This is a genomic window from Streptomyces sp. NPDC053560, assembly GCF_044544605.1.
In the GTDB taxonomy this organism is placed as follows: domain Bacteria; phylum Actinomycetota; class Actinomycetes; order Streptomycetales; family Streptomycetaceae; genus Streptomyces.
The window spans coordinates 112,529-166,614 of record NZ_JBITXI010000009.1 but is presented as its reverse complement, the minus strand read 5'-3'; the positions used below and the strand labels follow the sequence as shown (position 1 = coordinate 166,614).

Genomic DNA, 54,086 nt, shown 5'->3' with positions numbered 1-54,086 from the left:
GTAGACCGCGAAGTCGTACCACTCCAGTGAGGTGCCGGTCAGGCTCGCGATGAAGGCGCGGATCAGCGCGCCGCGGTCCGGCCGCTTCGCGGTCACCCCCGTGTGGTCCCCGTCCGCGCCCGGGCGTTGTTCGTTGTCCATGGGGTCAAGGCCTCACGATCTCGGTTGCTGCACTGCTAGGCATACTTGCTGTATACAGGTCGTATGCGCAACCCCTCGGGGACTGTTTTACCCCTGCGCAACCGTCTGTGATCTGGAGGACTCATGACCGCCCTGTCGTTCGAGCTGCCCGACGGAAGCCGGCGCACCGTCGAGGTGACGCGGCTGCTCAACGCCGGATACGCCGGCCGCAGCCAGGAGGACGTCGCCGCGCACGTCGCGGAACTGGCCGAGCTCGGCGTCCCCGCGCCTTCGACCGTACCGGCGCTGTACCCCGTCTCGCCGTACCTCGGGCAGCAGACCGCGACCGTCGCGGTGCAGCACGCGCGCACCTCCGGGGAGGCCGAGTGGGCGCTGGTGGTCGACGCCACCGGCGACCTCCTCCTGACGGCGGCGTGCGACCACACCGACCGCGCACTGGAGGCGCACGGCGTGGCCTGGAGCAAGAACGCGGGGCCCGACGTGCTCGCCGGCCGGGCGTGGCGGCTGGCGGACGTCGCGGACCGGCTGGACGCCCTGACCCTGCGCGCCTGGGTCACCCCGGTCGACGGCGGGGAGGAGCAGCTGCTGCAGGACGGCACCGCCGGTGAGCTGCTGCCGCCCGGGTACTGGGCCGACGTGCTGCGCGAGCGCGGGGAGCTGGAGCCCGGCACGGTGCTGATATCGGGGACGATCCCGATGCGCGAGGGCGTCGACCAGTTCGCCGGGCGCTGGCGGGTCGAGCTGGCCGACCCGGCGACCGGTGACGCCATCGAGCTGGCCTACGACGTGGTGCCGATGCCCGAGCCCATCGGCTGACCGGGCCGCCACGGAACCGGCGGCCGCCGGGGGCTCGGGCACCTTCGCCGGGGCTCAGGCGTCCAGCAGTGGCAGGCCGGGCAGCACCTTCTCCAGGGTGATGGGGAAGTCGCGTACGCGTACGCCGGTGGCGTGGAAGACCGCGTTGGCGACCGCCGCGCCGGCCCCGCAGATGCCCAGCTCGCCGATGCCCTTCGCGCCCAGTGCGTTGGCCTTGTCGTCGTACCCGTCGAGGACGACGGCGTCGACGGCGGGGATGTCGGCGTGCACGGGCAGCAGGTAGTGCGCGAGGTCCCGGTTGACGAAGGCACCGGTACGCGGGTCGACGACGGCCTCCTCTTCGAGGGCCGCGCCGGCGCCCCAGATCATGCCGCCGATCAGCTGCGAGCGTGCCGTCCTGGCGTTGAGCACGCGGCCCACCGAGAACACGCCCAGCATCCGCCGCAGCCGGATCTCGGCGGTGTCGGCGTCGACGGCGACCTCGGCGAAGTGCGCGCCGTAGGTGTGGATCGAGTAGGCCGTGTAGTGGGGGTCGTCGTTCATGGCGAGGGTCTCGCCCGTCGCCTCCATGCCGTCGGGGCGGTGACGGGCGACGATGTCGCCCAGCGCCTCCGACGCGTCGCCGATGCGCACCCGGCCGTCGGCGAACACCGCCTTCTCCGGCTCCAGTCCGCGCAGTGCGGAGCGGGGGTCGTCGCGCACCGCGGCCAGCAGTTCCTTCCGCAGGGTCCGGCACGCGCTGTGCACCGCGGTGCTGGAGTTGGCGGCGCCCCACGAGCCGCCGGACCCCATGCTGGTCGGGAACTCCGAGCGGCCGAGTTCGACGCGTACCCGGTCGGGCGGCAGCCCGAGCCCGTCGGCCGCGACCTGCGTCAGGATCGTGTAGGTGCCCGTCCCGATATCGGTCATGTCCGACTGCACGGTGGCCGTGCCGTCCGCGGCCAGCCGGACCCGTACCGTCGTCGGCGACTGGAAGTGCCCGCGGATGGCGGCGGCCACACCGTAGCCGACCAGCCATTGCCCGTCGCGCACGGTCGCCGGCCGGGCGGGGCGGCGCTCCCAGCCGAACCGGCGCGCGCCCTCGCGCAGACACTCGACCAGGCGCCGGTCGCTGTACGGGACGCCCCGCTCGGGATCGACGGTGGGTTCGTTGCGGATCCGCAGCTCGACCGGGTCCATCCCGAGCGCGTCGGCCAGCTCGTCCATCGCCGATTCCACCGCCAGCAGGCCCGGTGCGTCGCCCGGCGCGCGGACGTCCTCGCCCCGCGGCAGGTCCAGTGGTGTCAGCCGGTGGCTCGTCAGCCGGTGCGGCGCGGCGTAGAGGCTGCGGGTGGTGGCGGCGGTCTGCTCGGCGTACTCCATGTCGGGGTTGGTGTGCATGGTGACGTCGTGGGCGAGCGCCACCAGCCGGCCGTCCCGCTCCGCGCCCAGCCGGACCCGCTGGTGCGAGGTGGGGCGCAGGCCGACCAGGTGGAAGATCTGCTGCCGGGTCAGTGCGACCTTGACCGGCCGGCGCAACGCGCGGGCGGCGAGCGCCGCGAGGATCGTCTCGGCATGGACGCCCAGCTTGGACCCGAACCCACCGCCGACGTACGGGGAGACGATGTGGACCCGCGCCGGGTCGAGCCGGAGCGTGCGGGCGACCGAGGCCTGCGCCGCGTCGACGATCTGGCAGCTGACGTGGACGGTCAGGTCCTCCCCCCGCGGCACCGCCAGGCAGGCATGCGGCTCCATCGGCATGGAGAACCCGTACGGCGTGGTGTAGCGCTGGTCGACCGTCACCGCCGCCGAGCGGAACCCGGCATCGAAGTCGCCCACCGCGGTGTCGGTGGGAAGGCCGGCGTTGACCATCTTCGGGATGTACGTGTCGTCCTTCAGCGCGGTGAAGTCATAACGCCCGGGCCTGGCCACGTACTCCACCTCGACGAGCCCCGCAGCCGCCCGCGCCTGCTCGAAGGTGGTGGCCACGACGAGTGCCACCGGCTCGCCGTAGTGGTGGATGTCGGGTCCCGTGAGCATCGGCTGGGCACGCCAGTACTCGTACGGCGCGGACTCGTCGCGCCGGCCCTGCTCCGGTGCGTTGTGATGGGTCATCACCAGGCAGACGCCGGGGGCGCGCTCGGCACTCCTGCTGTCGATACGGGTGATGCGGCCCTTGCCGACCGTCGCGCCGACGACGAATCCGTAGAGCGGAGCGTCGTCCGGGCCGTGCTCGTACGCGTAGGTGGCCCGGCCGGTGACCTTCAGCGGGCCGTCGACGCGGCTCACGGCCCGCCCGATGATCCCTTGCCCGGACGTTGCCTGCCCAGACATCTTCTGCCCGGTCATCCCGCCTCCTCCGCCCGACGGGCCAGCTGCGCCAGGGTGCGGCACAGGGTCCGCTCGGCCAGCTCGATCTTGAAGTCGTTGTGTCCCCGCCCGACCGCGTCCCGCAGCGCGGCCCCGGCGGCGGCCCGGTACGTGGCCATCGTGGCCGGCCGGCCGGTCAGCGCGGCCTCCGCCTCGACCGACCGCCACGGCTTGGCCGCCACGCCGCCGAACGCCACCCGCGCCGCACGGACGACGCCTTGCTTCACCGAGACCACCGCTGCCACCGACACGAGGGCGAACTCGTAGGACGCCCGGTCGCGCACTTTGCGGTAGAGCTGCCGGCCCGGCGGGGGAGACGGCAGCAGGACGCTTGTGATCATCTCGCCCGGGTGCAGCACGGTTTCGATGTGCGGTGTGTCGCCGGGCAGCCGGTAGAGGTCCGTGATGTCGACGTGGCGTACCGAATGATCGGGGCCGAGCAGGGCGATCCGCGCCCCCAGCGCGGTCATCGCGACCGCCATGTCCGAGGGGTGGGTGGCGATGCAGGAATCGCCGGCGCCGAGGATCGCGTGGACCCGGTTGAATCCGCCGATCGCCGCGCAACCGGAGCCGGGAAGCCGTTTGTTGCAGCTCGCCGCGGTGTCGTAGAAGTACGGGCAGCGCGTGCGCTGCAGCAGATTGCCGCCGATGGACGCCTTGTTGCGCAACTGACCCGAGGCGCCGGACACCAGCGCCTGTGACAGCACCGGATAGCGGGCGCGTACGCGGGCGTCGGCGGCCACATCGGAGTTGGCGGCCTGCGCGCCGATGCGCAGCCCGCCGTCCCGCAGGTCCTCGATGTCCCGCAGTGGAAGCCGGCTGATGTCCACCAGGTGACTGGGCTGCTCGATGCCGAGCTTCATCAGGTCCAGCAGATTGGTGCCACCGCTGATGAACTTCGCGCCGGTGCGGGACACCGCGGTCACGGCGGCCCGTGCGTCCTTCGCGCGCTCGTAGGTGAAGGCCCTCATCCCGCGTCTCCTTCCGCCACGCTGCGCACGGCCGCGACGATGTTGGGGTAGGCGGCGCACCGGCAGATGTTGCCGCTCATCCGCTCGCGGATCTCCTCATCGGTCAGCGCGCTGCGCGACGCGGCGGTGGTTGCGGTGGTGGTGTCCGCGGTGGCGTGGCTGGGCCAGTCCGCCGCCACTTCGGTGAGCATGCCGACGGCCGAACAGATCTGACCGGGAGTGCAGTAGCCGCACTGGAAGCCGTCCCGCTCGATGAAGGCACGCTGCATGGGGTGCAGGTCATCAGGGGTGCCCAGGCCCTCGATCGTCACCACCTCGTCGCCCTCGTGCATGACGGCGAGGGTCAGACAGGAGTTGATGCGCCGGCCGTTGACCAGCACGGTGCAGGCACCGCACTGCCCGTGATCGCACCCCTTCTTGGTGCCGGTGAGGCCCAGGTGTTCGCGCAACGCATCGAGCAGCGTGGTGCGTGGATCCACCGTAAGCCGCCGCGCCCGGCCATTGACGGTCAACTCGACCGCCGAGAGCCGGTCCGTCGTCCCGTGTTGGGACCGTCCCGCGGTATGCGTCACGGAATCGCTCATCACAGCCCGCCTTCCTCAGGTGATGCGCGAGGGTCGGGTGCTTCCCCCGGCGTCCCGTCCCGTCGCCGCTGCCGGGTACGTGCTCCGCCGTGCCGAGCGTCTCGCAAAATGTGCCGCCTCGCGACGCTCTCTCCCGCCGTGGCTTTTCGAGGGGGCACGGCTCCCCGATATGGCGTGATCCGTATTGGTCTCCTGGTGAATCCTGGTACTTGAGTGGCGCTTGCAGAGGTGCTGATTCGGCTGTGCGGTGCGAGAGTTGAGGGTGGGGCGGAAATTGACAGCGGCGCACGTCAAACATGGCGCCGGGCAGATAGTCCGAATGCCGTCGGTCGGCCCGTTAAACCCGGCGCGGAGCGAGATCACTGCATCGTGGTAACTCACCCGGGCTCCTGGGTGAGTGAGGCGTACCGGCCGTTACTGTTTCCAGGGATCTCGGCGGATTCTCAGATATTCGTTCTCGATTACCAGATATATGCACTCGGATTTCTCATTCGCCGATTCGCACCACGCACGTCGATCGCCATGAAGGAGAGCTCGCCCGATGACCGTTGTTTCTCGATGCGTCGGGGTTCCGGGCCGTCCCGGTGCGGTGGCGGTGACGGAAGAACCGTTACGGCGAGGTGGGCATCGTGGCGTCGGCCGGGCAACGGGGGAGCGTGAGCCGGATCTGCCGGCGCGGACCGAGGGGCTCCGTGCACAGGCGGCCAATTCGTCCCTTTTCGCCATCCACTCCCGCGCCGCCATCCTGGTGCCCGGTGCGCCCGGTGCGCCCGGTGCGCCCGGCGTGCCCGGCGTGCCGGCGGACGCGCGGAGGGCCCGCAGACGCGACTAGGCCCGTCCGGCGGTCGTCACGCCCGGACCTCCCCGTGCAGGGCAGCACGCCGGGGGCCGGGACAGCACACCCACCTCATCAAGGAGTCACGAATGCCCGAGTCCGGGATCTTTCCGCTGCGGACCACTCCTTTGCAGTCGAGCCTGTTCCATGTCGCGGCCCGCTTCGGCGCTGCCGCCCGCACGCCTCCCGCTGATGCCGATGCCGGTACGGATACGGATGTCCAAGCCGCAACCGCTGCCGCAACCGATGCCGAAGCCCACGCCGAGCCGGAGCCGGCGGACGCAGGGGAGGGCGCCGCCCCCGCGAGGCAGTCGAACCTGGCCCTGGAGCGGATTCTGCGCGGTCCCAGTGGGCTGGGCACGGCCGGGCTGCATCTGGCTCCGCGCGAGGAGCCGCCGGCCGAACCGGAGCCCGAGCCGCCGGCTGCGGGCACGCCCATTCCGGGCCTCTACTACCACCCCGTACCGGAGCCCGACCCGGCGCGTGTGGAGGAGGTCAGCCGCCGGATCAAGCAGTGGGCGGTGGAGGAGGCCGAGGTGTATCCCCCGGAGTGGGAAGACCAGTTCGACGGCTTCTCCGTCGGGCGCTACATGGTCGCCTGCCACCCGGACGCGCCCACCGTTGAGCACGTCATGGTCGCCACGCGGCTGATGGTCGCCGAGAACGCGGTCGACGACTGCTACTGCGAGGACCACGGCGGCTCACCCATCGGGCTCGGCAGCCGCCTCCTGCTGGCGCACACCGCTCTCGACCCGCTGTACACGACGGAGGAGTACGAGCCGGCGTGGCTTGCGTCGCTCGGGTCGGACGCGCCGCGCCGCGCCTACCGCTCCGCCATGGAGTACTTCCTCCGTACCGCCACTCCCTCCCAGGCCGACCGGTACCGGCACGACATGGCCCGGCTGCACCTGGGCTACCTCGCCGAGGCCGCCTGGGCCCAGACGGAGGAGATGCCGGAGGTCTGGGAGTACCTGGCGATGCGTCAGTTCAACAACTTCCGCCCCTGCCCGACCATCACCGACACGGTCGGGGGCTACGAACTCCCGGCGGACCTGCACGCCCAGCAGGCCATGCAGCGGGTCATCGCACTCGCCGGCAACGCCACCACCATCGTCAACGACCTGTACTCCTACACCAAGGAACTGAAGGCCCCCGGCCTGCACTTGAACCTGCCCGTAGTGATCTCCGAACGCGAGGGCGTCTCGCACCGCGAGGCCTATCTGAAGGCGGTCGAGGTCCACAACGACCTCATGCACCGCTTCGAAGCCGAGGCCGCCGCCCTGGCCGAGGCCTGCCCCGTACCGACCGCACAGCGCTTCCTGCGGGGAGTGGCCGCCTGGGTCGACGGCAACCACTACTGGCACCAGACCAACACCTACCGGTACAGCCTGCCCGATTTCTGGTAAGGACGGATTCACCTGTGACCAGCACCGAGTTCACCACCCTCAACGGCACCTCCGCCTTCGTCCCCGCCCCGGCGTCGCCCTACCAGGGGGACATCGCCCGCTACTGGGATCAGGAGGCCAGGCCCGTGAACCTGCGTCTCGGCGACGTCGACGGGCTTTACCACCACCACTACGGCATCGGCGAGGTCGACCATGCAGCTCTGGGGAACCGCGGGGACAGCGAGTACGAGAAGAGGCTGATCGCCGAGCTGCACCGACTGGAGTCGGCGCAGGCCGAGGTTCTCCTGGACCACCTCGGCTCCGTCGGCCGGGACGACACACTCGTGGACGCCGGCTGCGGCCGGGGCGGGTCGATGGTCATGGCGCACCAGCGCTTCGGATGCAAGGTCGAGGGTGTCACCCTGTCGGCCAAGCAGGCCGATTTCGCCAACCGGCGCGCCCAGGAGCTCGGCATCGGCGACCATGTTCACGCCCGTGTGTGCAACATGCTCGACACGCCCTTCGAGACGGGGATGGCCGCGGCCTCGTGGAACAACGAGTCGAGCATGTACGTCGACCTGCACGACCTCTTCGCCGAGCACTCCCGCGTCCTCGCGGTCGGCGGCCGTTATGTCACCATCACCGGCTGCTGGAACCCGCGTTACGGGCAGCCCTCGAAGTACGTCTCCCAGATCAACGCGCACTTCGAGTGCAACATCCACTCGCGCAGGGAGTATCTGCGGGCCATGGCCGACAACCGCCTCGTACCGCAGGCCGTCATCGACCTGACTCCGGCGACGCTGCCCTACTGGGAGCTGCGGGCCACGTCGTCCCTGGTCACCGGCATTGAGGAGGCGTTCATCAACTCGTACAAGGACGGGTCCTTCCAGTACGTGCTGATCGCGGCCGACCGCGTCTGATGCCGTACGCGTCCGACGCCGACCGCGTCTGATGCCGAACGCCCGGGCCGGCCGCTGATGGCCGGCCCGGGCGTTGCCGTCGGGCGGGGTGCTACCGGAGCGGATCAGGCCAGGTCGAACCGGTCCAGGTCCATGACCTTGCTCCACGCGGCGGCGAAGTCCTTGGCGAACTTCTCCTTCGCGTCGTCGCTCGCGTACACCTCGGCGACCGCGCGCAGCTCGGAGTTGGAGCCGAAGACCAGGTCGGCACGGGTGCCGGTCCACTTGACCGCACCGGTGGCGCGGTCGCGGCCCTCGAACGCGGTCTGGTCGGCGGAGGTCGAGCTCCACGCGGTGCCCATGTCGAGCAGGTTGACGAAGAAGTCGTTCGTCAGCCTGCCCGGGGTCTCGGTGAGGACACCGGTCTTGGAACCGTCGTAGTTCGCACCGAGGACGCGGAGGCCACCGACCAGGACGGTCATCTCCGGGGCGCTCAGCGTGAGCAGGTTCGCGCGGTCGACGAGCAGGTACTCGGCCGGCAGCCGGCTGTCCTTGCCCAGGTAGTTGCGGAAGCCGTCGGCCACCGGCTCCAGCGCCGCGAAGGACTCCGCGTCGGTGTGCTCCTCGGTCGCGTCGACCCGGCCCGGGGTGAAGGGCACCTGGATGTCGATGCCGGCGTCCTTGGCGGCCTTCTCCACGGCCGCGCTGCCGCCGAGCACGATCAGGTCGGCCAGCGAGACCTTCCGGTCCGAGCCGCCGTTGAACTCCTGCTGGACGCTCTCAAGGGTGCGCAGCACCAGGGAGAGCTGGTCGGGGTTGTTGACCTCCCAGCCGCGCTGCGGCTGGAGACGGATGCGGGCACCGTTGGCACCGCCGCGCTTGTCGCTGCCGCGGTAGGTCGAGGCCGCCGCCCACGCGGTGCTGACCAGCTGCGAGACGGTCAGGCCCGAGTCGAGGAGCTTGGCCTTGAGGGCCGCGATGTCATCGGCGTTGATGACCTCGCCCTCGCGCTCCGGCAGCGGGTCCTGCCACAGCAGGGTCTCCGCCGGGACCTCCGGGCCGAGGTACAGCGACTTCGGGCCCATGTCACGGTGCGTCAGCTTGTACCAGGCCCTGGCGAAGGCGTCCGCGAACTCCTCCGGGTTCTGCCAGTAGCGGCGGGAGATCTGCTCGTAGACCGGGTCGAAGCGGAGCGCCAGGTCGGCGGTGAGCATCGCCGGGGCGATCTTCTTCGAGGAGTCGTGGGCGTGCGGGATGGTGCCCTCGCCCGCGCCGTCCTTCGGCTTCCACTGCTTGGCGCCGGCCGGGCTCTCGGTCAGCTCCCACTCGTAGCCGAAGAGGTTCTCGAAGAAGCCCATGCTCCACTTGGTGGGCGTGCTGGTCCAGGTGACCTCCAGGCCGGAGGTGATGGCGTCCGCGCCCTTGCCGGTGCCGTACGTGTTCCGCCAGCCCAGGCCCTGCTCCTCGAAGCCGGCGGCCTCCGGGTCGTCACCGACGCTCTCGGCCGGGCCCGCACCGTGGGTCTTGCCGAAGGTGTGACCGCCGGCGATCAGGGCGACGGTCTCCTCGTCGTTCATCGCCATGCGGCGGAACGTCTCGCGGATGTCGCGCGCGGAGGCCAGCGGGTCGGGGTTGCCGTTGGGGCCCTCGGGGTTGACGTAGATCAGACCCATCTGGACCGCGCCGAGGGGCTCCTCCAGCTCACGGTCGCCCGTGTAGCGCTCGTCGCCGAGCCAGGTGGTCTCCGGGCCCCAGTAGACGTCGTCCTCGGGCTCGTAGGCGTCCACGCGGCCGCCGGCGAAGCCGAAGGTCTTGGCGCCCATCGACTCCAGGGCGACGTTGCCGGTGAGGATCAGCAGGTCGGCCCAGGAGATGCTCTTGCCGTACTTCTTCTTGACGGGCCACAGCAGGCGGCGGGCCTTGTCGAGGTTGCCGTTGTCCGGCCAGCTGTTGAGGGGCGCGAAGCGCTGCTGGCCCGTGCCGGCACCGCCGCGGCCGTCGCTGATCCGGTAGGTGCCGGCGCTGTGCCAGGCCATCCGGATCATGAGCGGGCCGTAGTGGCCGAAGTCGGCCGGCCACCAGTCCTGCGAGGTGGTCAGCACCTCCTGGATGTCCTGCTTCACGGCCGCCAGGTCGAGGGACTGGAACGCCTCGGCGTAGTCGAAGCCGTCGTCCATGGGGTTGGCCACGGGCTGGTTCTTGGCGAGAATCTTCAGGTTCAGCCGCTCCGGCCACCACTGGCGGTTTCCACCGCCCTGGGTCGGGTGCGGGGCGCGCGTGTGCGCGACCGGGCAACCGCCAGCCTCACCCTCGGTTTTGGAGTCGGTGACGATTGCGTCGTGGTTCTCGGACATGCGGATCCTGATCCTTCCGGGCCAACGGGTCACGTTGTGGAGCTGTTGGGGTGGTGCGGGAGAGGGGTTGAAGCATTCAGGGCGCCGCCCCGTGGATCACCTCGGACAGTCGACGGCGACGACTTCTGCTGTTTTGTCGTCTCCTGTCCCTTGGCGGGTTCCGGAACTGATCCTACGATGGACAGAATCCAAGTCAATAAGTTGGCCAAACTCATACGCAGTAGAAGTACGTCGGCGTGCGTGGGGTGCGGTCCACGGGCTGGACGGCTGCGTCCACGGACACCGTGCACCATCGAGACCGACGGGGTGAACCGAATGAGTGACCTGCTGGAGCGGCTGCTGGGGCGTGGCTGGCGGATGACGTCCCAGCGGCGCGTCGTCGCCGAGGTCCTCAGCGGGGACCACGTCCATCTCACGGCCGACGAGGTGCACGCCCGCGCCGTCGAGCGGCTGCCCGAGATCTCCCGCTCGACCGTCTACAACACCCTCGGCGAGCTGGTCGCCCTGGGGGAGGTCGCGGAGGTCTCGACCGACGGTCGCGCCAAGCGGTACGACCCCAACGCGCACCGCTCGCATCAGCACCTGGTGTGCTCCGGCTGCGGCACCATCCGCGACGTCCACCCCGTCGGCGACCCCCTCGCCGGCCTGCCGGCCGAGCAGCGCTTCGGCTTCACGGTCGCCGCGGCCGAGATCACCTACCGGGGACGCTGCCCGTCCTGTGCCTGACCGGGGGCGGGGGAGCCGCCTGAGCGGAGGCGCGGCCCGCTCGCTCGCACCTACTCCAGGTAGTCTCGACCCTTTGTTTGTCACTCAAGGTGTTCTTGGTGCAGGAGGGTATGCGTGCGAGTGTGGCGACGTTGTATGGACGCGGGCGAGGTGTGGGGGAGTGAAGCCCGCGCCGACTACCTGAAGGTCGCGCAGTTCATGCAGCGCAGGGAGCCGGCCGGGTACGCGGCGGTGCGGATGCTGACGCCCGCGCACTTCCAGCCCCACGTGCTGGCCGGTTACGCCTTCGCGTCGTTCACCGACGACCTCTGCGACCTGGGCACCGTGGCGGAGCGGACCCGGCGCTTCGACGCGTGGGCGGGGCAGATCCGGGCGGCGCTGGATTCCGGCACCTCCCGGCACCCGCTGCTCCGCGCGTTCCTCTACACGTCCGGCCTGCGCGAGCTGCCCCGCCACTGGATCGAGTCCTACCTGGACGGCGCGCGCGTCGACCTGGACTTCCCGGGCTTCAAGACCGAGGCCGACTACCAGGCGTACGTGGACCGGCTGACGTGGCCGTTCCTCATGATCACCACCGGGCTGGCGCAGCCGGGCGGCGGCACCCCGGAGTTCGCGCAGAGCTGCCGGCTGGTCGCCGACGCGGGCCAGCGCACCGACATCCTGACGGACCTGGCGGAGGACCTGCGGGACGGGCGCCTCTACCTGCCCCTGGACGCACTGGAGCAGCACGGTGTCACCCGCGCCGACCTCGACGCGGGGCGCGACGTCCCCGGCGTCCGGGCGCTCCTCACCGACGCCGCGGGAAAGGCGCACCACACGCTGCGCGAGGCGTCCCGGCTGCTGGACGAACTCCCCGAGGAGTACGGGCCGTTGATGCGGTTCGTCCTGGACCTGCATCACCAGCGGCTGGAAACGGTGGTGGCCATGGGCGCCACCGTCACCCGGCGGCCGGCCCGGGACAACCCGCTGACGTGCCTGCGCCTGCTGGTCAGGGCCCGCCGCCCGCACCACGGCCGACACCCCGCCCCGCAGGCCCGGAACGAAAAGGAGCGGAGCGGGGTATAGGGAGAGCCCTCCCGGCGGTCGGTGCGGATGCTCGGAGCCGGCCGTCGGCCGTGGCCAGCAGCCGGTCGAGAACCGCGGCGTCCGCCCGTACGCCGTCGTGGGCGTGGGCTTGGGTGATCCAGGGGCGCAGGCCGCGTACCAGGTCAGCGGTCTCGGCGGCGCCGACGACCAGGTCGACGATGCGGTCGGTGGCGCGGGTGATGCGGTGGGCGGGGCCGATGACCGTCAGGGACGCGGCAACGGTGCCGGCCTGGAAGACGGGCGCGGCGATGGCCGCGACGGCCTCGTCGTACTGGCCGTGGCTGGTGCTGTGGCCGGTCCTGCGGGCCTCGGCGTCGCAGTCCAGGAGCGCATCGAAGCCGGTGATGGTGTTGTCGTTGAAGCGCTGGAGCGGAGTGGTTCCGAAGATCTGCCGGATCTCCGCCTCGGGGTAGTGGGCGAAGATCGCATGTCTGGAGGCCCCGGCGTGGCCCGGTATGAGGGCGCCCACGATCGCGGTGTAGCGGATGGGGCCGGTGCCGTCCACGGCCGCGGCGCAGCGGTAGCCGCTGCCGTTCGGGACGTTCAGTACGACGCTCTCGCCGGTCTCCCGGAGCAGCTGTGCGAGGGTCGGGCGCACCAGTGACGGCAGAACGCCGCTGTGCTCACCGACGGGCCGGCCGGGACAGCGAGGGCCCGAGTCAGTAGCGGTGGGTGGCGGGGTCGCAGAGGAGGAAGCCGCGTGCCATTAGTGACGCTCACCGGGCCGGGCGCCCCGGCGCCGTGTCGGCAGCTTTGTGCCGTCGACGGTCACCGGCCGCGCCCGGGGCGCGTCAGCCGTCGGCGGGCACCGCGCGGGTACGCGCCGCCAGCTCCTCCGGGGTGCGGGGGCCCGGCGTCGTGTCCGGCAGCAGCCCGTGCGCGCGGAGCAGCCCGGTTACCGCGACGCCCCACGGCAGCCGCAGCCCGGCGTCGTGGAGGAGGTCCGTGCGGGCCAGCGTCGCGGCGGTCGGGCCGGTGTGCACGCCCTGCGGGGTGAGCAGCGCGGCGTCGTCGGACCAGCGCAGCGCGAGGTCCACGTCGTGGGTCGCCATCACCACCGTGGTGCCGCCCGCGCGGAGCCCGTCGAGGGTGGCGAGCAGCCGTTCCTGGCCGTCCGGGTCCAGCCCGGCGGTCGGCTCGTCGAGGATGAGCACTCTGGGCCGCATGGCGACAGCGCCTGCGATCGCGGTCCGCTTGCGCTGCCCGTACGAGAGGAGGTGCGTGGGGCGGTCGGCGAGCGCGGCGATGTCCAGCGCCGCCAGCGACTCCTCGACGCGGGCCCGCACGTCCGCGTCGGTCAGGCCGAGGTTCAGCGGGCCGAAGGACACGTCCTGGGCGACCGAGGCGGCGAACAGCTGGTCGTCCGGGTCCTGCACCACCAGCTGCACGGTGGTCCGCAGCCGGGTCAGCCCCTTGCGGTCGTACCGCACCGGCTCCCCGGCCACCGCCAGCTGCCCGGTGCGCGGCGCGAGTCCGCCGCTGAGCAGCCGCATCAGCGTCGTCTTGCCGCTGCCGTTGCGCCCCAGCAGGGCGAGCGCGCGCCCCTCGGGCACATCGAAGTCGAGGTCGCGCAGGACGGTCGGCCCGTCCTCGTACGCGAAGGACGCGCCCCGCAGCGTGAGTAGGGCGGGGGAGTCGCTCATGACAGCGGCCTTTCCAGAACGAGAGTGAGGACGGCCAGCGCGGCCAGCACCGCCACGCTCGCGGCCGTGAAGCGCGCGGAGATCCGCGCCTCGGGCACCAGAACGCGCAGCGTGCCGTCGTACCCGCGCCCGGCGAGCCCGGTCTGGAGCCGCGCCGCCCGGTCGAAGGCGCGCACGAAGGCGGTCGCGGCGAGCCCGCCGAGCGAACGCCAGGCGGCCGCCCGCGTGGTGTGCCCCAGCCGCGCGGCCTGCGCCTCGCGGATCCGCCGTACGGAGTCGAGCAGCAGGAAGCTCATCCGGTACGTGACCAGCGCGACGTCCACGACGGGCGCCGGCACCCCCGCCCGCACCAGCCGCGGCAGCAGGTCGGACATCGGGGTGGTGAAGGCGAACAGCAGCACGCCGAGGGAGGCGGCCGAGGTACGCAGCAGCAGTTCACCGGCCCGGACCGCGCCGCCCTCGGCCGGCGACACGAAGCCGTGCGCGCCGCCGACCTGGACGAGCAGCGGCAGCGCGCCGGTGACGCAGAAGCCCAGCGGTACCCGGTACGCGCGCCACAGCCGGCGGCCGGGCACGCCCGCCGGGCCGAGCAGTACCGCGAGCGCCGTCAGCAGGACGAGCGCGGCGCCCGGCCAGGGCGGCAGGGAGATCGCCAGGACGGTGAGTCCCAGCCCGAGCACGGCCTTGTCCACGGGGTGGCGGCGGCGCCAGCGACTGCTGTGCGCCGCCGCGTCGATCGGCAGCACGGGGCTCAGGCCCCTTCGGCGGACGATGTCCCGGCGCTGTCCGGCGTGTGCCCGTCGTCCTGACGTGCCTGCGCCCGCTCCTCGCCCTGCCGGCGGCCGCGGCGCAGCCCGAAGTAGTACGCGAGCACACCGGCGCCGAGGGCGGCCTGGAGGGCGAACAGCGCCGACTCGATCTCCCCGGAGGGCGGTTCGTAGAGTGGCGAGAACCACGGCTCGTAGTCCGGCTCGATCTTGGTGATCGCGGTCTCCGCCTCGGCGTCGGAGCCCGCGAACGGCTCCTTCTTGTGGTCGCCGAGGCCGAGGGCCAGCGGCAGGACGGCGAGTGCGACCACCGCGAGCAGCAGCAGTGCGTTGATCTTCGTGTGGCGCTTCACCGGGCCGCCTCCGCGGTCGCGGCGGACTGCTTCCGCCCGCCGCTCAGGAGCACGCCCAGCCGGGTCAGCTCCCCCTTGCTGGACTGCACCAGGAGCCGCATCACCAGGACGGTCAGGAGCCCCTCGCTGATGGCGAGCGGGATCTGCGTCACAGCGAAGATGGAGCCGAACTTGCCCAGCGCGCCCAGGAAGCCGCTGCCCGGGTCGGGGAAGGCCAGCGCCAGCTGCACGCTGGTGACGCAGTAGGTGGACAGGTCGGCGACGAACGCGCCGAAGAACACCGTGACCATCAGCGGCACGCCGTACCGGCGCAGCAGCCGGTAGACGCCGTACCCCGCCCACGGTCCGACGATCGCCATCGAGAAGGCGTTGGCGCCGAGCGTGGTCAGGCCGCCGTGCGCCAGCAGCAACGCCTGGAAGAGCAGCGTGATGGTGCCGAGCACCGCCATGATCGGCGGGCGGAACAGGATGGCGCCGAGGCCGGTACCGGTGGGGTGCGAGCAACTCCCGGTCACCGACGGCAGTTTCAGCGCGGACAGGACGAAAGTGAAGGCGCCCGAAGCGCCGAGGAGCAGGGTGGACTCGGGGTGCTCCCTGACCTCACGGGTGAGTGACCGGACTCCGTGGACGACGAACGGCGCCGATGCGACGCCCCAGGCGACCGCGTGCGCCGGTGGCAGAAAACCCTCGGCAATGTGCATGGCTCAGCAGACCCTCTCCAGCACCTCGTGGATGGTTGACGTGCCGAGGCCGGTCTCCTGGCTCACGGGTACCACCGCCCGTGCTCCGCCTTCCCGGGTCGCAAGGACCCAGTGGCTGCCCGCGAGGGCCGGAGCCGGACTTCCCGATCACAGTGGCGAGGGCCGCACCGGCATCACACCGGATTTCCCGTTACCAAGGCGTGGCGACAGTAGTGCCAGGCCGTCGGTGCTGGCAAGCGCGGCCGTGCTGCTCAACCGGCCGTGACCACGCCCACCGTCTCCAGGACTCCGTAGACGCCGACGCACAGGATGGCGACGCCGCTGACGACCAGCGCCACGGTCATCCACGGACTTGTACGGAAACGCCGCGGTACGCCGGTGTGGTGATGAGCGTGGTACGCCCCCACCGCCCGCGGCCCGCCCCGCGCTTCCGGCCCCGGCCGGGCCGGCGGGCCCCCGTGCGTCAAGCCAAGGAGTCATCCAGTGAACGCGCGGCAGCCCCTTCCCTCATCGGCCTCACCATGGGCGACGGCGCCGGCATCGGACCCGAGGTCATCGTCCCCGCGGTGCTGGACCCCGGCACGCTCGGCCGGTGCCGTCCCGTGGTGATCGGCGACGCCGCGCGGCTGCGGAAGGCCGCCGCGATCCTCGGCACCGCCTTCGACATCGCCGGTACCGGCAGGACCGAGGCCGGTAGCATGATCGAGGCGCTGCGGCAGGCCGCCGAGATGGCCACCGCCCGCTGAACCGACGAACCGGTAAGGACACCAGATGCCGCCCACCGCATCCCGGGCCCGGCGGGAGGAGATCCTGCAGCTCGCCAACACCACGGGCCTGGCCAGCGTCGAGGAACTGTCGCAGCGCTGCGGCGTGACCGCCTCCACCCTCCGCCGCGACCTGGCCCGGCTGACCGCCGACGGCCGCCTCGCCCGGACCTACGGCGGCGCGATGGCGCTCACCGCCCACCCCGAGGCCTCGCTCCGGCAGCGCACCGGCGAGGCGTACGCGCAGAAGCGGGCGATCGCGCGGTGGGCGGCGGCACAGGTCCAGCAGGGCGAGACAGTGCTGCTCGACGCCGGGTCGACGGTGGGTGCGCTGGCGCATGAACTGCGTGCTGCGAAGGACCTCACCGTGGCGACGACCGGCCTGACGGCGCTGCACGAACCGGCCGACGTCGAGTCCGTCCACGTGGAGTGCCTGGGCGGTACGCTCCGCCCGCTCAGCCAGGCGTTCGTGGGCCCGCTGACCGAGGCGGCGCTGGAGCGGATGACCTTCGACCGGGTCTTCCTCTCCGCCGACGGCGTCACGGCCGACGGCGGGATCTGCGAGGCCGACCAGCGCCAGACCCGCCTCAAGGAGCTGATGGCCCGCCGGGCGGCGCACGTCTACGTACTGGCCCACACGGAGAAGCTGGGCCGCGCTCCCTTCCACGCCTGGGCGGCGCTGCCGCCCGGCTGGACCCTGGTCACCCACCGCACTGCGCTCCGCGACCAGGTCACCCCCTTCACCGACCGCGGCATCCGCGTCGTGCAGGTCGAGCCCCTCGAAGAACCGGGCGGCGGAGCCAGCCAGTCGCAGGGAGGCGACGCCTGATGAGCAACGTTGAGATCCTCGCCCCGCGTGACGTCCCGCTGGGCGGGCCCCGGTCGATGACCGTACGCCGCACGCTGCCGCAGCGGACCCGGACGACGATCGGCGCCTGGTGCTTCGCCGACCACTACGGCCCCGACGACGTCACCGAGTCCGGCGGCATGCATGTCGCCCCGCATCCGCACACCGGGCTCCAGACGGTGAGCTGGCTGTTCAGCGGGGAGATCGAGCACCGCGACAGCCTGGGCAGCCATGCCTTCGTGCGGCCCGGCGAGCTGAACCTCATGACGGGCGGACACGGGATCAGCCACTCGGAGGTCTCCACCGCGCGCACCACCGTTCTGCACGGCGTGCAGCTGTGGGTGGCGCTGCCCGATGCGCACCGCGACGCGGAGCGGGACTTCCAGCACCACGTCCCCACTCCCGTAGGCGTCGGCGGGGCCGAGATCCGGGTGTTCCTGGGCACGCTCGCGGGCATCACTTCCCCGGTACGGACGTTCACACCGCTGCTCGGTGCGGAGCTCACCCTCGCGCCCCGCGCCACGGCCAGCCTCGTCCTCGACCCGGCCTTCGAGCACGGCCTCCTCGTCGACCGCGGGCACATCCGCATGGCCGGCGCCCCGCTCCGCCCGGCCGAACTGGGCCATCTCGCGACCGGACACGACACCCTGACGCTGGTGAACGACTCGGACGACACCGCCCGCGCGGTCCTGCTCGGCGGAGCCCCGTTCGAGGAGGAGATCGTCATGTGGTGGAACTTCATCGGCCGCAGCCACGACGACATCGTCCGGGCGCGGGAGGAGTGGGAGCGCGCCTCCGACCGTTTCGGTACCGTCGACGGCTACGACGGCAAGCGCCTCCCCGCCCCCGCCCTGCCGCACGCCACCCTCACCCCGCGCGGCAACCCGCCGCGCCACTGACGGCAGGCGGCCCCGGCCCCGCTGCCTTGAGGAAGGCCAGGGGAACGACCCCTCGGGCCGGCTGATCCGATCCTCGCCCTGATCCCCCTCGATCCTCAAGTGGTCCAGACCTATTGACCCCAGGTCTGGACCAACCTACGGTGTGGCCACTCATCCGGTCATCCCGGCCATGACGACTCGGATCTCCGCGCGCCATGGCGAGAGAGGACGCAACGTGATCGGTAAGGCTCTCCGTCTGCTGGGTGCCGGGCTGGCGCTGGTGTGTGCCGCGCAGCTGCCGGCCGCCGCCGCACCCGCCGCGCCGCAGGCCGACACCTGCGCGGTGAAGTCCCGGCCCACGGGCGAGGTGCTGCAGGGCTACTGGGAAAACTGGGACGGCGCGTCGAACGGCGTCCATCCGGGGCTCGGCTGGATCCCGATCACCGACTCCCGCATCGGCGCGCACGGCTACAACGTCATCAACGCGGCCTTCCCCGTCATCCGCTCGGACGGCACCGTCCTTTGGGAGGACGGCATGGACGCCACGGTGAAGGTCGCCACGCCCGCCGAGATGTGCCAGGCGAAGGCGAACGGCGCCACGCTCCTGATGTCCATCGGCGGCGCCACGGCCGGCATCGACCTCAACTCCAGCGCCGTCGCCGACCGGTTCGTCGCGACCATCGTGCCGATCCTGAAGAAGTACAACTTCGACGGCATCGACATCGACATCGAGACCGGCCTCACCGGCAGTGGCAACATCAACCAGCTCTCGGCCTCGCAGGCCAACCTCATCCGCATCATCGACGGCGTGCTCGCGCAGATGCCGTCGAACTTCGGCCTGACGATGGCCCCCGAGACCGCGTACGTCACCGGCGGCAGCGTGACGTACGGCTCGATCTGGGGCGCGTACCTGCCCATCGTCAAGAAGTACGCGGACAACGGCCGCCTGTGGTGGCTGAACATGCAGTACTACAACGGCAGCATGTACGGCTGCTCCGGCGACTCCTACTCCGCCGGCACCGTCGAGGGCTTCACCGCGCAGACGGACTGCCTCAACAAGGGCCTGGTCGTACAGGGCACCACCATCAAGGTGCCCTACGACAAGCAGGTACCGGGCCTGCCCGCCCAGCCGGGCGCCGGCGGCGGTTACCTGTCCACCGCCCAGGTCTCCCAGGCCTGGAAGCACTACAACAACAGCCTCAAGGGCCTGATGGCCTGGTCCCTCAACTGGGACGGTTCCAAGGGCTGGACCTTCGGCGACAACGTCAGGACGCTGCAGGGCCGCTGACGTTCGGGTGTGCCTCAGGGGCGGACGGGTTGGTTTCTCACCCGTCCGCCCCTGCCGTGTCGGCCAGCTCCGTCGGCGTCTGCCGCAGCCAGCTGAGCTCAGCCTTCGAGGTGGCCCGCGCAATGGTCGGCACGCCCCGCCGGAACGGGTCGTCGACGTCCTGGACGCGCAGCGGGCGGTCGCCCTCGTATCTCCGCCCTATCCGCCCTGTCGAACCCACGGCCTCCGTCGTGCCGCTGCTCGCGCTCTCGCTCGCCGCCGTCGCGCTCTGCTCCGCCGAGTTCGCCCTGCTCGGACTGTTGCTGCACATCTCGCACGACCTGCAGGTGACCGTAGAAACTGATGGAGCCCGCAGGGCGCGGCGTCCAGCTCACGCCGGCGGCGCGTACGGTACTGCGGCGCACCGCCGTCATGCAGGCGCAGTGGGAGCAGGCCCGCGGCGAGCTGGCCGGGTCGGCCGAGGAGCCGACGGGCAGCTTCACCCTCTGCGGCTTCTCGACGGCCGCGACCCACCTGCTGCCGACCGCCGCCGCGGCGCCGCGGGACCGCTACGCGCGGCTGACCGGCCGCCTGGTGGAGGCGGGCGTGATCCTGGTGCCGCGCCTCGCACGCATCGGCACCGGATGGCCCGTCGAGCGCGTCCCTCTGTGGGGAGAGCCCGCGCCTGCGCGACGGATCCTGGCGGCCACCCGCAGCGGTGCCGCCCGCCACCCGGGCGTCGCGCAAGCGCTCGACCTCATCAAGACGACACCGTCCGGCCTGTTCCCGCCCGGCAGAAGATGGCCGTACGCCGAGCGTGGTCCATCGTCAGGCGTGGTCGACCAGTTGGGCATGGCCCTTCTGCCGTGCGCAGTGGGCGCAGCAGTAGAACTGGCCGTCCGACTGCAGGCCGTGGCCCAGGATCCGGCACTTGCAGTTGTCGCAGATCGGGGCCATGCGCTGGGCCGCGCATTCCAGGCTGTCGAAGACGTGCACCGCTCCGGCGGCACGCACTTCGAACGCCAACTCGTAGTCATTACCGCAGACTTCGCACTCCGCCATGGGGAATCCCTCCATCCGTCTCCGGCGACGGGCGGGGCAAGGGTCGCCGCACCCCCAAGTTCCCACCGGAACGGGAGCCGCGCCAGCACACAACGAGCCGGTGCTTCGCCACCCTGAGCGCGTTGCGTCCGTGCGCGGGTGTCGCCGTCTGCCGGCGGCGCTCACCCGTCGTCGCGCGGGAGGCCCGTCGACGCCCGCACCACGAGCTTCGGGGCGAGTACCGCCTCGCGCGGCGCCACCCCCTCGCCCTCCAGCCGCTCGACGGCGAACCGTACCGCGTGCCCGGCCAGCCGGGCCGGGTCCTGGCGGACGGTGGTCAGGCCCACGGGCATGAGGTGCGAGAGATGGCTGTCGTCGTACCCCACCACCGACACATCGCCCGGGACGTCGAGCCCGGCCCGGAATGACGCGGATGTCGTCGCCGAGGCCGTGGCGGTGCATCGCGGCACGGTAGGTGCGCCGCCGTTCCGTCGAGCCGGGGTCGCGTCCGCCGCCGACGTGGACGATCCTGCGGTGCCCGAGACCGAGGAGGTGGTCCATGGCCTGACGTACGCCCTTGGCTTCCGCGGTGTGCACGTTGTCGATGTGGGCGCCGGTGATGCGGCGGCCGACGGACACCGCGACCGTGTGCCGCCCCAGCTGGGCGCCACCGCGGTGATCGTGCCGCGCCGGGTCGGCTCACCAGCGAACGCAACTGCGCACTCGCCCGGTCCGTACAGCGATCGTGAAGAGACCAGCCGAAGAGACCAGCGCAATCATTGGTGGACGTCAACGGACGGGCTGCTGCACGATGTCGGGCAGCCTGTTGATCGGCACCGCCCCGCACTGTCAGTCCGCGCCGCGCCCCGGACACCGAGGTCTCTGCACTCGCCGGGAGCGGCCTCTGGGAAGGGACCCGCCGTTGACCTCCGCCACCTTACGTACCGTTCCGTCCACCGCCGACGTCGTGATCATCGGCGGTGGGGTGATGGGTGCCAGCACAGCGTTCCACCTCGCCGAGGCCGGGGTGCGCAACGTCATCGTCGTCGAACGCGGTGAACTGGGCTGCGGCAGCTCGGGCAAGCCGATCGGCGGAGTACGCGCCCAGTTCTCCGACCCGCTCAACATCGAGCTGGGCCACCGCAGCCTCCACGCCTACCGGGACTTCCCGCGCCGGCCGGGCGCCGGCATCCGGCTCGACACCGTCGGCTACCTCTTCCTGCTCGACACCGCACGGCAGGCGAGGGAGTTCGAGGCCGGGGTGGACATCCAGAACGGCCTCGGCGTACCCAGCCGCATGATCGACCCCGACGAGGCGCAACGCCTGTGCCCCTACGTCAGCACCGACGGGCTGGTGGCCGCCGCCTACTCGCCCGCCGACGGCCACGCCCGCCCCGCACTGGTCGTACAGGGGTACGCGCGGGCCGCGGCACGGGCCGGCGTCGCCCTCGCCACGCACACGGCGGTCATCGGCCTCGACACGGCCGGCGACCGCGTCACCGGCGTGCACACGAACCGGGGCCGCATCGCCTGCGCCACGGTGATCTGCACGGCGGGCGCCTGGTCGGCCCGGATCGGCGACATGATCGGCACCCGCCTCCCGGTACGCCCCGTGCGCCGCCAGCTGTCGTTCACCGAGCCGCTCACCCCGCCCGCGCCCCGCATCCCGTTCACCATCGACTTCTCCTCCACCGCCTACTTCCACAACAGCGACGACGGGCTGCTGTTCGGGCTCGCCGACCCCGACGAGCCCGAGGGGTTCGACACCACCTGGACCCCGGAGTGGCTGGAGCTGTTCCGCGCCGCGGCACGCCGCCGTGCCCCCGCCCTCGCGGACATGCGGACGGACGGCGGGTGGGCCGGCCTGTACGAGGTCACACCCGACCACAACGCGCTGATCGGCCGCTCCGCCGAGTACCCCAACTTCCTGTACGCCGCCGGATTCTCCGGCCACGGTTTCCTCCAGGCGCCCGCGGTCGGCGAGATCATGCGCGACCTGTACCTGGAGCGCGAACCGTGCACCGACATCGCCCCGCTCGGCGCAGACCGCTTCCGCCAAGGCGCCGGAACCCGGCCCGAAGCGCATGTGGTGTGAGCCTGATGGCCCACGTGGTGCGAACTCGGCGCCGGCCGTCACCGATAGCCCACGTGGTGTGACCCCGACCCCGTCCGAAAGGCGGACCGGCAGACCATGTCAACGACCGGCCAGTGGCAGCTGCGCGCCGCGTTCGCGACGCGGCTGTCGGAGTTGTACGGGCGGGAAGTACCCGCCTGCACCACGCTCGTGGACGTCTCGCGCGAGGTCAACGAGGATGTCCTGCGCGCCCGCGGAGCCGACGCCGAACGGCTCGGCTCCATCGGCGGGGTGACCGCCGAACGGCACGGAGCCATCCGCGTCGGCACCCCGCGCGTCCTGGACATCGACGAGCTGTACCGGCGCATGACCGAGCGGGGCATCGAGATGATCGACGCGATCCAGGGGCCGCCGGCCTGGCACGGGCCGACGTCCTGCTGCGGCAGACCTCCTTCCGCGCCCTCGCCGAGAAGCGCGCGATGCGCACCCCCGACGGCACCGTCCGCACCGGCGCCCTGCGCGTACGCTTCGGCGAGGTCGAGGCCCGTGGCATCGCCCTCACCCGTGAGGGCCGGGCCCGCTACGACGAACTGCTCGGCCTCGTCGACCAGCAGACCGCGCAGGGCACGGGCGAGTCCCGCGCCGACATCGCCCGTGCGGTGTGGGAACGCCACATGCCCGCGAGCGAGGAGCAGCTCGCCGCCGAGGGGCTGGGCCATTTCACCTACCGCCTCGTCGCCGACCGGCCGCGGGACGGCAGCCGCCCGCCGTCCGGCCTTGGGTGAGCTGGTGCGGCAGGGCTGGGTCCGCGCGCGGCCCATCGTCTACGAGGACTTCCTGCCCCGCTCCGCCGCCGGCATCTTCCAGTCCAGCCTCACCGGCGAGGGCACCCGCGACACCACACAGGAAGGCACCGCCTACGACGCCGGCCGGCTCTCCGGCGGCATCGGAAGCGAGGTGCTCGACCCGTTCAGGCTCTACGCCCGGCAGCGGGGCGACTCCCTGGCACAGGTCGCCCGCGCACTGCAACGCGGCGACGTCCGCAGCTGATTCTTACCCCGTAAGGAGCGCCATGACCGCTGCCCACTGCGGCCGGTCGTCCTCACTAGCATCGCCGCATGTTCGAGTATCACGGCTGGATCACCCTCAGGGAGAGCACGGGCGACGACGACGATGTCCGAACGCGGGAGATCGTCGACGAACTGCGTCTTCGCGTCGCCGAGATCGACAGCCCGTACCTCCTCGACCTGAGGTGGATGAACGGCGACGCCTTCATCCACCTGGGCGGCCAGGCCAGTCACCGCTCGGCCAACGCCCTCGCCCTGCTGGAGCTGTTCGAGCAGGTGGGCGTGGTGGCGCCCGGCTCCTACGGGCTCCTCCACATCCGCGACGACGAGGACCCCGGCCACGAGAACGAGGTACGTGTGTTCAGGCTCGCCCGTGGCACGGTCACGCAGCACACCGAGGCGTTGCTCTCGCCGATCGTTCCGACGGTGGAGGATCCCTTCACCATGTGACGGGCCGTTCGTGCACGCCGTAGATGACGGCATCGTGTTTGAAGGGGAGTTGCTCCAGGTCGACGGCGGTACGCAGGGTGGGGATGCGGCGGAGGAGGGTGGGGTAGAGGGCCTGGAGCTCCATCCGGGCCGGGGGCCGGCCGACGCAGTGGTGGGTACCGGCGCCGAAGGCCAGGTGGCGGCGGGCGTTGCGGGTGATGTCCACTGCTCGGGACTGCTCGGATGGGCCACATCGCATGGCGCTGTGGGCTTGGGACACGGAAGACACCCTCCATACCCGTGGCGGGTATGGAGGGTGTCCGTCAGGTCCGCACGAGGCGGGCGATGGCCGCGGACGCCTCGCCGACTCTGGCCTTCGCCTGTTCGCCGCCCTCCACGATGGCCTCGGTGACGCAGCAGTCGAGGTGCTCGTCGAGCATGACCAGGGCGACGGACCGCAGCGCTGCGTTGGTCGTGGAGATCTGGGTGAGGACGTCGATGCAGTAGGTGTCCTGCTCGACCATCCGCTGTACGCCTCGTACTTGGCCCTCGATGGGCCGCAGGCGCCTGATGACGCCGTCCCGCTGTTCCTGGTACCCGGGCATCGTGGCCTCCGTGTCAGTGGTCCGCCGCTTGGAATCCCCGCAGCCGCAGGCTGTTGCCGACGACGAAGACCGACGAGAACGCCATGGCCGCGCCCGCGATCATCGGGTTGAGCAGGCCGGAGGCGGCGAGCGGCAGGGCGGCCACGTTGTAGGCGAAGGCCCAGAAGAGGTTGGACTTGATGGTGCCGAGCGTCTTGCGGGAGAGCCGGATGGCGTCGGCCGCGGCCCGCAGGTCGCCGCGTACGAGAGTGAGGTCGCCGGCCTCGATCGCGGCGTCGGTGCCGGTGCCCATCGCCAGCCCCAGGTCGGCCTGGGCCAGGGCGGCGGCGTCGTTCACACCGTCACCCACCATGGCCACGGACTTGCCCTCCTGCTGGAGGTGCTTGACCACGTCGACCTTGTCCTGCGGGAGCACCTCGGCGATGACCTGGTCCGGCGCGATGCCGACCTCGGCGGCGACGGACCGGGCGACCGCCTGGTTGTCGCCGGTGAGCAGGACGGGGGTCAGGCCGAGGGCGCGCAGCCGCCGGATGGCCTCGGGGCTCGTCTCCTTGACCGCGTCCGCGACCTCGAGGACCGCCCGGGCCTCGCCGTCCCAGGCCACCGCGATGGCGGTACGGCCGGCCGACTCGGCCTCGGCCTTCGCGCGCTCCAGCTCCGGCGGCAGCGTGATGGCCCACTCGGCGAGCAGCTTCTCGCGGCCGACGAGGACGGCGTGCCCCTCGACCACGCCCTGGACGCCGAGCCCCGCGACGTTGGTGAAGTCCTCGGGGGTGGGCAGCGTGCCGGTCCTGGCGGCGGCGCCCGCGGCGACGGCCTGGGCGATGGGGTGCTCGGAGGCGTGCTCCAGCGCGCCCGCCAGCCGCAGTACTTCGGTCTCGTCCGTGCCGTCCGCCGCGTGTGTGGCCAGCAGCGTCATCCGCCCGGTGGTGACGGTGCCGGTCTTGTCCAGCACGATGGTGTCGACCTTGCGGGTGGTCTCCAGAACCTCGGGCCCCTTGATGAGGATGCCGAGCTGGGCGCCGCGGCCGGTGCCGACCATCAGGGCGGTGGGCGTGGCCAGCCCCAGGGCGCAGGGGCAGGCGATGATGAGGACGGCGACGGCGGCGGTGAACGCGGCGGTCAGCCCCGCGCCGTTGCCCAGCCAGAAGCCGAGGGTGCCGAGCGCGAGCGCGATGACGACGGGGACGAAGACGGCGGAGATCCGGTCGGCGAGGCGCTGGGCCGCGGCCTTGCCGTTCTGCGCGTCCTCCACCAGCTTGGCCATCCGGGCGAGCTGGGTGTCGGCGCCGATGCGGGTCGCCTCGACGACGAGCCGGCCGCCGACGTTGAGGGTGGCTCCGGTGACGCCGTCGCCTGCGGTGACCTCCACGGGTACGGACTCGCCGGTGAGCATCGAGGCGTCCACCGCCGAGGCGCCCTCGACGACCGTGCCGTCCGTGGCGATCTTCTCGCCGGGGCGGACCAGGAACCGGTCGCCGACGCGCAGTTCGCCGACCGGGATGGTCCGCTCCCCGCCGTCGCGCAGCACGGTGACGTCCTTGGCGCCCAGCTCCAGCAGGGCCTTCAGGGCGGCGCCGGCCTTCCGCTTGGAGCGCGCCTCGAAGTAGCGGCCGGCCAGGATGAAGGCGGTGACGCCGGCGGCGGCCTCCAGGTAGATGTTCCCGGCGCCGTCGCTGCGGGCGATGGTCAGCTCGAAGGGGTGCGTCATGCCGGGCGTACCGGCGGTGCCGAAGAACAGGGCCCACAGCGACCACAGGAACGCGGCCGTCGTGCCGACCGAGATCAGGGTGTCCATCGTGGCGGCGCCGTGCTTGGCGTTGGTCCAGGCGGCGCGGTGGAAGGGCCACGCGGCGTAGGTGACGACGGGTGCGGCGAGGGTGAGGGAGAGCCACTGCCAGTACTCGATCTGCAGCGCCGGGACCATCGCCATCGCGATGACCGGTACGGCGAGCGCCACGGCGGTGATCAGGCGCTGGCGCAGCGGACGCAGCTCGTCGTCCGCCTCCTGGCCGCCTTCGGCCGGACCGTCGGTCCCCGGCGCGCCGGCCGGGGGAGCGGGCTCCTGCGCGCTGTAACCGGTGGCCTCGACGGTGGCGATCAGGTCGCTCACGGAGATGTCGCTCCGGTGCGTGACCTTGGCCTTCTCGGTGGCGTAGTTGACGGTGGCCTCGACCCCGTCCATGCGGTTGAGCTTCTTCTCGATGCGGGCGGCGCAGGAGGCGCAGGTCATGCCGCCGATGGCGAGCTCGACCTCGGCGGCGCCGGGGCTGGTGGTGGTCATGTCTGCTCCTCGCAGCTCACGGATGTGCGGACGGGGGACGGGCGGGGCTCGGGGGTTGGGATGGCCCCGCCCGTCCCCTGCTCTCCCTCGGCGGTCAGGCCCGGCCGGTGAAGTCGTAGCCGGCCTCGTCGACCGCCGAGGCGATGAGGGTGTCGTCGGGCTCGCCGTCGGTGGTGACCGTGACCAGGCCGGTCCCGATCTCCACCTGGACGTCGACGACGCTGTCCAGCCCGCCGACGGCCTTGGCGACGACGCCCTGGCAGTGCGCGCTGCCGATGCCGTCGACCCGGTAGACGACGGTCCGGCCCTCGGCGGTGGTGGTGGCCGGGCCGGCCTCCGGCGCTTCGGTGCTGTTGGTGTGGCAGCTGCCATCAGGGGTGCAGCAGGACGACATGGGTTCCTCCGGTAGCAGGGCCGTTACGGTCTGCCTTATACCCTAGGGGGGTATCTGTCGGCGTGGCTCCATGTATACCCCCTGCCGGTATGGGTGGCAAGGGCTCGGCTCGCTTGACGTAATACCCCCCAGGGGTACGGTGAGCTTGTCGGTCGCCCGCCGGGCGGCCCCGAAGGAGGGAGTGCGCCATGCGCACCGGAGTGAAGGTCGGCGTCTTCGCCGCAGCGCTCGCCGCGACGTTCGGTGCGGCCTACGGAGCCGGGAACGCGGTGGACCCGGTCGTGGACGGGACCGGTACGCGGCACGGACAGCACGCCGCGGGTTCGGAGGAGGAGCGTGGCGCGGACGCGCACGGCGAACACGGGGAGGGCGCCGCCGAGAGCGGGGCCGCCGGGCGCGGCGCGGCGACGCCGGGCGGACCCCAGGTCGCCGAGCGCGGCTACACGCTGGACCTCAAGGACCTCAAGAAGTCGGACATCAAGGCCAAGGCCCCGGCCGAGCTGCGCTTCGCGATCGTCCGGGACGGCACGGGCCGGCCGGTGACCGCGTACCAGCAGGAGCACGGCAAGGAGCTGCACCTCATAGTCGCCTCGCGCGACCTGACCGTGTACCGGCACCTCCACCCGACCCGCGCGGCGGACGGCACGTGGTCCACGCCGGTCGAGCTGCCCGCGGCCGGCGGGTACCGCGTCTTCGCCGACTTCACGCCGAAGGGTGAGAAGGAGGGGCTGACCCTCGGCTCGGACCTCGCCGTGACCGGCTCCGCCGAGCGGACCGAACTGCCGGAACACGCCACCACCGCGACCGTCGACGGCTACGACGTCCGGCTCGACGGCCACCTCGTACCGGGCAAGCCCGGCGAGCTGTCGCTGCGCGTGACGAAGGACGGCGAGCCGGTCCGCGACCTCCAGCCCTACCTGGGTGCGTACGGCCACCTCGTCGCCCTGCGCGCCGGCGACCTCGCGTACCTGCACGTCCACCCCAACGGCGAACCGGGTGACGGCCGGACGAAGCCCGGACCGGAGGTCTCCTTCACCGCGACGGCGCCGAGCAAGGGCACGTACCGCCTCTTCCTGGACTTCCGGCACAAGGGCACGGTCCGCACGGCGGCCTTCACCGTCCACGCGGGGGGAGGCCGATGACCTTGCGTACGGCGGCGCTGCGCCGGGCCGTCGAGCACCCCGTGGCGAGGCTGGTGGCCGTCGCGCTGCTCCAGGCGGTCGCGACCCACCTGGGGAAGGCCGCCGGTGAGGGCGGCTCGCGGACGTGTGCCGCCTGTCGGCACCGGGCCGGTGGGGCCCGCTGACGTCTCGGTTCGCTCACGGCTGGGAACGGGGGCTTCCGTACGCTCGATCGTCAACTATAGTTTAAGGCGATCGAGAGGGAGCATGACGTGGCCGCAGTGGATGACAGAGTCGATGCCGGGACGCCGGGGGAGGAACCCGTGGTTCCCGTACCCGCTCCTGGGGCTCCGTTCGCCGACCGGCTGAACTTCCTCTTCGACCGCGTACGCGCGCCGGGTGCCAAGGAGTTCAGCAACGCGCACGTGGCGCGGACGATCTCGTCCTACGGTGACGACAGCTTCACCGGTGCCTACATCGGCATGCTGCGCAAGGGGGAGCGCACCCCCACCATCACCCTCGTGCCCCTCCTCGCGCGGTTCTTCGGTGTGGAGGCCGGCTACTTCGTCGAGGACGAGATCACGCGCAAGGTCGCGGACCAGTTCGAACTCCTGCGGAAGCTCAGCGAAGCCGGCGTGCGGGAGATCGCCCTCCGCGCGATGGGGCTGTCCGACCGGAGCCAGCGCAAGGTCCTGGAGGCGATCGACGCCGTCCGGGAGCTGGAAGGCCTGCCCGACGACCCCGAGAGGGGCTCGCCGTGACGGGCCCCAGGATGCCGATGTGGCGAGGCGGCCGCGCGCGGCGCGGCCGGCGCGACCGCGCGGGCGACGAAGTGGAGCGCCGCAACCGCGAGTTCGTCGCGGAGCTGGACCTGCCGCCCGTCGACAGCGTCCTCGACCTGGTGCCGTTCATGGAGAACCGGTTCGGCCGGTCGATCCGGCTCATGCCCTTCACGCCGGACCCGTCCGACCCGGACTCGCTGGACTCCTCGGCGCCCTGCGGCATGTGGCTGGCCACCGGAACGACGGACTACGTCTTCTACGACACCGGCATCAGCCGCGCGCACGCCGAGGTCATCGTGGGCCACGAGTTCGCGCACATGCTCAGGCGGCACCGCGGCAAGTCGCCGGTCGACACCGGCAACCTCGGCGGCCTGATCACCGGCATCGACCCCAGCATCGTCCAGCTCGTCCTGGGCCGGACCCGCTACAACGAACCCGAGGAGTTCGAAGCCGAAATGCTCGGATCACTGCTGCAGGAGCACGTGAGCGTCTCCCGTGCCGCGGCCTCCCGCACCTCCCGGGATGCCGACCCCATCGCCCGTACCCTCCTGCGCTGACCGGATCAGGCTGTGAAAGACATACTCCACCCCCTGTGCCTGGCGATCGCCGGTACCGGGTTCCTCTTCCTCCTCCGCGACCTCGGCAGGAGCCGCCGCGACCGCGCCCTGGTCGCCCTGGCGTTCACCTACGGCTTCTCCGCGATCAGCTACGCCGTCTCCCTCACCTGGGTATGGGTGCGCATCGACGGCGTCCTCGGCATCACCAACTTCTCCGTGCCGCTCGCCCAGAGCTGCGTGATCCTCGTCTTCGCGCTCCAGGCCACCGTCCTCGCGTACTGGTCCAAGCCGGCGGCCGAGGCCCGCCGCCGCGGACGGGCCCTGCTCATCGCGGCAGCCGCCGTCATCGCCGGCATGACCGTACTGTTCGCGCTGCTCACCCCGGCGACGACCCGCCCCGCCGACTTCGCGACGTACTACGCGCACGACCCCTTCTACCAGGCGTACGTGCTGCTGTACTTCGGCACGTACACCGTCGCCGAGGTCTATCTGGCACGCTCCTGCTGGAAGTACGCCCGCACCGCGAGCAACCCGTCGATCGCGTGGGGCCTGCGGCTCATCACGGTGGGCGCGATCATCACCCTCGGGTACAGCACCATCCGGATCGGCGCGGTCGTCGGTGCCGAGGTCGGCTTCGACGTCCGGCACCTGGACCCGTTCGCCTGGGCCTGCGGCGACATCGGCGCCACCGCCACCCAGATCGGATACTTCCTCCCCACCCTGGCCCGACGGACCGCCGCAGCGCGCGACTGGACCACCGCACACCTCCACTACCGCCGCCTGCGCCACCTGTGGGCCGCGCTGGACCAGGCCGACCCCGGCATCACCCTGCGCCGCCCGGCCCCGCAGCGCGCCGCCCTGCTGCGCGGCCGCAGCGCCCACTTCCCGCTGCTCCGCCGCCGCGTGGAGATCCGCCAGGGCCAGAAGCTGCTCCGCCGCTACCTCGACCCGGCGGTACGGGAGGAGTCCACGGCCCGGCGCGGTGCCGAGGGCCTCACCGGCGCCGGCCTCGCCGCGGCCGTCACCGCCGACCAGATCCGCGACGCGCTCCTCCGGCACCGCGCCGACGAACCGGTCGACGCCCCGGCCGAGTACGCCGACGCCGAGCTGCCCCTCGACACCACCGAGGACGAGCTGACGCACCTTCAGCGCGTCGCCGCGTACTTCACCCCGCCGGCCGACGGCTCCGCCGCTCCCGCCGCGCACAGCGCCGCCCCGGGAGCCCGCCCGTGATCCGCCGCCGCAGCCTCCTCGCCACGGCCGCCGCCGCGACGGCCGCCCTGACCTCCTCCGCGGCCGCCCGCCCGCGCTCCGGCACCGGGAAGGCCGCCCGCCGCGCCCTGCACCTGGCACCCGCCCGCGCACAGCTCACCGCGCTGCGCCGGGGGAAGACCACCAGCCGCGACCTGCTGGAGCAGTACCTCCGGCACATCGCAGCGGCCAACCCGGGCCTGAACGCGATCGTCACCCTCGACGCCGACGGCGCCCGCGCGGCCGCCGACCGGGCCGACCGCCACCTGGCCCGTAGCGGCAAGCCGCTCGGCCCGCTGCACGGCCTGCCGCTCACCGTGAAGGACGCGCTGGAGACGAAGGGGCTGCGCACCACCTGCGGCTCGCCCGGCCTCGCCGACCACGTGCCCGCCCGGGACGCCGACGCCGTCGCCCGGCTCCGCGCGGCCGGCGCCGTCCTCGTCGGCAAGACCAACGTGCCGGCCCTGTGTCAGGACATCCAGACCTCGAACCCCGTCTTCGGCAGGACGGCGAACCCGCACGACGGCGGCAGGACCGCGGGCGGTTCCTCCGGCGGCCCGGCCGCCGCCGTCGCCGCCGGGCTCACCGCCCTCGAAGTCGGCTCGGACCTCGCCGGGTCCCTCCGCCTCCCGGCCGCCTACTGCGGTGTGTACGCGCTGCGCACCAGCTTCGGCATCGTGCCCACCCGCGGCCACATCCCGCGCCCGCCCGGCTGGCTGACCAGCTCCGACATGAACACGCTCGGCCCCCTCGCCCGTACGCCCGAGGACCTCGGTCTGCTCCTCGACGTGCTCGCCGCGCCGGCCCCGGCCGACGCCGCTGCCTGGCGGATCGACCTCCCGGCGCCGCGCCACCGCCGCCTCGCCGACTACCGGATCGGCATCTGGCGGGGCGACCCGTACTGCCCCGTCGACAAGGACACCCGGGCCCTGCTGGACACGGTCGGGCAGCGCGTACGGGCCGCCGGCGCCACCGTCGACGACACCACCCGACCGGTGGACCTCGCCGACAGCGATGAGCTGTTCCAGCGCCTGATGTACGCCACGGCGAGCGCGACGGCCACCGACGAGGAGTTCGCCGCCGACGTCGCGGCCGCGCGGAAGGCCCCGGCGGACGACCCGAACGCTCTCTATCTGCGTGCGCGGACCATGCGGCACCGGGACTGGCTGCTCGCCGACGAGGCGCGCGAAAAGCTGCGGGTCCGCTGGGCCGGCTACTTCGCCCGTCACGACGTGCTGATCACGCCGGCGGCGCCGACCGCGGCCGTCGAGGACCAGACCGGGGTCCCGGTGCCGCAGCGGTACATCACCGTCGACGGCGAGAAGCGCCCGTACTACGCCCAGACGACTTGGCTGAACCTGGCCGGTCACGTCCGGCTCCCGGCCGCCGTCGTCCCCGCTGGGAAGACCGCCGACGGGCTGCCGCTGTCCGTCCAGATCATCGGCCCCTACCTGGCCGACCGCACGGTCCTCCACGTGGCCGGGCACCTCGCGCGGCTCCTGCCCGAGCCCGTACGGCCGCCCGCTTTCACCACATGAGCGGGCCCCACTGACCCGGGTTCGTCCCGCCTCCACGGGGGTGGGGCAGGACGAGCCCGCACAGCAGAGGGCCCCGGGCCAACCAGCCCGGGGCCCTCTGCGCTGTCCGCCGGCATGGGCGGCAGCGCGTCATGGCATGCGAAGGGCCCGGATACCGACGGGGGATGCGGCATCCGGGCCAGTGATCAGCTTAGCCGGATGTCCCGCCCGACGGACAGTCAGGGGCCAAAAACCGCGCCCGACCGACCGATTCCGTCACGGGGGGGGGGAGCGCTCATCCCCCGTCTGCTGCGGTGTCGGCGGGGGCTGCAGGTTGGCCATGGCGGAGCTCATGTGCTCGTGCAGGATGGCCAATGCGACGTCGGCGTCGCCTCGTTCGACGGCGTCGGCGATGGAGGCGTGATGGGCCGCGGACATGGTGAGCTCACGCTGCTCGCGGGCGGTGCTCATCACGACGACGCGCATCGGGCCTTCCAGGTGGCGCCAGGTCGTCACCAGCATGGCGAGCTCCTTCCTGCCGCCGCTGACCGCCGTCCACCAGGACTTCGCGGAGGTGGGCCGCCGCTGCGTCGAAGGGGCGCTGCGCCAGAACGAGCCGACCCGGGGCACCACACTCGTACCGACCCGCCTCGTGGTGCGCCGGAGCACCGCGGCGCGGCCCGCACTCTCGGCGGTCGTCACCCCGCGTCACCCCACGCGTCTGCACCCATTCGGGCGTGCCGGCCCTTCCGGCTGATACCCGTCGCGATTGGCGGGCACCCGGACCACGCCACCCCGACCTGCCGACCCGCTACCCGTACCACCGCACACACGTGAGGCGACACAGTGACCTCGACCCCGAATTCAGGCGCCGGCACCCCCCGGCGCCTTCCCACGGCCACCCACTGGGGCAACTACGAGGTCGTCACGGACGGTGACGGCGGCATCGACAAGCTGGAGCCCGCGGCGGACGACCCCCGGCCCTCGCCCATCGGGCGGGGCGTGGCGGACGCCCACCACGCGCGCAACCGGATACTCCAGCCGATGGTGCGCCGGGGCTGGCTGGAGCACGGACCGCGGTACGACGGCGGCGGCCGGGGCGCGGAGCCCTTCGTCCCCGTCTCCTGGGACGAGGCGGGCAGCCTGATCGCGACCGAGCTGGACCGGGTGCGCGAGAGGTACGGCAACGAGGCGATCTACGGCGGGTCGTACGGCTGGGGGAGCGCCGGGCGGTTCCACCACGCGCAGAGCCAGGTGCACCGCTTCCTGAACGTGCTCGGCGGCTTCACCTCCTCCGTCGGGTCGTACAGCGCCGCGGCCATGGAAGCGGTCATGCCGCATGTGATCGGCGGCGGGCCGTGGAACGCCGTCGCGCAGAACCCCCTGTGGCGGGAGATAGCCGACCAGGGCGAGCTGGTCGTCTCGTTCGGTGGCCTGGCCGCCAAGAACGCCCAGGCCAACTCCGGCGGGGTCGGCCGCCACCAGGCGGTGGACTGGCAGCGGCGGTGCCGGGACAACGGCGTGGCGTTCGTGAACGTCTCGCCGTGGCGGTCGGACGCGCACGAGGCGCTCGGCGCTGACTGGGTGCCGCTGCGGCCCAACACCGACGTCCCGCTGATGCTCGCGCTGGCCCACGTACTGATCACGGAGGGGCGGCACGACGCGGACTTCATGGCGCGCTGCTGCACGGGCTTCGAGGTCTTCGAGCGGTACGTCCTGGGCCGGAGCGACGGCGTCGTCAAGGACCCGGCCTGGGCCGCGGAGCTCACCGGGGTCGACCCCGGGACCATCGTCGGCCTGGCCCGGCGGATCGCCCGCCACCGGACCGTCATCAACGTCAGCTTCTCGGTGCAGCGGCAGGACCACGGCGAGCAGCCGTACTGGACGGCCGTCGTGCTGGCGGCCCTCTCCGGCTCGATGGGGCGCACGGGCGGCGGCTTCGCGGCCGCGCTGGGCATCTCGCAGACCGGTGTGGAGCGCGAGCGCCACGCCATCGCGTCGCTGCCGCAGGGGCACAACGCGGTCGGGACGTTCATCCCGGTCGCGCGCGTCGCCGACATGCTGCTGCACCCCGGAGAGCCCTTCGACTACGACGGCCGACGGCTGCGCTATCCGGACATCCGCCTCGTCTACTGGGCGGGCGGAAACCCCTTCCACCACCACCAGGACCTGAACCGGCTGGTGCGCGCGTGGCAGCGGCCGGAGACCGTCATCTGCCACGAGCCCTGGTGGAATCCGCTCGCCCGGCACTGCGACATCGTGCTGCCCGCCGCGACCATGCTGGAACGCAACGACTTCGCCGCCGGCAAGACCGACCTGACGCTCTCCGCGATGCACCGGGCGGCCGAGCCTCCGGGGGAGAGCCGTACCGACTACGACGCGTTCAGCGAGATCGCCCGGAAACTGGGGCTGGAGAAGGAGTTCACCGAGGGGCGGACCGCCGATGAATGGGTCGAGGAACTGTACGAGCGCACCCGCACCCGGCTGGCGGAGACGGGCGTGGACCTGCCGGCCTTCGCGGACTTCTGGGCGGCGGGCCGGGGCCCGGACACGAGCCGGGGCCGGGGCCGCGAGGACGGCCATGTCGTCACGCCGCCGGTGCCCGACGGGCCGAACCAGTTCCAGCTGCTGCGCGAGGATCCCCAGGCCCATCCGCTCGCCACGCCCTCGGGCCGCATCGAGGTCTTCTCCCGTACGGTCGCCGACTTCGGCTACGACGACTGCCCCGGCCACCCGGTGTGGCTGGAGCCCCGCGAATGGCGGGGCGACACCCGGCAGCGCCACCCCTTCGACCTCATCTCGCCGCAGCCGGCGAACCGGCTGCACAGCCAGTACGACCACGGTGCGCACAGCAGGTCCGGCAAGATCCACGAGCGCGAACCCGTGACGGTCAACCGCCAGGACGCGGCGGCCCGCGGGATCAGCGACGGCGACGTGGTGCGCCTCTTCAACGACCGTGGCGCGTGCCTGGCGGGTGCCGCGCTCTCCGACGACATCCGGCCCGGCGTCCTCGCCCTGCCGACCGGTGCCTGGTACGACCCGGCCGATGCGGGGGCCGCCGGCAGCCTGGACAAGCACGGCAATCCCAACGTCCTCACCCGCGACCTCGGCACCTCCCGCCTCGCGCAGGGCCCGACCTCCGGCACCACCCTCGTCGCCATCGAACGCTACGACGGCGAACCACTTCCGGTAACGGCCTTCGATCCTGCTCCGGTCGGGCCCTGAGGACCGCCCCCCGGGCTCCTGCGCCGGAGATCCCGTATCCGAACCGCCCCCGGAGCGTCAGACGTTGACGCCGAAGTCGGCGGCGATGCCGGCGAGGCCGGAGGCGTACCCCTGGCCGACGGCGCGGAACTTCCACTCCGCGCCGTGCCGGTACAGCTCGCCGAAGACCATCGCGGTCTCCGTGGCGGCGTCCTCGCTGAGGTCGTAACGGGCGATCTCCTGGCCGTCGGCCTGGTTGACCACCCGGATGTAGGCGTTGCGTACCTGGCCGAAGTTCTGCGCGCGGGCCTCGGCGTCGTGGATGGAGACCGGGAAGACGACGCTCGCCACGTCCGCGGGCACGGCGGCGAGGTTCACCTTGATCTGCTCGTCGTCGCCCTCGCCCTCGCCGGTGAGGTTGTCGCCGGTGTGCTCGACCGAGCCGTCCGGGCTCTTGAGGTTGTTGTAGAAGACGAAGTGCTGGTCGGAGCCGACCTTGCCGGACGTGTCGCACAACAGGGCGCTGGCGTCGAGGTCGTGGTCGGTGCCCGTGGTGGTGCGCACGTCCCAGCCCAGGCCGATGACGACCGCGGTCAGCCCCGGTGCTTCCTTGCTGAGTGAGACATTGCCGCCCTTGGCCAGGGAAATTGCCACGTCGTTCTCCTCCGCTGGTGGTCTGCTGATGGTCTGCGATGCGTCAATGAAATCTACAGCACTGTAGAAGTTAACTGTGAGGGTCCCCGAGTGCGCTGCCGTCCCCATGAGAAGGTGAACCTTCCCACGCGACCATGAGGAGGCGGCGATGGACGAGGCGACGGCGGTCTTCCTCAAGGCACTCGCGAGCGACACCCGGCAGCAGATGCTGGCCCAGTTCTCGGGCGTCGGCGAACTCACCGCCGGCGAGATCGCCGAACGCAGCGGGCTGCGGCCCTCCACCGCCTCCGAGCATCTGCGTCTGCTGCACCGCGGCGGGCTGGTCGACGCCCGCAAGGAGGGCAAGCAGATCTACTACCGGATCGACAGCCCCGCGGTGGACCACCGGCTGTCGGTGCTGCGCGACTACCTCGACCACTGCCGGATACCGCCGACGGCTCCGGGGGACGCGCAGGGCCGCGCGGACGCCCATGCCGTCGACAGCGGCCGGGCGACGGGCGGACGCCACACGGTATGGAACCGCCTCAAGGGGTCGGTGTCGGCGATGCAGGCGCAGCTCGTGGCGCGCAAGAACGAGCTGCGGAGCGGTGCGTTCCGTGACGCGAGCATGGCCATGTGCGCGCTGGTGGCCGCCGCCGACGGCATCATCGACCCGGCGGAACGGCGCCGGGTCGCGCAGCTGATCGCCACCAACGAGGTGCTGCAGAACTTCGCCGCGGACGACCTCCAGCGCCGCTTCGAGGGGAACCTCGACCGGCTGGCCCCCGACTTCCGCGCGGGCACGGCCGCCGTGCTGCACGAGGTGGCCAAGGTGAAGAAACCGTCGGAGGCCCGGGCCGTCGTACAGATCGGCATCGTCATCGGCGTGGCCGACGGCGAGTTCGTCGAGAGCGAGCAGGCCGTCGTGCGCGAGGCGTGCCGGACGCTTGGGCTGGCACCGCGCGAATTCGGCCTGTGAGCGGCGGGCCGGCCGAGCGACCGATGAGCGACCGGCGAGCGGCCGGTGTACGGCCTGTGGGCCCCGGCCGGGACCCACAGGCGGCAGGGCAAGCGGCGTACGCGCAGGGTCAGCGGCGGTCCGCGCGCCCAGGCCCTACGCCGCAGGGTCAGCGGCGTGCCAGGGCGCGTTCCATGGCCATGACGCCGAGGGCCGCCACGGCGACCTGGATGCCCCACTCGATCCAGTCGACGCCCCTGGTGTCGGCGACGCCGAGACCCATCGCGATCCACGCGCCGACGAACGCCGCGACGATGCCGATCAGCATCGTCCAGAGAATGCCGATGTGCTGGCGCCCGGGGACGACGAGCCTGCCCAGGGCCCCGATGACAATGCCGATCACGATGGCGCCGATGATGCTTGAAGCTTCCATGCTCGATCTCCCGTCGCCCGGCTTGTGCCATGACGTGTGCCCCCGAGGCCCGCTCCCAGTCCACCCGGTGCGCGGGCGCCGACGTACGACGAAGAGGGTGAGGCAGCGATGACGCAGACCGACGACACGGTGCACCTGGTGCGCGAAGTGCTCGGCCCGGACGCCGTCGTGGGCATCTACCTGCATGGCTCCGCCGTGCTCGGCCGTACGCGGCCGTACAGCGATCTCGACCTGCTCGTCGTGTCGCGGCGCCGCATGACGCAGCCGGAACGGCGGGCCCTGACCGACGGCCTGCGGGCGCTCTCCGCGCCGACCGACGAGCCCGGCCCCCTCCGGCCCGTCGAACTCACCGTCGTCGTACAGGACGACGTCCGCCCCTGGCGCTACCCGCCCCGCTGCGAATTCCAGTACGGCGAGTGGCTGCGCGCCGAGTTCGCACGCGGCCTGCTGCCGCAGCCGGCACCGAGCCCCGACCTCGCCCCACTGATCACCATGACGCTTCAGGGCAACACACCGCTCACCGGGCCACCCCCGACCGACGTCCTCGCCCCGGTCCCGCCCGCCGACCTCCGCCGCGCGCTGGTCGCCGGCGTACCGGAACTCCTGGCCGACCTCGAACAGGACACCCGCAACGTCGTCCTGACCCTCGCCCGCATCTGGCACACGCTCGCCACCGGCACCCTCACCACCAAGGACGCGGCAGCCGACTGGGCCCTGACCCACCTCCCCCCGGAACACCACCCCGTACCGACCCGGGCCCGCGACATCTACCTGGGCCACACCCCCGACCACTGGCCCGACCTCCACCCCCACATCCACTCGTACGCCACCCGCGTCACCACCGAAATCACCCACTTGACCGGGGGAGACGCGTGGCCGTCGACTGATCGGAGGAGGTGGGTGTGAGAGTCCTCGGGGTGGCCGTCCGGCGCCGCGGCAGGCGGCCCTGGGTTGCGGCCAGTACGGCGCCGCACAGGAGGACCGTGGCGCCGGCTGCCTGTACTGGGCCGAAGGACTCCCCGAGGAACAGAGTGCCGCAGAGGGTGTTGACCACCGGGACGGTGAACATCATCAGGGAGGCCCGGGCGGGGCCTACCGCGCCCACGCCGCGGTAATAGAGGAGGTTGGCGACGGCGGCTGCGCCCAGGGCCAGGTACAGCGCGTTCAGCCAGACGCCCGGTGGCAGTTCGGTCCAGTGCACGTCCGGTACGGCGGGTGCGGCGACCAGGCCGAGCAGTACGGCGCCCGCGCAGGTGGCGTACGTCGTGGCGCGCAGGGGGGCGACGCCGGCGAGCACCCGCGGCCCCGCGAGCGTGTACGCGGCCCAGCACGCCGCGCTGAGCAGGAACAGCGCGTCCCCGGCGAGCCGTGACGGGCTTCCCTGGGCGCTGCCGCCCGCGCCGAGGAAGAAGATCACCGCTCCGGTGAGCCCGAGCGCCAGCCCCGCCAGCCGCGCCCACGAGGCCCGTTCGCGCTTGGTGACCAGCAGGAACAGGCTGGTGAGTACCGGACTCATGACGGGGATGAGAATTCCGGCGTCGAGCGAGGGCGCGAGCGAAAGCCCCCAGAAGAACGCGCTGTTGTAGGCGAAGACTCCGAGGACGCCCGCCAGCGCGGCGCGTCGGCCCGCGCCCCGCGGTGCCTGCGCCGCCGCCCGCCGGTCGCCCAAGAAGTGCAGCGCCACCAGCAGGGCGAGCGCGGCACCGCCGAAGCGCAGCAACGCGGCGACGGAGTGCGGTACGTACGCCACCACCGACTTGGAACTGGCGAAGGCGCTGCCCCACAGCACCATCGTCACCGACAACATCGGATACGGGCTCTGTACGCCCTTCTTCGCTGGCATGCCCCGACTCTGGCGCCCGGCCCCCGGCCGCGTCTTGAACGCTGGTGCGCGCCCGGCGGCCGACCCGGCCGGCGGCGCCGCCGCGCCGGTCACGGGCCATAATGCGGCCATGGCGACGCGCGGCAGCTGGGTGCGGTACTGGCGGGACGGCACCCGTCCCGTGGAGGCCATGCACGCGCACTTCCGCGACCACGTCTACCCGCCGCACAGCCACGACACGTACTCCTTCGGCATCACCGACGCCGGTGCCCAGCGCTTCCGCTGCCGGGGCGGGGCCCACACCAGCGGCGCCGGGATGGTGATGGCGTTCAACCCGGACGAGGTGCACGACGGCCGGGCCGCGGCCGAGCTGGGCTACCAGTACCGCATCGTGCACCTCGGCCCCGCCGTGGTGAGCGACGTACTCGCCGACGCCACCGACGGCCGGTCCGGCGCCCTGCCGCTGTTCCCGCACCCCGTGCTGACGGACCCGCAGCTCGCGGACGCGCTCGCCCGGCTGCACGCCGCGCTGGCGGGCACCACCGACCCGCTCGTCCGCGACGAGCGCCTGACCGCCGCCGTCACCGCGATGACCCGCCGCGGCACCACAGCGGCCCGGCCCGCCGCGTTCGCCGTCCGCACGCCGGCCGACCGGGCACGGCGCCAGGCGGCCCGCCGGGCGCGCGCGTTCCTGGACGAGCGGTACCTGGACCCCGTGCCCGCCGAGCAGCTGGCGGCGGCCGCCGGCTGCAGCCGGTTCGCGCTCTACCGCGCCTTCCGCACCGAATACGGTCTCGCCCCCAGCGACTACCAGCGCCAACTGCGCCTGCGCCGGGCCCGTTCCCTGCTGCGGGCGGGTGCGGCTCCGGCCGACGCCGCGGCCGCCACCGGCTTCGCCGACCAGCCCCACTTCACCCGCTGGTTCCAGCGCGTGTACGGGGTGACCCCGGCCGTCTTCCGCGGCTGACCCGCGAGCGCCGCGGGGCGCGCCCGAGGCCCCGCGCCCGATCGGGTGACGGTGCGCCCGGACCCCCGATCGCCATCAAGGTCGTTTGCCCGCGTACATGTGGGTAGACGGGGGCCGGTGGGAGCTTACGGTACGCACGGCACGCGAGCTGGCAAACTGTGTCCAGTGGGGCAAAACGGCAATAGGATGACGAAAGCGTGCCAGTCGCTGCGATCATCCACGCTCCGGACGGCACCCGCCCACGCCACCCGACCCGACGACGAGTACGCGGAGCCATGAAACACGGGCAGAACGAACGATCCAGGCAAGCGCGCAAGGGAACGCAGTCCGCCGGGTACGGATCGGGCAGCGTACGGACCGAGCGCATGGTGCGCACGCTACTCCGCCGACGCAAGAACTCGGTGGACCCCGAGGACGTCACCGTCGTCGACAAACCCCAGGTCAGACGGGCCGTTTCGGCGGCGGCGCTGGGCAACACCATGGAGTGGTTCGACTTCGGCGTCTACGCCTACGTCGCGTCCACCCTCGGCAAGGTCTTCTTCCCCTCCAGCTCGCCCGGCGCGCAGGTCATCTCCACCTTCGCCACGTTCGCCGCGGCCTTCCTGGTGCGGCCGCTCGGCGGCCTGGTCTTCGGGCCGCTGGGTGACCGCATCGGCCGGCAGCGGGTGCTCGCCGCCACCATGATCATGATGGCGATCAGTACCTTCGCGGTGGGTTTCCTGCCGAGTTACAGCGCCATCGGCCTGGCAGCCCCGATACTGCTTCTCCTCTGCCGGCTGGTGCAGGGCTTCTCGACCGGTGGCGAGTACGCCGGCGCCACGACGTACATCGCGGAGTACTCACCCGACCGCAAGCGCGGCTTCCTCGGCAGCTGGCTCGACTTCGGCACCTTCGTCGGCTACTCGCTCGGCTCCACCCTCGTCACCGTCCTGACCGCCGTGCTCAGCGACGAGCAGATGCTCTCCTGGGGCTGGCGCATCCCCTTCTACGTCGCCGGGCCGCTCGGCCTGATCGGCCTCTACATGCGGATGAAGCTGGAGGAGACCCCGGCCTTCCAGGAGGTCGAGGCCAAGCACAAGGCGGCGGCGGAACAGGGCGGCTCCCTGGAGGAGGACCCGGTCGAACAGGCCCGGATGTCCGGCAAGGGCCGCCTGAAGGAGCTGTTCACCCACCACTGGGAGGCCATGCTCATCTGCATGGGCCTGGTGCTGCTCTACAACGTGACCAACTACATGGTCACCTCCTACCTGCCCACCTACATGACCAGCACCCTCGGCGAACCGAGCCTGACCGCCCAGCTGCTCGTCCTCGGCACGATGGTCCTGGTCGTCCTGACGATCACCACCGTCGGACGGTACTCGGACCGCTTCGGGCGCCGCCCGATGTTCCTGTGGGCGGGCGCGGCGATGGTCGTCCTGGCCATCCCGGCGTTCCTGCTCATCAAGCAGGGCGGCATCCTGTTCCCGGCCCTGGGCTGTGTCATCCTCGGCCTGCTGCTCGTCTGCTTCGCCGGGACGAGCGCGTCCACGCTCCCCGCGCTCTTCCCCACGCATCTGCGGTACGGCGGTCTCTCCGTCGCCTTCAACGTCTCCGTCTCGATCTTCGGCGGTACGACCCCGCTGGTGGCCTCGGCGCTGGTGGAGTCCACGGGCGACAAGATGGTGCCCGCGTACTACTTGATGGCGGCGGGCGTCATCGGCGTCATCTCGGCGTTCTTCCTGCACGAAACGGCGGGCAAGCCGCTGCGCGGCTCCTCGCACATGGTCGAGGACGAGCACCAGGCCCGCCAGCTGGTCGCCCGCAGCCGTACCCGCGCGGGCCGCCGCGCCCGTGACGTCTGGATCGGTCTCCGTCACGGCCGCCTGCCGCGGCATCACGAGCGCAAGGACGATGAGTAGCCCGATAACCGCATAAGTTCCCCCTCCCTGTGCCCGCCGGTCCTTACCCGATCGGCGGGCACGGATGTACTTGAGGGCAGAGTGCGTGCCGACGGAGCGGCCGGGCGGGGTGGGCGACCGGTCAGGGGTCTACGGTGGCCGGTGGGGCCGCGGCGGCCGGACGAATTGCTGTGGCCGGATCGCATGCGCCAGCAGGAAAGTGAGTGGGACTTGGTTACGCGTCGGCGTCTACTGGCACTGTCGGGCGGGGCTCTGGGGGCTCTGGTGGCCGCGGGGTGCTCGACCGGTGAGAAGAAGCCCGGAGGGCAGGACACCGGACGCGCGACCGGTTCCGAGGACGGCCGCGACGTTGCCGGAAGAAGCGCGACCGCGGCGCCGAGCGGCGCACTGGGCGCGAACTTCAACGAGGACCCGGACAGCGTGACGTTCGACGAGCTGGGCGATCTGTCCGCCGGCTGGCTCCGCGGATTCGTGCCGATGCCCGAGGTCAAGGCCGACGCCGCCCAGCAGCGGGCGGTCAAGAAGCTGCTGGACGCCCAGAAGCAGGGTTACCGCACGGTGCTGTCGCTGAAGTTCCCGTACAACCACCGGGCGCTGCCCCGCACCGACAGCGCGGAGATGACCGCGGAGCTCGACCGGGTCGACCGGGTACTGCACGCCGTCCTCGACACCGTCGACGTCCTGGCCATCGGCAACGAGCCGTTCATCGAAAGCCTCCAGTCGGACCGCGACTCGGGCGCGCTCAACGCGTTCTACGAGAAGGTCGCCGCCCACGTCATCGCGTACCGCAAGAAGCACTTCCCCAAGGGCTGCCGGACCCGCCTCTACATGGGCGCGCTCAACTTCCTGGACCAGCCGGACAAGCGCACGAAGGCCACTGACCGCTGGCTGGCCTACGCGCGCGCCACACCGGAGATCGAAGGCGCGGACATCCACCCCCACGTGGACGGTCCCGAGGCGGTCCAGGCCTACCTCGACTACACGCTGCCCCGGCTGCGCAAGGACCAGAAGTTCCTGGTCACCGAGTTCTCCCTGGTGCGACTGTGGAAGCAGCACCTGACGGACACCGTCCCGGCCGAGTACGCGAGCCGCTACCGCCTCGCGCCGGACACCCCGGTGTGGCAGGCGATCAAGGACGCCCTCGCGCACCCCGTGCCGGAGCAGCAGTGGCACGACTTCCTCTCCATGAGCCCCTGGTTCGAGAACCACAAGCATTTCCTGCGCAACCAGGTGCAGAAGTTCCGGAACACCGGGCGCCTCGCCGTGGCCACCTACGGCGTGACCCAGGCCGCCGCCATGGCGCAGGACTTCGGGCCCCAGAAGGACCCGTGGCTGCTGAACAGCCTCTACGCCAACCGCACCGTCGAGCGTCCGGCCGGCGGCCTGCCGGCCCACAACTACGGCTTCTTCGACGACTTCAAGGCCCTCCAGCGCCCGCAGGACCGCCGGCCGGTCAAGAAGTCCTGACGCGTACGGAGGCGGCGCCTCGCCACCGGAACATTGCCGGAGGCGGGACGCCGCCCGCTGCGTCGTGCGCGGTCAGCCCCGCGCGGCGAACTCCACGAAGGCCGCCCATCCGGCAGGGGCTATGGACAACATCGGCCCCGCCTTGTCCTTCGAGTCACGGACGTGGACTTTGCCCGCGCCCCGCGCCACCTCTACGCATTCGCCGCCCGAGCCGGTGCTGTAGCTGCTCTTGAACCAGGTCGACTCGCGTCGGGCCGCCTGTCCGGTCTTTTTGACGTTCATGCTTCTCCCAGCAAGTTCTCGACGAAGGCCAGTGATTCGCGGGGCGGGAGCGCCTGTGCCCGGAGGATGCCGTACTGCTCCTCGATCTCCCGGACCGACGTCCGATCGGTGTAGAGGCGGCTGTCCTTGTAGGCCTCCACGTACGCGATCCTCTGCCCTTCCCCCGTCTCGATCAAGGTGAAGGGGCCTTCGAGTCCAGCGTGCTCTTCACGCTCGATCGGCATGACCTGGATTTCGACGTTGCGGCGATGCCCATGCATCAGGACCTGCTCCAGTTGTCCCCGCATGACAGAACGTCCCCCCAGAGGACGCCGCAACACGAACTCCTCGATGACAAAGCTGATGGTGGGCAGCGGCATGCGGGAGAAGATCTCTTGGCGTGCCAACCGCGCCGCGACCCGCTGGTCTACGGTCTCCTCGTCGAGCAGCGGTCGCCACATGGCGAACACCGCACGCGCGTAATCCTCCGCCTGGAGCAGGCCAGGAACGGCCTTGGTCGCGTACACATGGAGGGCAACCGCTCTCGCCTCCAACCGCGCCGCATCGCGGAAGAACGCCGGGTACTGCGCCCGGGCGACCTCCTCCTTGCCGGCCTTCAGTACGCCGCCCGCGTCCAGTACGTCGTCCACCGTGTCGATGAACTTCGGCGGCGGGATGCGGCGGCCCTGCTCGAACGAGGCGATCGTGGACGCGGAGTACCCCGTCAGCGCTCCGAGCCGGGACCGCTCCATCCCCGCGCGCAGACGGCACAGTTTGAGCTGTCTCCCGAAGACGTGCAGCGTGCCCGAGCCGGGTTCGTACTCGTGCTCGCCTCCGTCCTCGTGCCCGGACGGCTGCTGATCGTCCATGTGCCGGTACCTCCCGCACCGCTGCCGCATCCCGCACCCGTACGCCCCAACGCCACGCTCCGCGTCGAGGCACGCGTCGTGCCGCGTACAAGACCTGCGCCGATGCGTACAGCCCGTGCCCGTCGGCGCGTCCCTGCTGGTCACCGTACGCACACGCCGGGAAGGTCTTCCGCATGAACGGAGCAATTCCTCCTTACGTGACAGCAGGACAGCAACCCGCAGTCGGTGAGCGTGACTTCGGGATGCGGTTCACCTCCACCCCTAGAGGCGCACGCCTCGCACGCCGGCTCGTCTCGCACCGGCTCGACGACTGGGGGCACCCGTACGATTCGACGGCCAACGAGGTGGTGACCCTCATCGCCGCCGAGCTGGCCGCCAACGCCGTGCGGCACGGACACGTACCGGGGAGGGACTTCCACCTCCGGCTCACCGAAGAGTGCGGCGACAGGCTGCGTGTCGAGGTGACCGATACCCGCGGTGAGCGGATGCCCGATCCGGTCGCCCCGGCCGTCGGCGGTGTGGCCGAGGCCCCCGCGGACGCCGAGTCCGGGCGGGGGCTGCTCCTGGTCGCGGCGCTGTCCGACGCCTGGGGGATGCGACCGCGCGCCGGGGCACCGGGGAAGACGGTGTGGGCGCAGTACCACGCTCGCTGACCGGTCGTACGCCTGATGCGCGCCCTTGCCGCACGTCTCGGCATATGCCACACAGGAGGTGGCGGGGATGGTGAGTCGATGGGGGAGGAGCGTGCCATGTCGTACGCAGGGAGCCAGGGCGGTGCACGGGGCCAGGACGGCGGAGCCCGTACGGCCGGACCCTGTTGGACGCCACGCGCGAAGAGCTTGCCGAGGCCGCTCAGACTCTGGGTGGGGACGCCCGCGAGCTACATGGATACACCTACGCCGTGCTCAACGACCACGTGCTGTTCCCGTACAAGTACGCGGACCGGCCGCTTCCGCTGGACCGGGCGCGGATGCCGCACGCGTCCGTGACCCGGCAGCGGCTCTACCACGCACACGGCCCCGAGGGGCAGGAGGGGCTGTTCCCGTTGGACGAGGAACTGACCACCGAGGAGTACGAGCAGCTGCACGAGGCGTTCGAGGAGCTGGGGCGGACGGCCCGGCTGGTGTCCGTGTTCTTCACGGCCGACCCGGAGGGTGGCATCCACGCCGTCCACTGGGGCAGCGCTCGGCTGGAACCGGACCACACCTTCGCATGGGACCCCTCGGAGCAGCTGGATCTTCCCTCCCGGACGTAGCTCCGGAACTACCCCAGGGTCGCGGGCCGTCAGGAAGCCGTGACGCGGATCTTGGACTGGCCGTGCCGGCGGGTCTCCCAGTCGTCCATGAAGCGCGCCGTGAGCCCGTGGCGTGCGGCGAGGTCGACGAGGGTCTCGGTGCGGTAGTAGAAGTCCTCGCGCAGGACGTGGTGTTCGGCTCCGGTGGTGCGGTCGAAGGTGAAGTCGAAGAAGCCGCCGGGGGCGAGCACCCGTCCCACGTGCGCCAGGCATTCGTCGATGACCTCTATCGGCGAGTGCGAGAAGACGCTGTGGGCGTGCACGACGTCGAAGTGCGCGTCGGGCAGGAAGTCCAGGGTCAGGTTCTGCGTGATGGTCAGGTGCGGGAGCTTGGCCTGCAGGCCCTGCGTGGTCAGCGTCTGCTTGGCGGCGATGAGGATGTCGGGGGAGATGTCGATGCCGTAGTAGTTGCCGGCGTCGAGGTACTCGATGAAGTGCCAGCCGGCGCGGAGGTTGCCGCAGCCGATGTCGAGCATCCGGGACTCCGGCTTCAGGCCGTGCTCGCGGAGGTAGTCGAACTGCATTCTGCCGAGCGCGAGCCAGCGGTCGTGGGTCTGGCTGCCGACGGCGGCCTCGGGGTTGCGCCGGGTGTCGGACGCCATGACCGCCCGGTAGTAGCCGACGTGGTCGGGGTGCTTGAAGGCCAGCCAGCGGTCCCGGGCCGCCCGCTTGACGTACGGGGCGATGCGGTGCGGGTGGCCGACGGCGTAGCGCACCTTGTGGGCGAGGGCGGCGCGGTTGGCGACCAGGTTCTTCTTCGAAGCCATGCGGAGTTCTCCAACGTGAGGCGGGTTCGCCGGATGCCGGTGACTATACATGGCGCGTATACATGCGGTGTATAGATGGGTGGAACAGGGTGCTGCGGTGGACGGGCGTGGGCGGCGGGGGCCTCGCGGGCCCCCGCCCGGCGGGTCAGAGCAGGCGGCTGATGGTCGGCATCAGGTCCTGGAAGGTGCGGCCGGTGGCGGGCTCGCCGAGGGCGGTCATCTGCCAGGTGGTGCCGGAGCGGTACACCTTGGCCATGATCTGGGCGGTGTGCTGACCGCCGCCGGTGAGCGTGTAGCGGGCCAGCTCCTCGCCGGTGGACTCGTCGATGAGGCGGCAGTAGGCGTTCTGCACCTCTTCGAAGGTCTGGCCGGTGAAGGAGTTCACCGTGAAGAAGATCTGGTCGACATTGGCGGGAACCCGTCGCAGATCGACCGCGATGGACTCGTCGTCGCCCTGCCCCGTGCCGCCGACGAGGTTGTCCCCGCTGTGCTGGACCGACCCGTCGTTGCTGGTCAGGTGCTGGAAGAAGACGACGTCGACGCCCTGCCCCGCGGCGAAGAGCACCGCCGAGGCGTCCAGGTCGATCTCCCGGGTGCCGGCCAGCTTCGCGAAGAAGCCCTTGCGCTGGGCGGCCTGCCAGCCCAGTCCCATGCGTACCGTGCTGAGCGTGCCGCCGTCGGACTTGCTCAGGCTGATCTGCTGGCCCTTGTTCAGGTTCACGGACATTCGGAGAAGCCTCGCTCGTGTCGGGGTCCCGGCGGTGGTGGAGCCAGGTGCGAATCTACAGCAGTGTAGAGATCCGGAGCCGGCGCCCCAGCCGTTGTCGTACCCCATCGTCCCCCACACCATCCGGGAGGCCCTGGCGCACGCCACCCCGCCGGACTGGGATGATCGGGGCATGGCTGAACGTGTGATCGCCGCGTGTGACGGGGCGTCGAAAGGAAATCCCGGCCCGGCCGGCTGGGGCTGGGTCATCGCCGACGAGGCGGGCGAGCCCGCCCGCTGGGAGGCGGGGCCGCTGGGCACGGCGACCAACAACGTCGCCGAACTCACCGCCCTGGAGCGGCTGTTGACGGCGGTCGACCCGGACGTCCCGCTGGAGGTCCGGATGGACTCCCAGTACGCGATGAAGGCGGTCACCACCTGGCTGCCCGGCTGGAAGCGCAAGGGCTGGAAGACGTCCGCCGGCAAGCCGGTCGCCAACCAGGAGCTGGTCGTTCGCATCGACGCACTGCTCACGGGCCGCTCGGTGGACTTCCAGTACGTGCCCGCGCACCAGGTCGACGGCGACGTCCTGAACGACTTCGCCGACCGGGCCGCCAGCCAGGCCGCCACCGCCCAGGAGCCCGCCGGCAGCGAACACGGCTCCCCGCACCCGCCGCCGGCGCCCGCCTCGACCCGCCGCGCCGCCGGCCCGAAGTCCTCCGGTGCGAGCGCGAAGACCTCCGCGGCCGCGTCGAAGCGGCGCGGTTCCACCGCTCGTACGCTCAAGGCCAAGTTCCCCGGCCGCTGCCGCTGCGGGCGCGCCTACACGGCCGGTGAGTCCATCGCGAAGAACTCCGAGGGCTGGGGCCACCCGGCCTGCCGCACCGCGGCGGCGGAGGGGTAGCGGAGAGACAGCGGCGCCGGCCTGCCGGCGGCCGGGACGGCGGGTGACGCCCCCTCCGTGGGCGACAGCCCGGACAACTTCGGACATCCAGGGGGCCCGTCATGTCGGACAAGAATGTCGGTGGACCGTCCGCCGGGCCGCGGTCCGGCCGGGCCGGCGACGCGTCGCGCACCGCCGCCGGGATCGCCTCGGCCGTACGGGCGGGGGAGCTCAGCGCCGTCGAGGCGGTCACGGCCGCGCTCGCCCGGACCGCGGAGGTCGAGCCGGAGCTGCACGCCTTCCACGAGGTGTGGGGCGAAGCGGCGCTGGAGCGGGCGGCGGAGGTCGACCGGCTGGTCGCCGCCGGGACGGAGCTGCCTCTCGCGGGGGTGCCGATCGGGGTCAAGGGCGTGCGCGGCGCGCGGTCCGCGGCGGCACGGGCGCTGGTGGCGGCCGGCTGCGTGCCGCTCGGGGCGACGTCCGTACCGGGGCCCGGCACCCCGTGGCAGACCTGGGGGCTGGGCCGGGGCGGGCGGACCCGTAACCCGTGGCGCGCCGACCGGACGCCCGGCGGCTCGTCGGCCGGTTCCGCCGCGGCGGTCGCGGCCGGACTCGTGCCGCTGGCGACGGGCAGCGACGGCGCGGGCTCGGTGCGCATCCCGGCCGCCTGGTGCGGCGTCTTCGGGCTGAAGGTCACCAACGGCCTGCTGCCCTCGCCGGACCGTACGGGCCTCGCGGCGCCCGGTGTGCTCGCCCGGTCCGCTGCGGACATGGCGGCTTTCTGGCGCGCGGTGTGCGGCGCGGGCTACCGGGTCGGCGCCGAGCGGCACCCGGGCCCGGACGCGGCACCCGGTCTGCACGCGACACCCGGCTCGCACGGGCTGTCCGGCCCGAATCCGCCGCCCGGCCCGGGGGGCGCGGCGCTGCCCCTCGCCGCCGTCTGGTCGGACGACCTGGGGTTCGCGCGGCCGGACCGGGAGCCGGCCGCGATCGCCCGCCGGGCGGCCGGGCGGCTCGCCGAGGCGGGCGTCGTCCGCTTCGTGACCGACGAGCCGGTCCGGCTGGCCGACCCCGGGGCCGCCTGGCAGGCGTTGCGGACCCCCGGCGCCGACTTGGCCGCAGCGGAGCGGGTACGGGCGGAAAATGACCGGCGGCTCGCCGCGATCTTCGCCCGCGTGCCGCTCCTGCTCACGCCTGCCACCCCGAATCCGCCGCACGGTCACGAAGGGCCGGGGGAGCGCTACAGCACCGCGCTGACCTGGGCGTTCAACCTCAGTGGGCATCCGGCGGCGAGCATCCCCGCGGGGTTCGGCGCGGACGGCTGCCCGGTGGGGCTCCAGGTCGTGGCCCCGCACGGGGCCGAGCCCCTGCTCCTGGCCGTCGCCGAGGCGGCCGAGCGGGCCGCCGGGCTGTGCGCCCGGAGCCTCACGCCGGTGCGGTGAGGAAGTCGAGCAGCGCGGAGTAGAGCCGTACGGGCGCGTCGAGCGGCACCAGATGCCCGGCGTCCGGGATCAGTTCGAGCCGCGCTCCGGGAATCGCCGCCGCCAGTTCGTGTGCCTTGGCCACCGGGATCCAGGTGTCCTCGGTGCCCCAGCAGATGGTGACGGGGAGGTCGATGCCGGGGTATTTGTCCTGGATCTCGTCGGTGTAGCGCTGGTCCGCCTGGGCGATCTGCCGGTAGAAGGCCGCCTGGCCCGCCTCGTCGGACCAGGGGCGCGCCAGCTCCACGGCCACGTCGTCGCGCAGCCCCCGGTGGCTCGCCGAGCGGATGTACTCCCGGACCAGCCCGAGGTGGAGCGCGGGCGGCAGCTGCTCGAAGACCGGGGAGTGCTCGCCGACCAGCCGGAAGAACGAGGTGCCCCAGGGCGCGAGCGCCACCGGGTCGACCAGGGCCAGCCGGCGGTAGGGGGCGCCGTGCAGCAGATGGGCCCGGAGGGACACGGCCCCGCCGAAGTCGTGCGCGACGACGGAGGGCCGGGACAGCTGCCAGTGCTCCAGCAGCTCCGTGAAGACCCGGCCCTGGGCCGCCAGCGAGACGTCCTGCCCCTGCCGCTTCTCCGAGGCGCCGTAGCCGGGCATGTCCCAGACGAACACCTGGTACCGCCGGGCCAGCGCGGGCGCGATCTCCCGCCAGACGTACGAGGAGAAGGGCGTGCCGTGCAGGAGCACCACCGGCTCGGCGCCCTCCGGGCCGAGCCGTTCCCAGCGCACCGTGCCGGCGGTGCTCCGGAAGGTCCTGCTCAACTGCCAGGTGCGGGTCTCGGACAACGGACGGGTCCTTTCGCGCGGGACGGACGGGGTGGGCGAGCCCTCGGACCGCCGGCTCGTTGCTAAGGAGTGTAATTCATTTTACTCCTTACTTGTAGCGGACCGGGCCGGTGGCGTAGGCAAAGTACGCCGCGTGTTCCGCCGCCGGGCAGTGGGCGGCGGGCCCCCGGCCCTCTAAGGTTCGGTCCTGCCGCGCACGGCAGCGGACCGACAACAGGAGGTCGCCATGGGGACGTTCACGACGGCGGACGGCACCGAGATCTTCTACAAGGACTGGGGCAGCGGACGCCCCGTCGTCTTCAGTCACGGCTGGCCGCTCAACGCGGACGCCTGGGACCCGCAGTTGCGCCTGGTGGCCGAGCACGGCCACCGCGCCCTCGCGCACGACCGCCGCGGCCACGGGCGCTCCGGGCAGCCGTGGCAGGGCAATGACATGGACACCTACGCGGACGACCTCGCCCGGCTCCTGGAAATCCTCAACCTGCGCGACGTGGTCCTGGTCGGGCACTCGACGGGCGGCGGGGAAGTGGTGCGCTACCTCGGGCGGCACGGCTCTGCGCGGATCGCCAAGCTCGTACTGCTCGGCGCCGTGCCGCCGTTGATGCTCCGCACGGAGGCCAACCCGGAGGGCGCGCCGGCCGAGGTGTTCGACTCTCTCCGCGAAGGGGTGCTGCACAACCGGTCGCAGTTCTACCAGGACCTGAGCGCGCCCTTCTATGGTGCGAACCGGCCGGGCGCTGACGTACCGCAGGGCACGCGGGACGCGTTCTGGCTGATGAGCATGCAGGTCGGGATCAAGGCCGCGTACGACTGCGTGGAGCAGTTCTCCGCGACGGACTTCACGGAGGATCTGCGCGGCATCAACGTACCCACGCTCATCGCCCACGGGGACGACGACCAGATCGTGCCCATCGGGGCCGCGGCACACAAGGCGGCCCCGATGGTCAAGGACGCGGTGCTGAAGGTCTATCCCGGTGCGCCGCACGGCCTGACCGGGGAGTACGAGGAGGCCTTCGACCGCGACCTGCTCGCCTTCCTCAAGGACTGAGGGCCAGGGGCCGGCGGCTCAAGGGCCGAGAACGCAACGGCCGGCGGCCTCAGCCGGGGAGCGTGCCGAGCAGCCGGCGGCTCCGCGTCAGTGCCCGGCGGGTCGTCCCGGCGACGTCGGCGCAGTCCAGGTCACGGCCGATGCCGGACGTCTGCTGCGCGGCGTCGGACCCCGCCGGCATGCCCGTCGCGCATGCCATGACGGCCTCTTCGCACTCCTGGAGGACATCGACGGCATCGGCAAGGACGGCACCGTCGAAACCGCCCTTGGCGGTCATCGCATCGAACGGTTCGCGGGTCTGGAGCATGGCCCCCTCCTCGGTTCGTGCCGAGGCGGCCGACTCCTGACGGTCCTCCGGAGCCGCCTCAGCCTGCCTCCACGCCAGACCCGTGGCACGTCGCCGGAGCCGCGCTCGCGGGAGATGCCGTGTGGCCGCCGGGAAGCCGGTGGCGGCCTGCCGGTGGAGGCCATGCGGGGCGCTGCTCCGGGGGCAGGGTCGCCAGGGCCCGCTCGACGGTGGGAAAGGTGCGCAGCAGGGCACCGGTGCCGGTGAGCTGCAGGACGCGGGCGACGTTGGGGCGCACCCTCGCCAGCAGCAGCCTGCCCTGCCGCCGCTCCAGCAGCCATTCGACGCTCAGCAGGCAGTTCAGCCCGCGCGAGTCGCAGAAGGTGAGCGCGGAGCAGTCCAGGACGGCATGGCGGTGCCCGCGGCCCAGGAAGGTGCCGACGGACGCGCGGAACGGCTGCTCGGTAAAGTGATCGAGCTCGCCGCTGATCTGCAGGACCACGCAGTCGTCACCGGAGGAGAGCGCGGTCATCTCCAAGCCGTCGGGGAGCGGCATCTGACTACCTCATCGTGCGGGGGAGTTGTGAGCTACTCTCACGTCGCCGACAGTAGCGGGTCCTGTTCTTGGAAAGCGTGTGATTTCCTGCCAAGCGTGGTAATGGCCGGAATGATGCGCACGGTGATCGGCCAGTGACTCCGTGGGTTTCGTCCGGTGGCACCGTTTCCGGCCCGCATGAGGTATTTCATCCAGGGCACCCGACTCCCCATGGGATTGCTCACGCAATGGGAAGACGCGGTGGAGCACTGGGAGCACACGCTGGTCAACAGGGTGTTCCGCAGTGATCCGGTGCAGCTGGTCGACGCGCTGCAACGGGAGTGCGACGATCACGCCGTCGTCTGCAGCGAGAACCGGATACTGGTGCCCAACGCCTACGACGTCGAACTCGCCCCGTACGTCCACAAACGGCTCGGCGAACGGGACGAGGTCGTCGCGCAGGCGCTGACCGACACACTGGCCCGGCACGCCGCGGAACACGGCTATGAGTGGGCGGGCCCGCTCACCGTCCATGTCGCCGAGTCGGGCCACTCGCTGCCCAACGGGCGCTACCGCATAACCAGCCAAGCCTTGCCGAACATCCCCCCGGATGCGTTCCACGACCCGCCATCGGTGCATGATGCATCTTGACGATGCAGGTCCCGGTGAGGAGAGAACGTGGCAGTGGAAACGGAATCCCGGTCGGTGACGATCGCAACCCTCGACGGCTCGTGCGACGCCTTCGTCGCGCACCCGGAGGGGGACGGCCCGCACCCCGCGGTGCTGTTCTACATGGACGCCATCGGCCTGCGCCCGGTGCTGGAGGACATGGCCCGCGAGCTGGCCTCCCACGGGTACTACGTACTCGTGCCCAACCTCTTCTACCGCAGCGGCCCGGCGCCCGTGGTGGAGGCGACCGACCTCTCGACCCCGGAGCGCCGGGCGGAGTTCTTCGGGAAGGTCATGCCGCTGGTGCACGCGCTGACGCCGGACCTGGCGCTGCGCGACGCCGAGGGCTACCTCGACTTCCTGGCCGCCCAGGACCGGGCCGGCAGCGGCCCGGTGGGGCTGACGGGCTACTGCATGGGCGGCGTGCTCTCCCTGCGCACCGCGGCGCGGTTCCCCGACCGGGTGGCCGCGGCGGCGAGCTTCCACGGCGGCCACCTCGCCACGGAGGCGCCGGACAGCCCGCACCGGGCGGCCGGCGACGTCCGCGCCGAGCTGTACTTCGGGCACGCCTCCGAGGACGACTCCATGAACGCCGAGCACATCTCCCGGCTGGAGACCGCGCTCGACGCC

General features: G+C 71.9%; 55 protein-coding genes, 6 pseudogenes and 1 riboswitch (2 of these 62 running past the window's edge). Of the genes and pseudogenes, 33 read left to right on the top strand and 28 right to left on the bottom strand.

Translation table 11 applies throughout. The features are described from left to right. Nucleotides 1-63 carry the beginning of an MFS transporter gene (locus tag ACIGQF_RS22705; RefSeq protein ID WP_399713589.1) on the bottom strand. Its footprint begins 1,257 nt before the window's first position, so only the first 63 of its 1,320 coding nucleotides appear in the window; the start codon lies at nucleotides 61-63; its stop codon lies beyond the left edge, outside the window. Between the two features lie 201 nt (nucleotides 64-264). Between ACIGQF_RS22705 and ACIGQF_RS22700 the strand changes: the two genes are divergently transcribed. After that, nucleotides 265-957, top strand: a complete 693-nt coding sequence (locus ACIGQF_RS22700; RefSeq protein ID WP_399713037.1) for a DUF2848 domain-containing protein — start codon at nucleotides 265-267, stop codon at nucleotides 955-957. A 54-nt stretch (nucleotides 958-1,011) separates the two neighbouring features. Here ACIGQF_RS22700 and ACIGQF_RS22695 read toward each other — a convergent pair whose 3' ends face one another. From ACIGQF_RS22695 to ACIGQF_RS22685, 3 genes are read right to left on the bottom strand one after another with little or no spacing between them, the layout of a single operon-like run. Next, complete coding sequence (locus ACIGQF_RS22695) at nucleotides 1,012-3,225, bottom strand: xanthine dehydrogenase family protein molybdopterin-binding subunit (RefSeq protein ID WP_399713035.1); 2,214 nt, start codon at nucleotides 3,223-3,225, stop codon at nucleotides 1,012-1,014. Nucleotides 3,226-3,281: 56 nt separating this feature from the next. After that, complete coding sequence (locus ACIGQF_RS22690) at nucleotides 3,282-4,277, bottom strand: FAD binding domain-containing protein (protein WP_399713032.1); 996 nt, start codon at nucleotides 4,275-4,277, stop codon at nucleotides 3,282-3,284. Further along, nucleotides 4,274-4,861, bottom strand: coding sequence for a 2Fe-2S iron-sulfur cluster-binding protein (locus ACIGQF_RS22685; protein WP_399713030.1), 588 nt, complete (start codon nucleotides 4,859-4,861; stop codon nucleotides 4,274-4,276). Before ACIGQF_RS22685 ends, ACIGQF_RS22690 begins: the two co-directional genes overlap by 4 nt. 924 nt (nucleotides 4,862-5,785) lie before the next feature. Between ACIGQF_RS22685 and ACIGQF_RS22680 the strand changes: the two genes are divergently transcribed. Both ACIGQF_RS22680 and ACIGQF_RS22675 read left to right on the top strand, forming a co-directional pair. Then, nucleotides 5,786-7,102, top strand: coding sequence for a family 2 encapsulin nanocompartment cargo protein terpene cyclase (locus tag ACIGQF_RS22680; protein ID WP_399713026.1), 1,317 nt, complete (start codon nucleotides 5,786-5,788; stop codon nucleotides 7,100-7,102). 14 nt (nucleotides 7,103-7,116) lie between these two features. Further along, entirely contained in the window at nucleotides 7,117-8,001 is an 885-nt protein-coding gene (locus tag ACIGQF_RS22675; protein ID WP_399713023.1) for a geranyl diphosphate 2-C-methyltransferase, read from the top strand. 104 nt (nucleotides 8,002-8,105) lie between these two features. On the opposite strand, the gene katG is transcribed toward ACIGQF_RS22675, so the two are convergent. Beyond that, a complete protein-coding gene (gene katG, locus ACIGQF_RS22670; protein ID WP_399713020.1) occupies nucleotides 8,106-10,334 on the bottom strand; it encodes a catalase/peroxidase HPI in 2,229 nt (742 codons plus the stop codon). Between the two features lie 315 nt (nucleotides 10,335-10,649). Here katG and ACIGQF_RS22665 point away from each other — a divergent pair, with 315 nt between their 5' ends. Together ACIGQF_RS22665 and ACIGQF_RS22660 are read left to right on the top strand one after the other, a co-directional pair. After that, nucleotides 10,650-11,060 carry a Fur family transcriptional regulator gene (locus tag ACIGQF_RS22665; RefSeq protein WP_399713017.1) on the top strand — a complete coding sequence of 137 codons (411 nt, stop codon included), beginning with the start codon at nucleotides 10,650-10,652 and terminating at the stop codon, nucleotides 11,058-11,060. A gap of 135 nt (nucleotides 11,061-11,195) precedes the next feature. Continuing rightward, complete coding sequence (locus tag ACIGQF_RS22660) at nucleotides 11,196-12,125, top strand: phytoene/squalene synthase family protein (RefSeq protein WP_399713014.1); 930 nt, start codon at nucleotides 11,196-11,198, stop codon at nucleotides 12,123-12,125. On the opposite strand, the gene ACIGQF_RS22655 is transcribed toward ACIGQF_RS22660, so the two are convergent. The 5 genes from ACIGQF_RS22655 to ACIGQF_RS22635 form a co-directional block, all read right to left on the bottom strand. Beyond that, a complete protein-coding gene (locus ACIGQF_RS22655) occupies nucleotides 12,049-12,744 on the bottom strand; it encodes an IclR family transcriptional regulator (RefSeq protein WP_399713012.1) in 696 nt (231 codons plus the stop codon). The two genes, ACIGQF_RS22660 and ACIGQF_RS22655, sit on opposite strands and share 77 nt — an antisense overlap. A gap of 193 nt (nucleotides 12,745-12,937) precedes the next feature. Then, nucleotides 12,938-13,789: an ATP-binding cassette domain-containing protein gene (locus ACIGQF_RS22650; protein ID WP_399713009.1), complete on the bottom strand. Its 852-nt coding sequence runs from the start codon at nucleotides 13,787-13,789 to the stop codon at nucleotides 12,938-12,940. Then, nucleotides 13,786-14,535 carry a cobalt ECF transporter T component CbiQ gene (cbiQ, locus tag ACIGQF_RS22645; RefSeq protein WP_399713006.1) on the bottom strand — a complete coding sequence of 250 codons (750 nt, stop codon included), beginning with the start codon at nucleotides 14,533-14,535 and terminating at the stop codon, nucleotides 13,786-13,788. The genes ACIGQF_RS22650 and cbiQ overlap by 4 nt, the downstream gene beginning before the upstream one ends. A 5-nt stretch (nucleotides 14,536-14,540) precedes the next feature. Further along, complete coding sequence (locus ACIGQF_RS22640) at nucleotides 14,541-14,909, bottom strand: energy-coupling factor ABC transporter substrate-binding protein (RefSeq protein WP_399713003.1); 369 nt, start codon at nucleotides 14,907-14,909, stop codon at nucleotides 14,541-14,543. Beyond that, nucleotides 14,906-15,610 carry an energy-coupling factor ABC transporter permease gene (locus ACIGQF_RS22635; protein ID WP_399713000.1) on the bottom strand — a complete coding sequence of 235 codons (705 nt, stop codon included), beginning with the start codon at nucleotides 15,608-15,610 and terminating at the stop codon, nucleotides 14,906-14,908. The genes ACIGQF_RS22640 and ACIGQF_RS22635 overlap by 4 nt, the downstream gene beginning before the upstream one ends. A gap of 29 nt (nucleotides 15,611-15,639) precedes the next feature. Continuing rightward, a riboswitch (cobalamin riboswitch) is annotated at nucleotides 15,640-15,845 on the bottom strand. Between the two features lie 286 nt (nucleotides 15,846-16,131). On the opposite strand from ACIGQF_RS22635, the gene ACIGQF_RS22630 reads away from it, so the two are divergent. From ACIGQF_RS22630 to ACIGQF_RS22615, 4 genes are all read left to right on the top strand, one after another. Beyond that, nucleotides 16,132-16,356 carry a hypothetical protein gene (locus ACIGQF_RS22630; protein WP_399712997.1) on the top strand — a complete coding sequence of 75 codons (225 nt, stop codon included), beginning with the start codon at nucleotides 16,132-16,134 and terminating at the stop codon, nucleotides 16,354-16,356. A 25-nt stretch (nucleotides 16,357-16,381) separates the two neighbouring features. Further along, a complete protein-coding gene (locus tag ACIGQF_RS22625) occupies nucleotides 16,382-17,203 on the top strand; it encodes a DeoR/GlpR family DNA-binding transcription regulator (protein ID WP_399712995.1) in 822 nt (273 codons plus the stop codon). Further along, entirely contained in the window at nucleotides 17,203-18,120 is a 918-nt protein-coding gene (locus ACIGQF_RS22620) for a pirin family protein (protein ID WP_399712993.1), read from the top strand. Before ACIGQF_RS22625 ends, ACIGQF_RS22620 begins: the two co-directional genes overlap by 1 nt. 250 nt (nucleotides 18,121-18,370) lie before the next feature. Next, nucleotides 18,371-19,387, top strand: a complete 1,017-nt coding sequence (locus ACIGQF_RS22615) for a chitinase (protein WP_399713586.1) — start codon at nucleotides 18,371-18,373, stop codon at nucleotides 19,385-19,387. 37 nt (nucleotides 19,388-19,424) lie between these two features. Here ACIGQF_RS22615 and ACIGQF_RS22610 read toward each other — a convergent pair. From ACIGQF_RS22610 to ACIGQF_RS22600, 3 genes and pseudogenes are all read right to left on the bottom strand, one after another. After that, a pseudogene (locus ACIGQF_RS22610) lies at nucleotides 19,425-19,577 on the bottom strand (PadR family transcriptional regulator); the annotation flags it as partial. 617 nt (nucleotides 19,578-20,194) lie between these two features. Beyond that, nucleotides 20,195-20,428, bottom strand: coding sequence for a hypothetical protein (locus ACIGQF_RS22605; RefSeq protein WP_399712990.1), 234 nt, complete (start codon nucleotides 20,426-20,428; stop codon nucleotides 20,195-20,197). Nucleotides 20,429-20,589: 161 nt separating this feature from the next. After that, nucleotides 20,590-20,968, bottom strand: a pseudogene (locus tag ACIGQF_RS22600) (substrate-binding domain-containing protein). A gap of 343 nt (nucleotides 20,969-21,311) precedes the next feature. Between ACIGQF_RS22600 and ACIGQF_RS22595 the strand changes: the two are divergent. The 3 genes and pseudogenes from ACIGQF_RS22595 (at nucleotide 21,312) to ACIGQF_RS22585 (ending at nucleotide 23,998) form a co-directional block, all read left to right on the top strand. Beyond that, nucleotides 21,312-22,502, top strand: coding sequence for an NAD(P)/FAD-dependent oxidoreductase (locus tag ACIGQF_RS22595; protein WP_399713584.1), 1,191 nt, complete (start codon nucleotides 21,312-21,314; stop codon nucleotides 22,500-22,502). 96 nt (nucleotides 22,503-22,598) lie between these two features. Then, nucleotides 22,599-23,531, top strand: a pseudogene (locus ACIGQF_RS22590) (2-oxoadipate dioxygenase/decarboxylase family protein). A gap of 68 nt (nucleotides 23,532-23,599) precedes the next feature. Then, nucleotides 23,600-23,998: an Imm7 family immunity protein gene (locus tag ACIGQF_RS22585; RefSeq protein WP_399712987.1), complete on the top strand. Its 399-nt coding sequence runs from the start codon at nucleotides 23,600-23,602 to the stop codon at nucleotides 23,996-23,998. Here ACIGQF_RS22585 and ACIGQF_RS22580 read toward each other — a convergent pair. The 4 genes and pseudogenes from ACIGQF_RS22580 to ACIGQF_RS22565 form a co-directional block, all read right to left on the bottom strand. Further along, a pseudogene (locus ACIGQF_RS22580) lies at nucleotides 23,988-24,203 on the bottom strand (cytochrome P450); the annotation flags it as partial. The gene ACIGQF_RS22585 and the pseudogene ACIGQF_RS22580 sit on opposite strands and share 11 nt — an antisense overlap. Before the next feature lie 97 nt (nucleotides 24,204-24,300). Beyond that, on the bottom strand, nucleotides 24,301-24,582 hold the full coding sequence (locus ACIGQF_RS22575; protein ID WP_399712985.1) for a metal-sensitive transcriptional regulator: 282 nt from the start codon (nucleotides 24,580-24,582) through the stop codon (nucleotides 24,301-24,303). 13 nt (nucleotides 24,583-24,595) lie between these two features. After that, the gene (locus ACIGQF_RS22570) at nucleotides 24,596-26,866 is read right to left on the bottom strand and encodes a heavy metal translocating P-type ATPase (protein ID WP_399712982.1); all 2,271 of its coding nucleotides are present in this window, start codon (nucleotides 26,864-26,866) and stop codon (nucleotides 24,596-24,598) included. A 94-nt stretch (nucleotides 26,867-26,960) separates the two neighbouring features. After that, on the bottom strand, nucleotides 26,961-27,260 hold the full coding sequence (locus ACIGQF_RS22565; protein WP_399712979.1) for a heavy-metal-associated domain-containing protein: 300 nt from the start codon (nucleotides 27,258-27,260) through the stop codon (nucleotides 26,961-26,963). Nucleotides 27,261-27,448: 188 nt separating this feature from the next. Here ACIGQF_RS22565 and ACIGQF_RS22560 point away from each other — a divergent pair, with 188 nt between their 5' ends. The 6 genes from ACIGQF_RS22560 (at nucleotide 27,449) to ACIGQF_RS22535 (ending at nucleotide 32,509) form a co-directional block, all read left to right on the top strand. After that, complete coding sequence (locus tag ACIGQF_RS22560; RefSeq protein ID WP_399712976.1) at nucleotides 27,449-28,402, top strand: hypothetical protein; 954 nt, start codon at nucleotides 27,449-27,451, stop codon at nucleotides 28,400-28,402. After that, nucleotides 28,399-28,566, top strand: a complete 168-nt coding sequence (locus tag ACIGQF_RS22555) for a hypothetical protein (protein ID WP_399712974.1) — start codon at nucleotides 28,399-28,401, stop codon at nucleotides 28,564-28,566. Before ACIGQF_RS22560 ends, ACIGQF_RS22555 begins: the two co-directional genes overlap by 4 nt. Nucleotides 28,567-28,704: 138 nt before the next feature. Beyond that, entirely contained in the window at nucleotides 28,705-29,142 is a 438-nt protein-coding gene (locus ACIGQF_RS22550; RefSeq protein WP_399712971.1) for a hypothetical protein, read from the top strand. Beyond that, entirely contained in the window at nucleotides 29,139-29,720 is a 582-nt protein-coding gene (locus ACIGQF_RS22545) for a hypothetical protein (RefSeq protein ID WP_399712969.1), read from the top strand. Before ACIGQF_RS22550 ends, ACIGQF_RS22545 begins: the two co-directional genes overlap by 4 nt. Nucleotides 29,721-29,732: 12 nt before the next feature. Continuing rightward, nucleotides 29,733-30,953, top strand: a complete 1,221-nt coding sequence (locus ACIGQF_RS22540) for an MAB_1171c family putative transporter (RefSeq protein ID WP_399712966.1) — start codon at nucleotides 29,733-29,735, stop codon at nucleotides 30,951-30,953. After that, nucleotides 30,950-32,509: an amidase gene (locus tag ACIGQF_RS22535; protein WP_399712963.1), complete on the top strand. Its 1,560-nt coding sequence runs from the start codon at nucleotides 30,950-30,952 to the stop codon at nucleotides 32,507-32,509. Before ACIGQF_RS22540 ends, ACIGQF_RS22535 begins: the two co-directional genes overlap by 4 nt. Before the next feature lie 255 nt (nucleotides 32,510-32,764). On the opposite strand, the gene ACIGQF_RS22530 is transcribed toward ACIGQF_RS22535, so the two are convergent. Further along, on the bottom strand, nucleotides 32,765-33,010 hold the full coding sequence (locus tag ACIGQF_RS22530; protein WP_399712961.1) for an FCD domain-containing protein: 246 nt from the start codon (nucleotides 33,008-33,010) through the stop codon (nucleotides 32,765-32,767). A gap of 1 nt (nucleotide 33,011) precedes the next feature. On the opposite strand from ACIGQF_RS22530, the pseudogene ACIGQF_RS22525 reads away from it, so the two are divergent. Both ACIGQF_RS22525 and ACIGQF_RS22520 read left to right on the top strand, forming a co-directional pair. Further along, nucleotides 33,012-33,245 (top strand): annotated as a pseudogene (locus ACIGQF_RS22525) (substrate-binding domain-containing protein); the annotation flags it as partial. 89 nt (nucleotides 33,246-33,334) lie between these two features. Beyond that, on the top strand, nucleotides 33,335-35,713 hold the full coding sequence (locus tag ACIGQF_RS22520; RefSeq protein WP_399712959.1) for a molybdopterin-dependent oxidoreductase: 2,379 nt from the start codon (nucleotides 33,335-33,337) through the stop codon (nucleotides 35,711-35,713). A 57-nt stretch (nucleotides 35,714-35,770) separates the two neighbouring features. Here the strand turns inward: ACIGQF_RS22520 and ACIGQF_RS22515 are convergent, their stop codons facing one another. Next, nucleotides 35,771-36,346, bottom strand: a complete 576-nt coding sequence (locus ACIGQF_RS22515; protein ID WP_399712956.1) for a TerD family protein — start codon at nucleotides 36,344-36,346, stop codon at nucleotides 35,771-35,773. A gap of 148 nt (nucleotides 36,347-36,494) precedes the next feature. Here ACIGQF_RS22515 and ACIGQF_RS22510 point away from each other — a divergent pair. Together ACIGQF_RS22510 and ACIGQF_RS22505 are read left to right on the top strand one after the other, a co-directional pair. Beyond that, a pseudogene (locus ACIGQF_RS22510) lies at nucleotides 36,495-36,719 on the top strand (ArsR/SmtB family transcription factor); the annotation flags it as partial. Nucleotides 36,720-36,890: 171 nt separating this feature from the next. Beyond that, entirely contained in the window at nucleotides 36,891-37,304 is a 414-nt protein-coding gene (locus ACIGQF_RS22505; RefSeq protein ID WP_399713581.1) for a tellurite resistance TerB family protein, read from the top strand. 148 nt (nucleotides 37,305-37,452) lie between these two features. Here ACIGQF_RS22505 and ACIGQF_RS22500 read toward each other — a convergent pair whose 3' ends face one another. Further along, nucleotides 37,453-37,716 (bottom strand): GlsB/YeaQ/YmgE family stress response membrane protein, encoded by a 264-nt coding sequence (locus tag ACIGQF_RS22500; protein ID WP_399712954.1) that lies wholly within the window; start codon nucleotides 37,714-37,716, stop codon nucleotides 37,453-37,455. Nucleotides 37,717-37,824: 108 nt separating this feature from the next. On the opposite strand from ACIGQF_RS22500, the gene ACIGQF_RS22495 reads away from it, so the two are divergent. Beyond that, nucleotides 37,825-38,622, top strand: coding sequence for an aminoglycoside adenylyltransferase family protein (locus ACIGQF_RS22495; RefSeq protein WP_399712951.1), 798 nt, complete (start codon nucleotides 37,825-37,827; stop codon nucleotides 38,620-38,622). On the opposite strand, the gene ACIGQF_RS22490 is transcribed toward ACIGQF_RS22495, so the two are convergent. Further along, nucleotides 38,564-39,559 carry a DMT family transporter gene (locus tag ACIGQF_RS22490; protein ID WP_399712949.1) on the bottom strand — a complete coding sequence of 332 codons (996 nt, stop codon included), beginning with the start codon at nucleotides 39,557-39,559 and terminating at the stop codon, nucleotides 38,564-38,566. The genes ACIGQF_RS22495 and ACIGQF_RS22490 overlap by 59 nt on opposite strands. A gap of 109 nt (nucleotides 39,560-39,668) precedes the next feature. On the opposite strand from ACIGQF_RS22490, the gene ACIGQF_RS22485 reads away from it, so the two are divergent. From ACIGQF_RS22485 to ACIGQF_RS22475, 3 genes are all read left to right on the top strand, one after another. Continuing rightward, the gene (locus ACIGQF_RS22485; RefSeq protein WP_399712946.1) at nucleotides 39,669-40,505 is read left to right on the top strand and encodes an AraC family ligand binding domain-containing protein; all 837 of its coding nucleotides are present in this window, start codon (nucleotides 39,669-39,671) and stop codon (nucleotides 40,503-40,505) included. 365 nt (nucleotides 40,506-40,870) lie between these two features. Further along, nucleotides 40,871-42,403, top strand: coding sequence for a glycine betaine/L-proline transporter ProP (gene proP, locus ACIGQF_RS22480; protein ID WP_399712943.1), 1,533 nt, complete (start codon nucleotides 40,871-40,873; stop codon nucleotides 42,401-42,403). A gap of 264 nt (nucleotides 42,404-42,667) precedes the next feature. Further along, nucleotides 42,668-43,870, top strand: coding sequence for a hypothetical protein (locus tag ACIGQF_RS22475; RefSeq protein ID WP_399712940.1), 1,203 nt, complete (start codon nucleotides 42,668-42,670; stop codon nucleotides 43,868-43,870). Between the two features lie 72 nt (nucleotides 43,871-43,942). On the opposite strand, the gene ACIGQF_RS22470 is transcribed toward ACIGQF_RS22475, so the two are convergent. Next, nucleotides 43,943-44,152 carry a DUF397 domain-containing protein gene (locus ACIGQF_RS22470; RefSeq protein ID WP_399712937.1) on the bottom strand — a complete coding sequence of 70 codons (210 nt, stop codon included), beginning with the start codon at nucleotides 44,150-44,152 and terminating at the stop codon, nucleotides 43,943-43,945. After that, complete coding sequence (locus ACIGQF_RS22465) at nucleotides 44,149-45,000, bottom strand: helix-turn-helix domain-containing protein (RefSeq protein ID WP_399712934.1); 852 nt, start codon at nucleotides 44,998-45,000, stop codon at nucleotides 44,149-44,151. The genes ACIGQF_RS22470 and ACIGQF_RS22465 overlap by 4 nt, the downstream gene beginning before the upstream one ends. 173 nt (nucleotides 45,001-45,173) lie before the next feature. Here ACIGQF_RS22465 and ACIGQF_RS22460 point away from each other — a divergent pair, with 173 nt between their 5' ends. Next, entirely contained in the window at nucleotides 45,174-45,653 is a 480-nt protein-coding gene (locus ACIGQF_RS22460) for an ATP-binding protein (protein WP_399712931.1), read from the top strand. 248 nt (nucleotides 45,654-45,901) lie between these two features. Beyond that, on the top strand, nucleotides 45,902-46,255 hold the full coding sequence (locus tag ACIGQF_RS22455; RefSeq protein ID WP_399712928.1) for a hypothetical protein: 354 nt from the start codon (nucleotides 45,902-45,904) through the stop codon (nucleotides 46,253-46,255). Between the two features lie 29 nt (nucleotides 46,256-46,284). On the opposite strand, the gene ACIGQF_RS22450 is transcribed toward ACIGQF_RS22455, so the two are convergent. Together ACIGQF_RS22450 and ACIGQF_RS22445 are read right to left on the bottom strand one after the other, a co-directional pair. After that, entirely contained in the window at nucleotides 46,285-47,061 is a 777-nt protein-coding gene (locus tag ACIGQF_RS22450) for a class I SAM-dependent methyltransferase (protein ID WP_399712925.1), read from the bottom strand. A gap of 145 nt (nucleotides 47,062-47,206) precedes the next feature. Beyond that, on the bottom strand, nucleotides 47,207-47,788 hold the full coding sequence (locus ACIGQF_RS22445) for a TerD family protein (RefSeq protein WP_399712923.1): 582 nt from the start codon (nucleotides 47,786-47,788) through the stop codon (nucleotides 47,207-47,209). 172 nt (nucleotides 47,789-47,960) lie between these two features. On the opposite strand from ACIGQF_RS22445, the gene ACIGQF_RS22440 reads away from it, so the two are divergent. Next, the gene (locus ACIGQF_RS22440; RefSeq protein ID WP_399712921.1) at nucleotides 47,961-48,671 is read left to right on the top strand and encodes a ribonuclease H; all 711 of its coding nucleotides are present in this window, start codon (nucleotides 47,961-47,963) and stop codon (nucleotides 48,669-48,671) included. Nucleotides 48,672-48,772: 101 nt separating this feature from the next. Next, the gene (locus ACIGQF_RS22435; RefSeq protein WP_399712918.1) at nucleotides 48,773-50,092 is read left to right on the top strand and encodes an amidase family protein; all 1,320 of its coding nucleotides are present in this window, start codon (nucleotides 48,773-48,775) and stop codon (nucleotides 50,090-50,092) included. On the opposite strand, the gene ACIGQF_RS22430 is transcribed toward ACIGQF_RS22435, so the two are convergent. Next, entirely contained in the window at nucleotides 50,076-50,918 is an 843-nt protein-coding gene (locus ACIGQF_RS22430; protein ID WP_399712916.1) for an alpha/beta fold hydrolase, read from the bottom strand. The genes ACIGQF_RS22435 and ACIGQF_RS22430 overlap by 17 nt on opposite strands. A gap of 226 nt (nucleotides 50,919-51,144) precedes the next feature. Here ACIGQF_RS22430 and ACIGQF_RS22425 point away from each other — a divergent pair, with 226 nt between their 5' ends. Next, a complete protein-coding gene (locus tag ACIGQF_RS22425; protein ID WP_399712913.1) occupies nucleotides 51,145-51,966 on the top strand; it encodes an alpha/beta fold hydrolase in 822 nt (273 codons plus the stop codon). A 49-nt stretch (nucleotides 51,967-52,015) separates the two neighbouring features. Here the strand turns inward: ACIGQF_RS22425 and ACIGQF_RS22420 are convergent, their stop codons facing one another. Both ACIGQF_RS22420 and ACIGQF_RS22415 read right to left on the bottom strand, forming a co-directional pair. Then, a complete protein-coding gene (locus ACIGQF_RS22420; RefSeq protein WP_399712910.1) occupies nucleotides 52,016-52,273 on the bottom strand; it encodes a hypothetical protein in 258 nt (85 codons plus the stop codon). Between the two features lie 58 nt (nucleotides 52,274-52,331). After that, nucleotides 52,332-52,808, bottom strand: a complete 477-nt coding sequence (locus tag ACIGQF_RS22415) for an STAS domain-containing protein (protein WP_399712907.1) — start codon at nucleotides 52,806-52,808, stop codon at nucleotides 52,332-52,334. Nucleotides 52,809-53,018: 210 nt separating this feature from the next. Between ACIGQF_RS22415 and ACIGQF_RS22410 the strand changes: the two genes are divergently transcribed. Beyond that, nucleotides 53,019-53,438 (top strand): DUF3662 domain-containing protein, encoded by a 420-nt coding sequence (locus tag ACIGQF_RS22410; RefSeq protein ID WP_399712906.1) that lies wholly within the window; start codon nucleotides 53,019-53,021, stop codon nucleotides 53,436-53,438. 27 nt (nucleotides 53,439-53,465) lie between these two features. Beyond that, nucleotides 53,466-54,086: the 5' portion of a dienelactone hydrolase family protein gene (locus ACIGQF_RS22405; RefSeq protein ID WP_399712903.1), read on the top strand. It continues 147 nt past the right edge of the window; the window shows 621 of its 768 coding nt (coding positions 1-621); it begins with the start codon at nucleotides 53,466-53,468; the stop codon falls past the right edge of the window.

Excerpts from the sequence above, each read along its gene's own strand:
- ACIGQF_RS22410 (WP_399712906.1), top strand. The coding sequence starts at position 53,019 with ATGGGATTGCTCACGCAATGGGAAGACGCGGTGGAGCACTGGGAGCAC.
- ACIGQF_RS22680 (WP_399713026.1), top strand. The coding sequence starts at position 5,786 with ATGCCCGAGTCCGGGATCTTTCCGCTGCGGACCACTCCTTTGCAGTCG.
- ACIGQF_RS22425 (WP_399712913.1), top strand. The coding sequence starts at position 51,145 with ATGGGGACGTTCACGACGGCGGACGGCACCGAGATCTTCTACAAGGAC.
- ACIGQF_RS22460 (WP_399712931.1), top strand. The coding sequence starts at position 45,174 with ATGAACGGAGCAATTCCTCCTTACGTGACAGCAGGACAGCAACCCGCA.
- ACIGQF_RS22690 (WP_399713032.1), bottom strand. The coding sequence starts at position 4,277 with ATGAGGGCCTTCACCTACGAGCGCGCGAAGGACGCACGGGCCGCCGTG.
- ACIGQF_RS22625 (WP_399712995.1), top strand. The coding sequence starts at position 16,382 with ATGCCGCCCACCGCATCCCGGGCCCGGCGGGAGGAGATCCTGCAGCTC.
- ACIGQF_RS22605 (WP_399712990.1), bottom strand. The coding sequence starts at position 20,428 with ATGGCGGAGTGCGAAGTCTGCGGTAATGACTACGAGTTGGCGTTCGAA.
- ACIGQF_RS22565 (WP_399712979.1), bottom strand. The coding sequence starts at position 27,260 with ATGTCGTCCTGCTGCACCCCTGATGGCAGCTGCCACACCAACAGCACC.
- ACIGQF_RS22435 (WP_399712918.1), top strand. The coding sequence starts at position 48,773 with ATGTCGGACAAGAATGTCGGTGGACCGTCCGCCGGGCCGCGGTCCGGC.
- ACIGQF_RS22570 (WP_399712982.1), bottom strand. The coding sequence starts at position 26,866 with ATGACCACCACCAGCCCCGGCGCCGCCGAGGTCGAGCTCGCCATCGGC.
- proP (WP_399712943.1), top strand. The coding sequence starts at position 40,871 with ATGGTGCGCACGCTACTCCGCCGACGCAAGAACTCGGTGGACCCCGAG.
- ACIGQF_RS22635 (WP_399713000.1), bottom strand. The coding sequence starts at position 15,610 with ATGCACATTGCCGAGGGTTTTCTGCCACCGGCGCACGCGGTCGCCTGG.
- ACIGQF_RS22495 (WP_399712951.1), top strand. The coding sequence starts at position 37,825 with ATGACGCAGACCGACGACACGGTGCACCTGGTGCGCGAAGTGCTCGGC.
- ACIGQF_RS22490 (WP_399712949.1), bottom strand. The coding sequence starts at position 39,559 with ATGCCAGCGAAGAAGGGCGTACAGAGCCCGTATCCGATGTTGTCGGTG.
- ACIGQF_RS22500 (WP_399712954.1), bottom strand. The coding sequence starts at position 37,716 with ATGGAAGCTTCAAGCATCATCGGCGCCATCGTGATCGGCATTGTCATC.
- ACIGQF_RS22485 (WP_399712946.1), top strand. The coding sequence starts at position 39,669 with ATGGCGACGCGCGGCAGCTGGGTGCGGTACTGGCGGGACGGCACCCGT.
- ACIGQF_RS22505 (WP_399713581.1), top strand. The coding sequence starts at position 36,891 with ATGCAGGCGCAGCTCGTGGCGCGCAAGAACGAGCTGCGGAGCGGTGCG.
- ACIGQF_RS22470 (WP_399712937.1), bottom strand. The coding sequence starts at position 44,152 with ATGAACGTCAAAAAGACCGGACAGGCGGCCCGACGCGAGTCGACCTGG.
- katG (WP_399713020.1), bottom strand. The coding sequence starts at position 10,334 with ATGTCCGAGAACCACGACGCAATCGTCACCGACTCCAAAACCGAGGGT.
- ACIGQF_RS22685 (WP_399713030.1), bottom strand. The coding sequence starts at position 4,861 with ATGAGCGATTCCGTGACGCATACCGCGGGACGGTCCCAACACGGGACG.
- ACIGQF_RS22450 (WP_399712925.1), bottom strand. The coding sequence starts at position 47,061 with ATGGCTTCGAAGAAGAACCTGGTCGCCAACCGCGCCGCCCTCGCCCAC.
- ACIGQF_RS22560 (WP_399712976.1), top strand. The coding sequence starts at position 27,449 with ATGCGCACCGGAGTGAAGGTCGGCGTCTTCGCCGCAGCGCTCGCCGCG.
- ACIGQF_RS22575 (WP_399712985.1), bottom strand. The coding sequence starts at position 24,582 with ATGCCCGGGTACCAGGAACAGCGGGACGGCGTCATCAGGCGCCTGCGG.
- ACIGQF_RS22420 (WP_399712910.1), bottom strand. The coding sequence starts at position 52,273 with ATGCTCCAGACCCGCGAACCGTTCGATGCGATGACCGCCAAGGGCGGT.
- ACIGQF_RS22620 (WP_399712993.1), top strand. The coding sequence starts at position 17,203 with ATGAGCAACGTTGAGATCCTCGCCCCGCGTGACGTCCCGCTGGGCGGG.
- ACIGQF_RS22440 (WP_399712921.1), top strand. The coding sequence starts at position 47,961 with ATGGCTGAACGTGTGATCGCCGCGTGTGACGGGGCGTCGAAAGGAAAT.
- ACIGQF_RS22530 (WP_399712961.1), bottom strand. The coding sequence starts at position 33,010 with ATGCTGGTGACGACCTGGCGCCACCTGGAAGGCCCGATGCGCGTCGTC.
- ACIGQF_RS22660 (WP_399713014.1), top strand. The coding sequence starts at position 11,196 with ATGGACGCGGGCGAGGTGTGGGGGAGTGAAGCCCGCGCCGACTACCTG.
- ACIGQF_RS22700 (WP_399713037.1), top strand. The coding sequence starts at position 265 with ATGACCGCCCTGTCGTTCGAGCTGCCCGACGGAAGCCGGCGCACCGTC.
- ACIGQF_RS22650 (WP_399713009.1), bottom strand. The coding sequence starts at position 13,789 with ATGAGCGACTCCCCCGCCCTACTCACGCTGCGGGGCGCGTCCTTCGCG.
- ACIGQF_RS22465 (WP_399712934.1), bottom strand. The coding sequence starts at position 45,000 with ATGGACGATCAGCAGCCGTCCGGGCACGAGGACGGAGGCGAGCACGAG.
- ACIGQF_RS22585 (WP_399712987.1), top strand. The coding sequence starts at position 23,600 with ATGTTCGAGTATCACGGCTGGATCACCCTCAGGGAGAGCACGGGCGAC.
- ACIGQF_RS22555 (WP_399712974.1), top strand. The coding sequence starts at position 28,399 with ATGACCTTGCGTACGGCGGCGCTGCGCCGGGCCGTCGAGCACCCCGTG.
- ACIGQF_RS22415 (WP_399712907.1), bottom strand. The coding sequence starts at position 52,808 with ATGCCGCTCCCCGACGGCTTGGAGATGACCGCGCTCTCCTCCGGTGAC.
- ACIGQF_RS22665 (WP_399713017.1), top strand. The coding sequence starts at position 10,650 with ATGAGTGACCTGCTGGAGCGGCTGCTGGGGCGTGGCTGGCGGATGACG.
- ACIGQF_RS22630 (WP_399712997.1), top strand. The coding sequence starts at position 16,132 with ATGGGCGACGGCGCCGGCATCGGACCCGAGGTCATCGTCCCCGCGGTG.
- ACIGQF_RS22445 (WP_399712923.1), bottom strand. The coding sequence starts at position 47,788 with ATGTCCGTGAACCTGAACAAGGGCCAGCAGATCAGCCTGAGCAAGTCC.